This window comes from Nocardioides sp. (assembly GCF_036267815.1).
GTDB lineage: Bacteria > Actinomycetota > Actinomycetes > Propionibacteriales > Nocardioidaceae > Nocardioides.
Map to the genome: position 1 here is coordinate 112,156 of NZ_DATAVI010000063.1, position 55,949 is coordinate 168,104.

Here is a 55,949-nt window from a genome sequence, read left to right on the forward strand (position 1 = left end):
GAGGAAGCCTGCCCGCCGAGCTGCCTCGGGCCGCTCGAGAAGGGGATGCTCGGTGAAGAGGATCGAGCAGTTGGCGACGAACGAGCTGGTGCGGAAGGAGTCCGCGGCCATCGTCCACCCCTGTCTCCGGCGTCGACTGGCGACGCCAGTCGGGAACCTACCATGTAAACTTGTCATACACTTCAGAGAGACGTGCGAATCTGTCCCGGCAAGCTCGACGTCGACGCGAGCGCCGCCGGCTCAGGCCTCGAGGTAGGCCACGAGCTGGTCGCGAGCGCGCACCAGGTGGTCGTCCATGAGGTCGGCGGCCTTGCGGGACGAGCCGCTGGTCACAGCGTCGAGGATCCCCGCGTGCTCCGCGGCAATGACCTCGGGATCGAGCAGGTGATGGACCTGCACCTGAGCCATGCACAGGTGGGCCTCACCGATCACCGACTCGTGGAGACGGGTGGCCCGGGGGCTCCCGAGCGCCGCGACCAGGGCTCGGTGGAACCGGATGTCGGCCTCGACGATCTCGGCCACGTCGGAGGCAAGGCGCAGCTCGTCGACGGCGCGCAACGCACCCGGGACCTCGATCCTGCCCTGGGCGAGCGCGGTCACGATGCCGCGCTCGACCAGGCCCCGGTTGAAGTAGAGGTCGCGCACGTCGTCGGCGTCCAGGACAGGAACGCGAGCGGCGCGGTTGAGGCTGCGCCGCATGATCCCGGCATGAACGAGCTGCTCCAACGCCGCCTTCGCGGTGGGCCGGGCGATGCCGTACTTGTCGGCGACCGCCTGCTCGGTGAGCTGGGAGCCGGCCGGGATCTCGCCCCGCAGGATCGCCTCTTGCAGCGCATCTCGCAGTGAGTCCACCAGCGACTGCGCCTTGAGTGCGACAGCCACACGATCACCTCTTCCTCACACCGGAACCCAGGGCCAGCCAGGCCGTCGCCACACATGTCGACATGTCACGGTCGCTTACGCATACGTGGCGCGTCAGTCTGGCAGACACCTGGCTCTGGTGGCTCCCGACGCCCTGTCAGGCACCAGCGCCACCTTTCGCTATTCTTGTATACTGCATAAACATGCGTACAATCTCAACCGTCAGCCCATCCACCGGCGCGCCGCTCGAGAGCTACCCAGTCACCGATGAGGGCGACATCGACGCGCTGCTCGACGACGCGGTGCGCGCGCAGGCGGCCTGGCGCCGTACCCCCCTCAAGGACCGGCTGGCCATCGTCGGCGAGGTGGCGCGGCTGCTCGACACACGTCGCGACCAGCTCGCGGCCCTGGCGGTGGCGGAGATGGGCAAGCCGCTGGACCAGGCGCGCGAGGAGGTCCAGAAGTGCGCAACTGTGTGTGCGCACGTCGTGGAGCACGCCGAGCAGGCACTGGCCGACGAGTCGGTGACCACGCCGACGCGCCAGGGAACGGTCGTCTACGAACCCCTCGGCGTGGCTCTGGCGGTCATGCCGTGGAACTACCCGTTCTGGCAGGTCGTTCGCTTCGGGATCCCGGCCCTGGCCGCCGGCAACGCGATCGTGCTCAAGCATGCCCCCAACGTCACAGGTGCGGCGCTGGCGCTGGTCCGGCTCTTCTCGGACGCGGGCTTCCCACCGGGCCTGTTCACCGTGCTGGTGGTCGACCCCCGAGAGACCTCCGAGATCGTCACCGGACTGATCGGAGACCCGCGAATCGCGGCAGTGACCTTCACCGGTAGCAACGCCACCGGCGCGCGGATCGCCAAGACGGCCGGGGCGGCCTTGAAGAAGTCGGTGCTGGAGCTGGGCGGTTCCGACCCCTTCGTCGTCCTCGACGACGCCGAGCTCGACTCTGTGGTCCCGACGGCCGTCTCCGCCCGGATGGCCAACACCGGACAGAGCTGCCTGGCCGCCAAGCGGTTCATCGTCGACGAGCGCCTCGCCGAGGAGTTCTGTGAGCGCTACGTCGCGGAGATGGACCTCTGGAAGCTCGCGGACCCGGCGCTCGAGGGCACCCGGCTCGGACCGCTCGCGCGCCCCGACCTCGCCGACACCATCAGGAGCCAGGTCGAGCGGTCGGCGGCCCAGGGCGGCCGGGTTCGACGCAGTCGCCAGCCGTCGCCGACGGGACCGGCGTGGTGCGTGCCGGCCGTCGTCTTGGACGCCACGCCGGGGATGGCGGTGATGGCTGAGGAGACGTTCGGGCCGGTCGCCGCCGTCGCGACGTTCCGCAAGGAGGCCGACGCGGTGATGCTGGCGAACGCCACGGTGTACGGGCTGGGGGCGAGCGTGTGGTCGAGCGACCCGAACCGCGCCCTCGAGCTCGGCTCGCAGATCGTCAGCGGCAGCCTCTTCGTCAACGCCGTGGTGGCCTCGGACGCCTACCTGCCGCTGGGCGGGGTCAAGGACAGCGGCTACGGCCGCGAGCTGGGCGTAGCGGGTCTGCGCGAGATGGTCAACGTACGGTCGGTGGTCGTTCAGGCCCCGTAGCCCTCGAGACCTCCGTGGCCGAGGCGCACGGTCAGCTCGTCCAGGTCGTTGGCGATCTCGGCTCCGACTCCCGCGAGCAGCTCGGCGGCCCGCGCCATACTCTGCTCGAGGTCGGGCTCGCGGTCCAGCAGCGAGAACCATCGGCTGAAGCCGGCTGACCGCAGCTGCTGCGGCTCCAGGAGGATCTCCCCCGCGACCACCACCGTCGCCGTGCCCGAGCCGGTGGCCCGCCGAGCCACCTCGACGGGGGCCTTGCCCGCCAGGCTCTGCACGTCGAGGCGCCCCTCGCCGGTGACCACGAGGTCGGCGTGTCTGGCGGCCTCGTCGAACTGGACGAGATCCAACACCGCCGTGGCGCCCGAACTCTGGCGGGCATGCAGCACCGAGAGCGCGGCGAAGCCGACTCCCCCCGCGGCTCCGGCCCCCGCCGCGTGCCGCAGATCCGGCCCCCCGTCGGTCCCCACCACATCGGCAAAGCGCTCCAGGGCTCGGTCCAGGAGGCTCACATCGTCCTCCGCGGCACCCTTCTGTGGCCCGAACACGGCGGCCGAGCCGCGGACGCCTAGCAGAGGGTTGGTGACGTCGCTGGCAAGGATGAAGGTGATCCCGGCGACCCGGCGACGAAGTTCGGAGAAGTCCGCGCGAGCCACCTCGAGCAGGTCTCCACCTCCGCCCCCGAGCGGGACATCTCCCGCGTCGGTGAGCCGTGCGCCCATGGCGATCAACATGCCGGTGCCGCCGTCGGTCGTGGCGCTGCCCCCGAGCCCGAGCACGACCGTGGAGGCTCCGCCGTCGATCGCGTGCCCGATCAGCTCGCCGAAGCCGTAGGTGGAAGCGCTCAGCGGCGCCCGCTCGTCCGCGGCAAGGAGGTTTAGTCCGGACGACTGGGCGAGCTCGACGATGGCCGTCGTGCCGCGGACGGCGTACCTGGCCCGCACTCCCAGGCCGGTCGGGCCACGCACCTCGCGGGCCACCACGTCGTACCCGCACGAGGCAGCCGCATCGACGGTGCCCTCGCCCCCGTCGGCGATCGGCAAGGTGACCACCTCGACCTCTCGCGCCCCCGACTCGAGGCCGCGGGCCAGAGCGTGCGCCGCCTCTGGTGCGCTGAGGGATCCTCGGAACTTGTCCGGTGCCACCACGATCCGCGGCCGGTGCCGGCCCCGCAACTGCTCCGACCGGCCCATCTGCGTCATCGACACCGACTCGGTCGAGTCCCGGCAACCCGTCGCTGCCGTGTGCCAGGCCGGCTAACTACCATCACTTGGATCTCCATTCTCAGGCCGAAGCGTTCCGAGTGGGCGAGGGCGGAGACGGGATCGGTCCCCCACCGGGTGACTGTGCTGCGTTCGCGCGTAGTACCTCGCCTACGACGACGGCTCGACCGACCTCACCGCGAGGCCTCAGGCGCCAGGGCTCTGGTCGAGCGGAGGTCGCGGGCCATCCGCAGCGCCTGCACCCGAAGCCGCTGGCGCCGGCCGCGCTCGTCGGGGGACCAGCTGTGGAAGCCGGCGCCGCCGGACTCGGGGAAGGCGTCGACCAGCCCGGGCTCACATCCGAGCAGCGGAAACAGCTCGGCGGCGATCTGCCCGAAGACCGCTGGGCCGCCCAGGTCCACCGTGCCCAGCGGACCGACCGCCAGCCATCTCGGAGCCAAGCCCTCGCTGACGGCCGCGTCGATCGTGTCCACGTCGCACACCCCCTCCTCGAGCAGGTGCAGGCACTCGCGCAGGAGGGCGAACTGGAGACGGTTCCAGACGTAGCCCGCAACGGGCTTGTGCAGGACGAGCGGGAGTCGGCCAAGCCCTCTGGTCACCTCGCAGAGCGAGTCCAGCTCGGCTGGCTCGGTATGACGGCAACCCACGACCTCGATCACCCACGTCTCGGTCGGAGGGTTCAGGAAGTGCATGCCTGCGAACCGCTGGGGTCGAGACAGCACCTCGCTCAGCGCGTCGAGGTCGAGACTGGAGGTATTGGTGACCAGCAGGCCACCCGAGTTGACCGCGTCGACCGCGGCCAGTACCTCGCGCTTCTCGGCCAGGGTCTCCCGCACGGACTCGACCACCAGGTCGGCGTCCGCGACGAACCGCGATTCCAGCTCGACGGCCTCGAACGACCCCGCGCCGGCGTCGTCCAGGGTGCGCAGACTGTCCTGTGCCCTCGTCAGCGACGTGCCCACGATTCCCACGCGGGCACCACTGTGAGCGAACAGCGTGGCGATCCCTCGCCCCATCAGACCCGGCCCGATCACCGCGACCCTCAGTGCCGGCACAACCCCCCCATGGGGGTCGTGCCGACGCCGAGGCGACCGGGCTCACGTCCAGACATCACTACTGCGGCCACCGCTGGGTCATCTGGTCGATGAAGGGCTGCGGGTTCGCGTAGAAGTCCTTGAACACGCTGACCGGGGCGATCCCGTACTGCGCGGGCACGAGCTTGGACAACGACATGCTGCTCTTCACCGAGCTCAGGGCCGGCGACCGTCCGGTGGCCGCGTACACGGCCTGACCCTGCTTCGACATCATCCAGTCGAGGAACAGGCGCCCCATGTCCACGTGCGGGGCACGCGCGTCCAACCAGGCGAACTGGGCGAATGGCACGGCGTCCTTGTAGAGGGCGTAGGCCATCGGCGTACCCGACTTCTGGTTCAGCACGTCACTGGGCGTGTCCACGGCGATGGCCGCGTTGCCCTGCAGTGCCGCCTGGTAGGCCGACGTGGCGTCCGCTGAGATCAGGACGTCGTTGGCCTTGAGGCCGTCGAGCCACTTCTCCCACTTAGTCATGCCCCACGCCTGCTCCGGTGCGACCAGGAGATGGGCCGCCAACGCGACGTTCTGCGGACTGTCGAAGGTGATCATGCCCTTGTACTTCGGGTCCGCGAGGTCGTAGAGCGTCTTGGGCATCTGGCTCGCGGAGATCTTGTTCGTGTTGTAGTCGAGGACGATCGGCGAGACATAGACCGGGTGCGCGTAGTGCGACGAGTCCTGGAAGGACGCCGTCATCGTGAAGTCGCTGGGCACCGTCGTCTGCTGGACGATCTTGTTGTCGAGCAGCGACTTGCGCAGCGACTGTGGCAGCAGGAAGACGTCCGCGGTCGGAGCGCCGGTCTTGGCCTCGGTCTCGAGCCGGCTCAGGTTGTCACCGGGAGAACCGTTGACGACCTTGACCTGGGCCCAGGGGTAGGCCTTCTGGAAGCCCTTGACCAACGGGTCGGACAGGTCGGATCCGAGGCCGTAGAAGACCAGCGTCTTCTCGGCCTTCGCGCGGCTGACGACCTGCGCCCACGAGGCGTTGGCGGCGGAGAGGGACGTGGGCATCATCGGCGGTGCCGCGCCACCGGCCGAGGGGCTGGAGCCGTTGCTCGAGCCGCAGGCGCTGAGTACTGCGATCGCGCCCACCGCGACGAACGCCACGCTGAGACGACCCAGACGCCGGGTCCGGCGTCGGTCCCTGGAGATCGGATGATTCATGGCCATGCGGTGCTACCTTCCGTGGGCGACGAACAGGAATTGGAGTACGACCCAGTTGGGTTCACGACGGGAGTCCTGGGCCAGCTCCCTAGATCTCAGGTTCCGCACCACCCTTGCCCTTCTCCACGAGAACGAGGTCCTCGCGCGGCAGCACGACCTGGACGGCGTCGCCGGGCGCGAACCTCTCGTCCTGGTCTGCCTGCACCCGGCACATCAGGTGTCCGAAGTCGTGGCCCTCCACGTCGACGTCGTAGTGCGACCCGTAGTAGACGACCCCGGTGACGGCGGCCGACACGGTGTTGGCCTGGGCGGACGGCCCGGCCTTCTGCACGCGGATGCGGTCGGGCCGGATGGCCAAAGCCATGCTCCCGCCGCGGTGGGCGGCACTCCGGGTGCTCTCCCGCAGCTGGCTCACGAGCAGCTTGGACTCACCGACGGTGACGGCGAAGCCGTCACCGTCGGGAGCGATCACGGTGGCCGGCAGTGCGACGGCGCCGGCGACGAACTGGGCGGAGAACTCCGTGGCCGGCAGTTCGTAGATGTCCTGCGGTCGTCCAAACTCGACGACGAGGCCGTCGCTCATCACGATCAGGTAGTCCGACAGCGAGAGCGCCTCGAGCCGATCGTGGGTCACGTACACAGCGGTTGACCCCGACACCCGCTGAAGTCGTCGCAGCTCGACCCCCATCTCTCCTCGCAGGGCCGCGTCGAGGTTGCTCAGGGGCTCGTCGAGCAGCAGGACATCCGGATCCTGGACCAACGCCCGCCCCAAAGACACACGTTGCTGCTGACCACCGCTCAGCTCGTTCGGGTACCGCTCGGCCAGGGCGTCGAGCCGCACCATGGCGAGCACCTCGCGGACCCTGCGGTCGCGCTCCTCTCGGGTCACCTTCCGTTGCTGAAGCGGATACATCAGATGCCGGTACACGTCCATGTGCGGCCACAGTCCGTAGGACTGGTGCACGAAGCCAATTCGTCGCTTGTGTGGCGGGACGAAGGTGCGAGACGTCGATGAGCTCATGACCTTCCCCGCGATCCGGATCTCGCCGCTGTCGGGTCTCTCCAGGCCCGCCAGCATCCGAAGGGTCGTCGTCTTGCCGCAGCCACTCGGTCCTAGAAGGCTCAGGAACGAGCCCTCGGGGATCGCGAAGCTGACTCCGCCGACAGCCACCTGGCTGGAGTACTTCTTGGTCAGGCCGGTCGCCTCGACAGCCGGCGTGCCGATGTCGGGCTGACCCGACGGCGAGACAGCGCTCTCGACAGCTTCGACACGCGACATCTGAGGGTCCCTCACTTCATCTCCGTGACTGCATCGACCTGAGGCCGGATCCCGGCTGCTGCCACCGAGATGCTCTGTACGGCGCTTCGCGTGCGATGACGACGCCAGCCCGTCAGCCCTCGCTCGACCCCAGCGATGACGCCGGCCATCAACCCTGCGGCCAGGATCGGGAAGACGAACATCGCGATGTTGAGAGCCCCCACCAGTCCCGGCTGCCCGGTCTCCCAGTAGTCCAACGCGGTCGAGGCGACCATGGGGGCGTTCGCGGCAGTCAGCAGAGCGATGCCGGCGAGCTCTCGGAAGCTGAGCACGAAGACGATCAGGATCGCGGAGTAGACGGCCTGCCGGATCAGCGGGATCGTGACGGTGAGCATCCCCCGCCACGGACCCGCCCCGCACATGGCGGCGGCCTCGCGCAGCTCACGGGGTATCTGGATGATGCTGCCCGAGATCGTGCGGACCGCGAACGGGATGAACAAGATCACCTCGACCGCGATGACGGGCGTCAAGGTGCTGTACGTCGAGCGAAGTCCAGGAATGATCAGGACGGTGATGAGCAGCGCCACGCTCATCACCACCGGCGGCACCGCGACGGGCGACGTGGCGATCACCTCCAGCGTGCGGCGTCCGAAGATGGTGGTGTTGAACGCCACCAGGCAGATGAACAGCGAGACGACGACAGTCAGGACCGTGACGATGACGTCGACCTTGATGGTGTTGGTGAACGACTCGACGAGCAGGTTCTGCTTGGCCATGTCGCGGTAGTTGCCCAGGGTCCAGTAGCGGTACGGGAAGCCCTGGGTCGTGGTGAAGAACTTCTGGAAGGACACCAGGACGCTCTGGATCAGGAGCTGCGCGACCGCGACCAGGACATAGGCGACGGGCACCAGCATCACGAGGTACTTCCAGCGGCCCAGGTCGATCCGCTGGTTGCCTCCCCGCGCCGAGACGGTCTGGAACCGGTTCTCACGCCGGGTGGCCATGACGTACCACAGCAGGAGCAGACCGTTCAGGACCAGATAGACGTCCGCCTGCGCCGCCGCGAGATTGAAGTTTGGCTCACCCGAGGAGAGCGACTCATAGATCCGGGAGGTGAACGTGTTGACGTTCTTGGGCGCGCCCATGACGAAGGGGATCTCGAAGGATCCTGCGATCACGAGGCCCACCAGCGCCAGCGACGAGAGCAGCGCCGGACGGAGGAGTGGCAGCTGGATCCGCAGGAGGGTCTTCGGGATCGAGGCACCCGACATGTACGACGCCTCCGGCAGCGACGTGTTGATCGAGCGCATCGCCGCGGACAGGATCAGGTAAGGCAGCGGCACCATGTTCAACCCGACCGCGACGATCATCCCGCGCAGCCCGAAGATGTCCGTGAACGTGTGCTGGGTATGGAAGGCGTCCTGGAGCAGGACGTTGACATAGCCCGCGCGACCGCCGTATAGCTGAACCCACGCGGTCACCAGCAACAGCGGCGGGAACAGCAGCGGCGCCAGCGGCAGCACGCGCAGCACTCTCGCGAACGGGATGTTGGTCAGCGTGGTGATCCACGCCAACATGGCCGCGATCGCCACCGCCATCACGGTGCCCGCGACGGTGTAGATCAGGGTGGTGCGCAACAGACTCGCGAACTGGTCTGCATGCACCATGGCGCTGAGGTACTTGGTGCCGTAGTTCCCGACGATCCCGTAGGTCGGGTTCGACACGCTCGCCAGGACCACCACGACGACGGGGATCACGATGCCGGCGGCGATCACCAGACAGACCGCGCCCCCGACAAGCCAGGCAAGAGCGCGCGTGAGACGCGACAGACCGAGCCGGCGTCCAGGCACGGGGGCCGGGGCGTGAGCTGGTGGGCTCGGAGCCTGCGCCAAGGTCATGCCTTCCCACCCTCTCTCCGGTGGACCGATCCGGGCCGCCTGCATGGCTCGCGGGCCCGACCCTGGGCGCCGCGTACCCGCGTCTCGATGCAGGGGCCCGGGGCGGCCGAGGTCTCTTTGGCCGGCCATGAACTCGACCACACGATTTAAGCATGCGGCGCGACGTGGTGTCAATCACACACACGGTGCATACTTGTTTAGCAACTTTGCCTTCGCATCGTCCGCCTGACGACTGGACTCAGCGCCTCAGCGGCACTCGAAGGCGGTCGGTGAAGGCACCACTGCTCCAAATCAACCGGTGTACATTTGGCCGTACTTTTGACACGATCCGCCGATGGAGGGTCACCCCATGACAGGACCTGGCGACTGGCGGGCCGACGGAAGTCGCCCGCTCGCGGCCCCGGACGCCTGCCCATGACGCACGGCCCTGGACTCTCCCTGCTCGGCGACGTGCGCGTCGCCGACTTCTCCCACGCGCTGTCGGGTCCGTACTGCACGCTGCTCCTGGCGGATCTCGGCGCCGACGTGGTCAAGATCGAGCCGCCGAGCGGCGACCAGTCCCGCGGCTGGGGACCCCCGTTCGTCGGTCCGGACTCCCTCTACTTCGCCTCGGTGAACAGGAGCAAGCGCAGCGTCGTCCTGGACCTGAAGACCGAGGCTGGCCGCGCTCAGGCGCTGGAGATCGTCTCGCGGTCGGACGTCATGCTCGAGAACTGGGCGCCGGGCACCGCCGAGCGTCTGGGCCTGGGTGCCGACGAGGTCCGCGCACGCAACCCGGGGCTCGTCTACTGCTCCATCAGCGGGTTCGGCAAGGACGCCGACGCCGGCATGGGGTACGACCAAGTCGTTCAGGGCACCAGCGGCGTGATGTCGCTGACCGGCGCCGAGGGCCACCCGACCAAGGTCGGGATCCCGGTCGCCGACCTGTCCTCCGGCATGTTCGCGGCACTGGCGGTCCTGGGCGCGCTCCTGGAGGTCCGCCGGACCGGAACAGGTCGCACGATCGACGTGTCGATGCACGACAGCATGGTCGCGCTGCTCACCTACCAGGCGGCCATCGCACTGAACACGGGGGAGGCGCCACGCGCCTCGGGCAACGGCCACCCGTCGATCACACCGTACGGCGTGTACGAGACGGCCGACGGTCGCTTCAACCTGTGCGTGGGGACCGACGCACAGTTCCGTCGGCTCTGCCACGCCCTGCTCGGGTCGGAGGTGGCGCAGGACCCGCGGTTCGCCACCAACGCCACCAGGTGCGCCCACCGCGACGCGCTGGAAGGTCTCATCGACCAGACCGTCGGCGTGCTGACGACGGCCGCCGTGCTCGACCTGCTGGCCGAGGCCCGGGTGCCGGCCGGACCGGTCCGCCCGCTCCACCAGACACTGGCCGACCCGCTGCTGCGCCGGCGCGACATGGTGTTGGGCTACCGGGACGAGGCCTCGACAGAGGCCCTGGTGATCAACTCCCCGTGGAAGTTCGACGGCCGCGCTCCGACGCTGCGCCGTCCCCCTCCCCGGCTCGGCGCCGACACCCGGGCCGTGCTCGATGTCTAGCGCGGGACGTGGAGGAGTGCCGATGGATGCCGCCGCGGTGGCCAGGGAGCTCGCTGACGAGCTGGCCCGCGCGAAGGTCGACCGCATCTTCGGGATGCCCGGCGGCGGGGCCAATCTCGAGGTGGTCAAGGCAGCGCGGGACGTGGGCATCGACTTCGTCCTCGCGCACTCCGAGACCGCCGCCACCCTGATGGCCGCGGCGTTCGCCGACCTCCGCGGCACGCCCGGTGTCGCTCTGGTGACCCGTGGGCCCGGGGTCGCCAGCGCCCTGAACGGCGTCGCGAACGCGTTTCTGGACCGGCAGCCCGTGCTGCTGGTGGCCGATGCGGTGCTCGAGGCGGACCGCGGACGGATCGCCCACCAGCTCCTCGACCAGCGGCGCCTCCTGGAGCCGATCACGGTCGCCCGCGGTGTCCTCGGCGGAACCTGGGCCGGTCTGACGGTTCGGGCGGCGGTCGTCGCCGCCACCGCCGAAGCGGGCGGGCCCGTGTACCTGGAGTTCGACCCCACTGCCGAGTCCCGGTTCGAGTCCGACGCGGACGAGCCCGAGGGGCCTCCGCCCGAGGCCGATGTCGCGAAGTTCGTCGAGCTGGTAGCGGGAGCCCGGCGGGCGGTGGTCGTCCTCGGCGCAGAGGCCCGCCGACACGCAGACGCGATGCGCTCGATGCTGCGCAACGTCGACGTTCCCGCGCTGATGACCTACCGCGCCAAGGGCGTGCTCCCGGACTCCTGGCCCAACGCCGCCGGCCTGATGACCGGCGGGGTCTCCGAACGCGACCTCCTCGCTGCCGCGGACCTGATCGTCCTCGCCGGAGTGGACTCCACCGAACTGATCCCGGGCAGCTGGCCCTTCGACGCGCCCGTCGTCAGATGGGCCGCCGTGCCCGAGCCCGCGGCGTACTACCGCTGCGACGTCGACGTGCGCCTGCCGCTCAACCAGCTCGCCAGTCGCTGCGTCCTCACCGCGACCGGCGGCGACTGGGTCGCGGAGGCCGGTCGCAGGTACGCCGAGCGCGAGGACGAGCTGCTGGCCGGACGGGCAGTGCCCGAGGCCGGTGCCGTCCTGCCGCAGGATGTGGTGCGACGAGCCCGCGCACTCGCCCCCGCGCGAGCCATCGCGACCGTGGACGCCGGGGCTCACATGCTCGTCGCGATGCCACTGTGGAAGACCGAGAGCGAGGACGAGGTCCTGATCTCCAGCGGGCTGGCGACCATGGGGTACGCATTGCCGGCCGCCGTGGGAGCCGCACTGGCGCTTCCGGGTCGCCGAATCCTCACCTTCGTGGGCGACGGTGGGATCGGGATGGGCCTCGGCGACCTGGAGACCGTCGCCCGGCTGCGGGCACCGATCACCGTCGTCGTCTTCGACGACGCCCAGCTGAGTCTGATCCGGGTCAAGGTCTCCCCCGGAGTCGCCGGAGTCGAGGACGTGCTCGGCTTCGCCGGCACGGACTTCGCCGCCATCGCGCGAGCCTTCGACATCCCGGCCGAGACGCTGTGGACCATCGAGTCGCTCGATCGGGAGCTGGCGGCGTCGTTCGAACGCTCGGGGCCCACGCTGCTCGACGTTCGCGTCGACCCCTCGGCGTACCCCGAGGTGATGGCGACGCTGCGCGGGCCTCGTGCCCCGTCGGACTTCGTCGCCCGCTCCCTGCTGCGCTGAGGTCACCAGGTCCCGTGGTGCTCCGGCACCCTCCTGATCAGCGGAAGGATGAGCACCAGGACGACCGCGAAGGCCGCGAAGATGTAGGCCTGTGCGAGTCCCGGGTCGGAGCTTCGCGCGAGGATCGTCGTCGCGACCGAGACGGCCAAGATGGCACCGGCCTGACGGAAGGTCGCCCGGAGGGCCGAGATGGCCGCGGCGTGCTGAGGGGCCAGCTGGAGCGACGCGTTCTGGGCGGCCGGGTTGGCCACGCCCATGCCCAGTCCCGTCACACCGGCGGCCAGGCTCAGCCAGGCGTATGGGGAGAGCCCGTGCGGAGCCAATGCCATCGCGAAGAGGCCGCCAGCCGTCAGGAGGAAGCCGATCAGCATCGGCAGGCGATAGCCGGTCCGGCGTAGGGCGAAGGTCGACACGGCACTGACCGAGACCATGCCGATGCCGCGGGCGCTCAGCAGGGTTCCGGAGTCCAGGGCACTCATCCCGTAGCGCTGGGTCGCGTAGAGAGGTACCAGCGCGCTGAACCCCAGAGCGCAGGCACCGAAGAGGAAGTTGATCGTGTTCATCAGCCCGAACCCGTCGCCGTAGAGCAGCTGGGCCGGGATGAACGACGTGGGCGAGTGCAGCGAGTGGCGGACGAACGCCCACAGGCCCACCACCGCCGCCGCCTCCGGGAGCAGGAACTGCACGCTGATGATCGCGATCCCGCCGCTGCCGAGCAGGGCGAGGCCGAGCATGGCGCCCAGCAGCCCGGTGGCCAGGAAGGCCATCCCCTTCAGGTCACGGGGGAACGCCTGCTCCGAGTCGTGCTCGTGTGCCGGGATGAACCGGCGGCCGAGCACGAGCAGCACCGCTCCGATCGGGACGTTGATGAGGAAGATGCCACGCCAGGACCAGTACTCGACGAAGACGCCGCCGAGGGTCGGGCCGAGCAGGGCGCCGATCGGGATGATGCTGGTGAACATGCCCACGGCACGGTCGCGTGAGCTGCCGAAGTGGTCGACGACGAGTCCGGTGGCCGACGGCATGAACGCCGCACCACCCACGGCCTGGATCGCACGCAGCGCGATCAGGACGTAGATGTCTCCTGCGAGCCCGCAGCACAGCGACGCCACCGTGAACAGCCCGACCGAGGACAAGAAGATCGTCCGGCGCCCGAAGCGGTCACTCATCCCGCCGGCCAGGGGCAGGATCAGCACCCGCCCCAGCGAGTAGACCGTGATCGTCCATCCGGTCCAGGTCAGGGACGCGTGCAGCGAGTGGTGGATGTCGGGGAGCGCTGTCGCCACGATCGTCTGGTCGATCGAGCTCATCAGGAGAGCGAGGGAGACCACGAAGAAGATGACCCGGGGGCGCACGGGACGGGGCTCGACATGTCCCGGGCCGCTCCACCGGCCCGTCTGGGCTGCAAGTCGGCTCGGACTCGACGCAGCCCCTGATGGCGCCTCACTGGTCATGGGGACATAATAGTTTGCTTGACGATAGGCAACTAGTAGCGAACGCGTGTCATGCTTCGTCGCATGGACGCCGAGTCAGTGAGCCGGCTGCGCCGGGCCGTGGTCAAGCTCTCCCGCGCGCTGAACTCCCCCGCGACCGCCGCCGGCCTCACCCCCACCCAGGCCTCCACGCTCGGCCTGCTCGCCAACCGCGGTCCCATGAGCCTGGCCGCGCTGAACGACCTGGAGCATCTGAACCCGTCGATGCTCTCGCGCGTGGTCACCAAGCTGGACTCCGCGGGGCTGATCGAGCGTCATCCCGACCCGGCCGACCTTCGGGCGGTGCTGGTGGAGGCAACGCCTCGCGGGGAGACGGTGAGCCAGACGATCCGCAGCCAACGGACCGCGGACGTGCTCAGCCGGCTGCCTGCCCTCGACGCCGCCCAGGTGCGCGCGATCACCGAGGCGCTGCCCGCCCTCGAGGCCCTTGCCGTGGCGCTCGAAGGCGCCGGGAACGGGGGCTGAGAGTCCTTTGTCACACTGTCGCGCTCGGTCGATTATCCGAGGCTCGCCGATGACTACCTCGAGCCGTCCCGCCGTCATTGTCCAGAGAATGGCAGAATAGACATGGGGTCCGCCCGTACAACCCACATGGAATACGGGTCACCGCCGCGTTCGGGCAGGCCCGGAGATGACGCTGGAATTCGTATTGCAAGCAGGTCCGGCCGCACGGTCTACACTGCGGCCACCATGGGTCACGAGCGTGAGGGGACGACATGACCGGTCACCGTGAGCCGCATCTTCGCTCGGTCGCCTCGGGGCCGGGGTCGGTGGTCGCCTACGAGCAGCTCGCTGCCGACCTGCGCGAGGCCATCACGTCGGGTCGGTACGCGACCGAGGAGCGGCTTCCTACCGAAGCCGAGCTCGTGGCCACCTCGGGGTTCAGCCGGCAGACGGTTCGCCGGGCCTTCCAGGAGCTCAGCAACGAGGGGATGATCTACCGGGTGCGTGGAAGGGGCACGTTCGTCCTTCCTCATGACGCACGGTACCTGCGGTCGTTCGGCAACATCCCCGATCTGATGTCCCTGGCCGTGGACACCGAGCTGCGGGTGATCGAGCCCCTGCATGTGCGCGCCGACGTCTCGTTGACCAGCCTGCTCGGAGCGGGCGCCGAGTCTGTGATGTCGATGGCGTTCACTCGGATGCACCGAGGCGTCCCGTTCTGCTTCACCAGGGTCTGCCTCCCTCTCGACGTCGGTGCGCGGATCAAGGACCAGCCCGAGATCCTGAGGCTGACCGAGCCAGGGGCGGTCTCACGCACGACGATCATCGCGCTGGTCGAGGCAGCCAGCGACGACTCGATCGACAGTGCCCAGCAGACTGCGACCGCCTGTGCCGCCGATGACGACGTCGCTCGCCATCTGCAGTGTGAGATCGGCATCCCGACTCTGCGCATCGACCGGCGATACCTGGGCATCAGCGGCCGCACCCTCGAGTACGCCATCAACTTCTTCCACCCCGACCGATACGAGTATCGGCTGCAACTCCGCGGAAAGCGCAATTGAGAATTGCGTGGGTCACGCACTCTCAAATGGCGGTCGTCACCTAGTCACCCGGCATGGCCCCAGCTAGACTCGGGGCAGAGATCCAAGGAGTGTCTCTGCGCACTCGGATAACGAGGTGCCATGACGATAGAGCTCGACGCTGCGGACAAAGTCAGGATCACCCGCGTCGAATGTCGTGCCGTGCACGCCGGGCTACGCAACTGGGTCTTCGTCAAGGTGCTCACCAACGAGGACGGCCTGTTCGGCTGGGGTGAGGCGACGCTCAACTGGAAGACGAGATCGGTGATGGCCGCGGTCGACGATCTCGCGCCCCTGCTGATCGGCCGGGACCCGCGCGATATCCAACAGGCGGTCCAGACGATGACCAGGCACAGCTACTACCGGATGGGCATCATCGGCACGACCGCCGTCAGCGGGATCGAGCACGCACTGTGGGACATCTTCGGCAAGTCCCTGGGCGTACCCGTCTGGCGTCTGCTGGGCGGCGCCGTGCGCAGCTGCGTCCGTGTATATGCGCACCTCGGGCTCGGCGACATGGGCTCGGTCTACGACTCCTACGATCCCGTTCGGGTCGCCGACCTGGCGTCGGCCGTCGTGGCCCAGGGCTACGACGCGCTCAAGGTCGTGCTGGTGCCCTTCAGCGGCTACGTCACACGGGCCGCCCAGCGAAGGCTTCTCGACTCCTTGATGAGCGCGGTTCGCGGCGCCGTCGGGGCGGACGTCGACATCATGGTGGACTTCCACGGGAGACCGGAGTCGGTGTCGGCGGCAATGGACTACATCCGCGTGGTCGCGCCCTTCGACGTCCTCTTCTGCGAGGAGCCGGTGCAGCCAGGAGACGCCGTCGCCCTGGCCGCCATCGCGCAGCAGGCTCCGTGCGCGATCGCCGCCGGTGAGCGCCTGATCGGTCTCGGCGAGTTCCTGCCCGTGCTCCAGGCTCGAGCTGTCCACATCGCCCAGCCCGACCTCAACCACACCGGCGGCCTCCTGGAAGGCAAGCGGATCGCCGCCGCCGCCGAGGCGCACATGGTCGGTGTCGCGCCGCACAACCCGAACGGCCCGATCGCGTCCGCCGCCGCCCTGCACTTCGCGGTGAGCACACCCAACTTCGTGATCCAGGAGGAGATGAGCGGTGCCGTTCCGTGGTACGACGACGTGGTCAGTGGTCCGACCGTCCGCAAGGGCAGCTCGTGGGACGTGCCAACGACACCAGGACTCGGGATCGAGGTCGACGAGAAGGAGGTCGCCCGACATCCCTACGAGGCGGAGACCATGCACCAGACGGGTGCGGTTCTCGACGACGGGACCATTGCCCACTGGTGACCAGAGCCGCTCTCCGGTGCTGCCGTGAAGATCGTCCTGATGGGAGAGTCGGCCGAGCATCGAGAGGACCTCGAGGGCTCCTTGCGCGGCGACCACTCGGTCGTCGCGGTCCCCTCGGCTGCGTCCTCCGACGCGGGTTTCGACACGATGCTCCTCGATGCCGACGTCGTCATCTCACGTCGCCTCATCCGTCCGGTGGGCAGCGTCGCCCCGGCCTGGGGCCTGCTACAGGTCCCAGGGGCTGGCGTGGACGAGATCGACATGTCCGCTCTGGCCCCCGAGACCACCGTGTGCAACGTCTACGAGCACGAGATCCCGATCGCGGAGTTCGTCATGTGCGCGATCTTGGAGTGGGAGATCGGGTTCCATGAGCTGCGCACGTCCTTCGACCCGAGTGCGTGGTCCGGGACCTATCGAGCACGGGCCCCCCATGGGGAGGTGCACGGACGACGCCTGGGCGTCGTCGGCTACGGACGGGTCGGTCGAGCCGTCGCCACCCGCGCTCTCGCGTTCGGGATGGACGTCGTCGCCGTGTCCCGATGTGTGGCGAGCGACGATCGGGTCAAGGTGCTCCCGCAGCAGAGCCTTCCCGAGCTGCTGAGGTCGTCGGACTATGTCGTGATCGCCTGTCCCCTCACCGACGAGACGCGCGGGCTGGTCGACGCCGTCGCTCTCGGACAGATGAGGCGATCGGCGGTGCTGGTCAACGTGGCACGAGGCCCCGTCGTCGACGAGAGGGCGCTCTACCTGGCCCTCCAGCGCGAGTCGATCGCCGGGGCGGTGCTGGACGTCTGGTACGACTACCCAGTCGCGGGACACGAGACCGTCGAGCCGAGCCGCTATCCGATCGCGGACCTGCCGAATGCCTGGTGCACCCCTCACTCCTCGGCCTGGACACGCGCCTTGTCCGCACGCCGGTACACCGCCATCGCCGACAACGTCGAGCGGCTCGCAGCCGGTCAGCAGCTCGCGAATGTGGTCCGCCCGGGAGTCCGGCCCGAACCGGCCCGATGACCTGACCCCGGCTACCCGTCAGGTCCTGCTCGTCGTCTCCGTGGTCCGGAGTGAGACGAGCTTGCGCAGCCGGGGCATCGATGGCTCCGGTGTCTGCGGGAAGAGCATGGGCCAGGCCGCACTCGAGACCTCGCCCACGAAGAGGCTGCCTGCGGAGTCCTTGGCGATCGCGTGCGGCGAGAGGAACTGGTCCGGCCCGATGCCGGCAGCTGGATCTCCCTGGACCCGGCCCAGCACACGGCCCGACATGTCGGTGACCGTGATCCGCGGACCGAGGTTCGGCGTCCCCCGGTTGTGGGCGTAGTAGGGCCCGATCTCGCCGACGTACACGTGCCCGGCCGCGTCGTCGACGAACAAGGCGCTGGGCCGGTGGAACCCCTGCCAGATATCGACCACGTCGCCGTCGTGGCTGAAGACCTGGATCCGGTGGTTCTCGCGGTCGGCGACGTAGACGTAGCCGGTCGCGTCGCACCCGATGTTGTGCGGAACGTTGAACTCACCCGGACCAGCTCCGGGCCCTCCCCAAGACCTGACCAGCTTCCCGGTCGGCGAGTACTGGTGCACGCGGGCGTTGCCGTAGCCGTCCGAGACGTAGAGCGAGCCATCCGGTCCGAGTGCCACGTCGGTGCACCGACAGAACGGCTTGCCGCTCATGAACTCGCTGTGACGACCCGGCTTGCCCAGCTGAAGACGTACCTCTCCCGACGGCTCCAGCCAGCGCACCGTGTGGTCGATGTCGTCGGTGCACAGCAGCGAGTCGTCGGGAGCCACCTGGATCGCGTGGGGATGGCGAAACAGGTCCTCACGCAAGGATTCCTGGAACTCCCCCGACGCGTCGAACACCACCAACGGATGCTCGCCGCGGTTGAAGGCGTAGACCCGGCCGCGGCTGTCGACGGCGACCCCCGCGACGTCTCCGAGGGTCCATCCGTCCGGCAGCGTGCCCCAGCTCAGGTCCGGGGAGTAGCGGAAGTCACCCTCACCGACCACCACCGTTGCTGCCGGATCCCGGGCCTGCTTGCTCTGCGTCACGTGACGGCTACTCGTCCTCGAGCTGGACGTACTTCTGGCTCCAGTTCTTGAAGAACTCGATCTGGCTCACCGACTCAGGTGCGTGTCGCACCAGCGAGAGCGGACCCATCCGGTCGTCGAGGTCGGCGGGGTCCCCGCCCTCGGCCATGTAGGCCAGGCAGTCGTCCATGTTCTTGATCGCCATGCGGTACAGGGGGAAGTCCGAGACATAGCGGACCTTGACGTTGTTGGCGCGCATGAACTCCGCGTCGGTCTGGACGTCCCACGGCAGTCCCAGCGCGAACAGCGGCAGGTCGGTGACGGCATGGATAGCCTGGAGGTCGTCCCTTCCGTCTCGGGGCGCGCCCAGGCCGGGGAGCATGATCGCGTCGACCCCTGCCTCGGCGTAGGCGACGATCCGGGCGAGCGCCTCGTCGCGGTCGGGATAGGTCCGCAGGACCAGTCTGGCCACGATCAGGGTCGAGTCGTCGCGACGAGCATCGACCGCTGCTTGCAGCTTCCCGACGAACTCCTTCTGGCTGATGACCAGGCCATGCCGATCCTCGACCTCGCCGTAAAACCTCGGGACGAGGTTGTCCTCCAGCTCGATCGCGGCCACGCCCACCTGCTCGAGCTCGCGAACGGTCCGGTAGACACTGACCGCGCTGGGGCCACCGTCGTCGGCGTCGACCATCAGGCAGATGTCCGCGACACGCAGGATCCGCCGGCTGATGTCCACCAGATCGCTCATGTACGCCAGGGGCAGGTCGTCGGGCTGCGCCAGCTCGGCGCCTTTCCAAACCGTGCCGGACAGCTTGGCAACCTCGAAGCCCCGACGCGCCGACAGGTGGGTCGAGAGGGGGTCGAACACAGGCGCGGCGATCACCGCGTCGGGCCGGGAGATGATGTCCTTCAGTCGTGCACCGGCTGCTGTCAACGTGGGCTCCTTCGGGTTAGCGGGCGCAGGCGGCGACGACGACCTCGAGAGGTCGTGTCGGCGATCGCCCTGGACGGTGGTTCAAAACACGGCCAGCGGGTTTACCGGTGATCCCGTGCCACCCACGATCTTCAGGGGGGCCACGACGGTCATGAAGTCTCGGCGCTGGCCCGACCGGCACTTCTCGGCAAGCGGTGAGAGGTGGGCGTTGTCGAGGAGAAGGACCCCCTGCGACGGGATGATCGCGTGGACGCTGTGCTTGACCCCGAACTCGTTCGGACGAGCGTCCATCATGTCCCACACGATCATGGCGCAGTCGACCTCGTGGAAGTAGTCCAGGCACGAAGGCGCGAGACCCGGCCGAGGCATCGCACCGGTCGAGTCGGGAGTGCTCCACGGCGTACCCATGTGCTGCTCCCACGCCTCGCGTCCGCTATGGACGACGAGGATGTCTCCCGGTTCAGGCTGAAGGTCGTCCGCGGCGGCCAGGTCGCGCAGCTCATCGCCGGTGACCGGCTCGTCCTGCGTGACGAAGCCTTCGGCACGTCCGGCCGCAACGTCGAAGAGGACGCCCCGCGAGATGAGGCCCCCGGCGAACTGCTCGACCCCGCCCCAGGTGACGCCGTCGTAGGTGACGAACGAGCCCGGGTCTCGTCCGTTCCAGGCGCCGTCCTTGTCCCAGACGTGCGACAGAGCATCCAGGTGGGTACACGTGCGACCGTGGAAGCTGACACCGATGAAGTCGGTGGCGCTCCCCTGGCCGTCCGGTTCGGTCGCGGCGTTCATGAAGTGCTGAGCCGGCTTGGGGTTGTTCGACGCCGGCTGCGTCGGAAAGTCGCGCGACATGGACACGATCTCGCCGGTGCGAACCAATCCGGACGCTCGCAGCACCTTCTGCTGGTCGATCAGGTTCGCGGCTCCGCGCTGGTCGTCCTCACCCCAGCGGCCCCACCGGCGGTGTGGACGGATGCGCTCCCGGAACGCGGTGGCTCCCGCGTGGTCGGCCGGCTCGGTCATGGCTGCTGATCCCTCGCTCACGTCAGCACGGGGCGCGCCCCGCGGGCACGCGCGCTCGGCGGCGTCTGATCGCCATGCCATCGGCAGGTCCGAGGCGCTTGTATATCAAGCACACTAGTAAGGCACATATCAGGTGTCAATGGATTCGCCTGTGTCACTTTGGCCGGCCCTTTGTGAGCGAAGCTCAGACAGGCAGCGTGGATCTTGGGGTCAATAGGCCGTACCAAGTCGGTCACGTCAATGCCGGCAGCTGGTCCAGCTCTTCATCGGTGAGGTCGAGCCGGCTGGCCGCCGCGCAGTCCGCGGCCCGGGCACCACTCGTGATCCCGGGTATCGGGATGAACCCCGGCGAGAGACGGAGCTCCCAGGCCAGGCACACCTGATGGGGGCCGACGCCGTGCGCCAGCCCGACCGCGAGGAACGCGGGGGCGCTCGTGATCTCGCCACTCCCCTTGCCGCCCAGCGGGCTCCAGGCAAGGAACGCGAGCCCCCGCCTGGCGCACAGCTCAAGGACGTCGTGGGACTCGCGGTGACCGGGCGAGTAGCGGTTCTGCACCGACACCAGCCTCGGCCCGAGGACGCTGGCGGCGACCTCGACCTCGTCGGTGCCGACGTTCGAGATCCCCACCGCGCGAACCAGACCCCGGTCGACCAGCCGGCCGAGCTCGCCGACGGACTCCGCGTAGGGAACCTGGGGATCGGGCCGATGCAGCTGGAGGAGGTCGATGGAGTCCACACCGAGGCGGCCCGCTGACTCCTGGGCACTGCGCCGGATGTGGTCCGGGCTGCCGTCCACGGCGATCGTGCCACCGGCCTGACGGATGTGCCCGACCTTGGTCGCCACCATGACCTCGTTGCCCGACGTGGGGCGCTCGCGCAGGGCCCTGGCCACCAGGAGCTCGCTGTGACCACGCTCCTCGGGTGTGTCGTGGTACGACGGCGAGGTGTCGATCAGCGTCACCCCGGCGTCCAGAGCAGCATGGACGGCTCGGACCGCCTCCTGCGTCGAGGGCCGGCCCGGGCGCGAGAGCGCCATCGCGCCCACGGCGATCTCACCGACCCGGACGTCGCCGACCGGGCGCTTCCTCATCCGCGGCCTCGCTTCCGGCTCATCCCCGACTCACGTCTCGACCGTGGTCCAGGTGGTGACCGAGCGCTCCTCGAGACGCTCGAGCACGAACCCGAAGACATGCTGCTGGAAGTGCGGGGTCTGCTTGTGGGCCTCGTACGCCCGTTCGTCGTCGTACTGCTCGTAGAGCAGGAAGCGACCGGAGTCCTCGGTCGAGACCTGGGCCTGGTAGTAGTGACAGCCGGGCTCGGCGCGCGACAGCGGCGTCATCGTGCGAATCGTGTCGGCGACCACAGCCTCCTCGCCAGCCTTGGCTATCCAGGTCGCGGCAACCACGAACGTCATGGGTCTGCTCCTTCAATGATGGTCAGGCGAGATCGAGCGAGACCTCGCCCACCCCGCTGAACGTGCCGACGTACCGCCCGGGGGTCAGGTCTCCGATCCGGGTGAACGCCCCGGTGATCACCACGTCGCCGGGCTCCAGAGCCCGGTCGAACGCCGCGAGCTCACGTGCCAGGGCCGCCAAGGACTCGAAGTGGTCGTCGATGTGACCCTCGGCTGCCCGGCTCTGAATCTCCTGCCCGTCCCGGCTGATGGTGGAGACGAGTCCGTCGAGCACATCCTGGCCCGGCACCGGACCGAACTCGCCGACCACGATCGCCCATTGGCGCAGGTTGTCGGCGACCTTCACCCCAGCGACAGCGGACGCGTCGAGCCGCTCCTCGTTCACCTCGAAGGCCGGCGCCACGCCGTCGACCGCCGCACGTGCCTCACTCGCCGTGACGAGTGGCCCTCGGAGGGTCGTGCCGATCCGGAAGCAGAGCTCGGTCTCCAGACCCACGGACCGGATCTGTGAGGCGTCGAGTCGGTCGCCCGACGGCAGCACGCGTCCGCCGAGCAGGTACCCGAAGGGCCGCACGCCGGCACCGAGGCTGTCGCGCCCCGCACCGGAGGTCATCCCGACCTTCCAGCCGGCCCGGCTGGCGCCTTGCCCCACCAGCCTTTGCAGCACTGCCAGCTGCACCGCCTCGCCCGCCGCCACCGAGAGGTCGGGGGTCATCTGGGCGACATCGACCGCGTGTGTCGAGACCCCCTCCCAGATCGCCTGGACGTCGTCGTCGGACGGATCGGTGCCACCTTGCTGCGCGTGTGTCACGTGGGCTCCTCGAGGTCGGGGTCGCTGGTGGGTCAGGACGCGTCGCGGAACGGGAACAGCGGGAGTCCCACGGTCGGCCAGCCGTGGACGACCAGGATCGCGCCGCCCTCGGAGTCGGTCACGAACAGGCGACGCTGGTCGTCGAGAGCGACGTTGGTGTACTTCTGGTGGGACCCCGGGAACAGCTGCTCGACCAGCGCACCCGACCGGTCGTGCACCGCGACGCTGCCTCGGTCTCCCTCATCGGTGCCGACGACACCCACGATGAGGTTGCCCTCACTGTCGAAGCAGAAGCCGTCGGGGCGACCGTCGCGCATCTCCGCGAAGGTCTCCGGCTCGCCGAGCCGGCCGCCGTCCGCGAACGGGAGCCGCACGATCCGGGCGCCGTTCGAGTCGGCGACGTAGATCGCGTCGCGCTCGGGCCCGAACCCGATCCCGTTGGGATACCAGTCCACCGACGTGATCAGGTACGCCGCCCCGGTCACCGGGTCGACGCGCCAGAGCCGGCCGTCACGCCGCGAGCGCGGACGGGTCGGGTCGGTGACGTACAGCTGGCCGTCGGGTCCCATGCACAGGTCGTTGGGAGAGATCAGGTCGCTGGTCAGCGTGTCGACCCGGCCATCGGGGCGCAGCACCTGGACGCCGCCGCTGACTCCCGGCGTTCGTTTGGACCGGTCGCTGCCGCCGCCGTCCTGGGCGATGTAGACCGAGCCGTCCAGGCCTTCGGTCGCCCCGTTGGGGCCGCCACCCGTCACGGCGAGGAAGCGCGAGGTCGCGCCGTCCGACTGGTACAGGTGCCCGCGGTCGATGGAGACCACCAGCACCTCACCGGTGTCGTGGCGGACGACGGGTCCCTCGGTCCAGCCGAGGTCGTCGGCGAACAGCTCGAAGTCGGACGTCGCACTCATGAGAGCTCGTCGATCACCGACCGGAGCATGGACACTCCGGAGCGCATGCCGCGGTTCAGCATCGAGCGGTCGCTGGAGAACGACAACGAGCGGATGCCGCGCCCGATCATGTCGCGGGCGTCCTCCTCGTCGAAGACCACCGTGCCGGGATGGCAGCCGTGCCGCTGGGCTGCCTCGATGACGGTGTCGATCGCCTTCAGCACCGTGGGGTGTCGGGTCTGGTGCGGCACGCCGTACGCCGAGGAGAGATCGTTGCGCCCGACCTCGACGATGTCGACACCCCCGCCCTGGAGGAGCGCGTCGATGTCCTCCACGGCCTCCCTGCTCTCGATCTGGATCACCAGCGCGGTGTTCTGGTTGATGTGCTCGCGCATCGAGTCGGGGTCGGCGGTCTCGTAGTCGGTCGGAGCCCCGTGGGTCGTCGTACCCCGGATCCCTGCGGGTGGGTACTGAAGGTAGCTGCGGATGTCGTCGACCAGCTCGCGGGAGCGCACGTCGAAGATCATCAGACCCATCGCGCCCAGGTCGAGGATGCGGTCGGCCGTGAGCCCGTTGTAGTTGTAGGGGCGCACGATCGGGGTGATCCCCGTGGCGCGAGCAAGCTCGACCATGTCGTGGATGGTCTCCCACGACAAGCTGGAGTGCTCCATGTCGATGTTGACGAAGTCGAAGCCGGCGCGGGCCACCATCCGCACGATCGCGGGTGTGCGCACGAAGGACACCATCATGCCGAGGGCGGGCCGACCCTCGTTCAAGGTGTCGAGGAGACGGTTGCGGGTGAGCGCTGGCATCACTGCTTCGCCTGCCCCTCGGCCTCTGCTGCCGCGGCGACCGCCAGCCGGAACGCCTCGACGCCGGCCGGGATGCCGGCGTAGATGGCGACGTGCATGAGGCACTCGCGGATCTCGTCGTCGGTGCAGCCGTTGCGACGGGCTCCGCGCAGGTGGCCCGAGAGCTCCTGGGAGCGCCCGAGAGCTCCGAGAATCGCCATCGTCACCAGGCTTCTGGTGCGTGGGTCGAGGCCGTCGGAGGCCCACTGGCCCCAGCAGTACTCGCTGAGGAACTCCTGGAACGGCGCGTTCAGGCTCGTCGCCGAGGACAGTGCCCGATCGACATGCTCGTCGCCCATAACCCGGCGGCGCATCGCCAGCCCTCGCTCGCGTCGGCTCTCTGACATCGTGATCCCCTCTCGTCGTACGCGACTGTATACGATTGCATTCTGTTGTCGACACGTCGTCTCGCTGGACGGCCGGCGAGGCCGGACCGGCCCTATGCTGGGTCACCGCGAGTACGCGAGCTCGGCCTCGACGGGGCGACGGCGACGGGTGATGAGGAGGAGCGATGACGGGAAGGCAGGGTCTTGCCGGCCTGCGTCCGGTCAGCGCGACGCGGCTCGCCGGGGTCAGCACGGCGGACGCCGTTCACTCCGCCCTCCAGGACGCCGTGATGTCGGGCCGCCTGGCACCCGCGACCCGGCTGACCGAGGAGGAGCTGGCGCGCGTGTTCGACGTGAGCCGGACACCGGTCCGCGAGGCGCTCTCGCTGCTGGAGGCGCAGCAGGTGGTCCGGAGAGACGACCGCGGAAGGCTCGTCGTGGCCGAGGTGACGGCCGACGACATCGTCGAGACCGACGCCGTCCGTCAGGCCATCGACGGCCTGGCGGCGCGGCTCGCCTCCGAGGTGGCGCGGGCCCGAGACGTCGACCATCTGCGCTGGCTCAACGCCGAGCTGGCCCGGGTCTCCGGCGAAGGAATGGCGCCGCTCGCGGTGTCAGCCGCCAACCTGCGCTTTCACGAGGCCGTGTGCACGGTCGGCGGGAACCGGCTGCTGCTGACGATGATGCAGGCCCTGCACGGACGCGTCAGCCGCTTCCACGGCACCACCTTCACGGTGCCGGGCCGGTCCGCGGAGGCCGTCGCTGAGCACGAGGCCATCATCGACGCCATCGAGGCCCACGATGCCGACGCCGCCGAGGCCGCCGCTCGCGCCCACATCGCATCGTCGATGCGGGTGCGCACGCAGCTGCTCCGCGAGCGTCGGAGCAAGCCCTGATCCTCGATGGACCCCATGGACCCATGGACCCCGATGACCCCGCTGGAGAGGAACCTATGAGCAGCTCCCCCGACGACCCGGCCTTCGGGCTGGTCCTGCGCCCCTCCGCGATCACTGCCTTCTCACGGGGCTCGGGCGTATCGACGGTGCCGTTCGTCGGCCACTGGAACAGCGAGCTCAGCACGATCACGACGGGCATGACCGTGTTCCCACCCGGGACCGCGATCCCGCTGCACACCCACAACGTCGAGGAGACCGTTCTCGTGCTGCGCGGCGAGGCCACCGCGGTGCTGGGCGACCAGAGCGTCGACCTGACCGCCGGCGAGGCCACCTGGGTCGCGGCCGGCGTACCCCACCGCTTCGTCAACCGCGGCGCGGGCGAGCTCGCGATCTACTGGACCTACGCGGGCCGGTTCGTGACCAGGACGACAGTGTCGACCGGCCGCACCGTCGTGCACCTGTCTGAGGAGGACCGCGGCGCCTCGGGCTCCTGAGGCCGGCTCACCGCAGCCTGAACGCCGGGCTGGTCCCGAAGCGCTCGTGCATGAGCGTCTTGACCCCGCGCGGGAAGTCTCCCTTGGCGCGCAGATGACCCTCGACCAGGGCACGTTGGGCATCGGCGTCACCCGCGAATGCCTGAAGACACTGCTCGGGAGCGGCGTTCGCGAGTTGGAGGATCGCACCGGCGCAGCCCACGGCGCCGGCCATCAGGAGCAGCGTCGACGCGCCGACATAGATGTCGCCTCCGACGCCGAGAGCAGCCAGAAGCCGCTCGGGATCGCCGGAGGAGTCCTTGTGTCCGACGACCGGCAGGCCGGCGAGGACGTTCAGCGGGATCCCTGGCGGAGCGACCGCCGGGAAGTGGTAGGCCAGCAACGGGACCGGCCCGATCGCCGCGTGGATGCGCGAGTAGAAGTCCGTCGGGTCCGGCACGCCGCGCGGTGAGCGGGCCAGGACGCCGGCCATTTCGCCGCCGACCAGGCCGACGGCCGACGCCGCCGACTCGGCGGCCTGCCGCCCGGACGGCTCGGTGACTCCCATCACCACCGGGACGTCGCCGGCCACGGCATCGAGCACGGCCTCCAGCACCTGGAGCTTCTCCGAGGGGCTGAGGGTCTCGGGCTCACCCGTCGTGCCACACACCACGATGGCGCGCATGCCCGCGTCGACGAGCCGGCGCGCATGGGCTCCGGTCGCCTGGGCGTCAACCTCGAGCGAGTCGTCGAACAGCGTCGTCAGCGCCACCGCGACACCGGAGAAGATCCGGGGATGTGGCATCTCCCGCTCCCATCTGTGGACTCTATCGACGATCCGGCCGCGCCCGCGCTGCCAGCGCCGGGACTCAGCAGCTCGGGACCATCCGCCAGGCAGCATAGGGGTCACGTCGGCTCGAGCCGCACCATCGCGACGACTGGTGCCTGTCGGAGCAGGGGTCACCCGGGCTAGGTTCCGCGCCGGGCGACGCGTCTCCTCCGCCCTCGGGGCGGCCGCGGTGTCTCTCACGCTGGTCACGATCGGCCTGGCGACGACGGTAGCTGACGCGCAGGCCCGGATCCCGCAGAAGCCGCCCGCGGAGCAGTCCCGCTGCGCGTCCGTTCACGTCAAGCCGGCGGTCCTCAAGCCCGGCGGCCACGTCAAGGTGACCACGAGTCCGGCGACCAGCGAGTGCGGCGGAGCGCCATCCACGGTGACCTGGGGCTACCCGACGAACCTGGAGAGCCAGGACTTCGCCCAGGTCAAGCACTGCGCCGTCCGGGCGACGTCGTGCCGGTAGGAGGTGTTCCTCACCGGCAAGACGTGGGCGGACCGGTGGTTCCAGGCCGGGGTCACCGGCAGCTCCCCCGACGGCGGATGGGGGTCGAGCGCGCCGTACTACCTCAAGAGCAAGGGCTTCTTCGCGATCACCGGGCGGGTCTTCGACAAGCTGCGCAACGGGCTCGCCCACGTCAAGGTGAAGCTGTCCGGACGCGGTGTCCACAAGACGTTCCGCTCGCTGCGCAGCGACGCGGTGCCGGGCTACTACAGCTTCGCGGTGAAGAAGAAGGGCACCTACACCCTGACGGTGAAGCGCCACGGCAAGACCGCGAGGACGAAGGTGCACCTCCGTCACAAGTGGAACGTCACGGAGGTGGCGTTCTAGAAGACCGTCGAGGACCACGCCTCGGCGGCGATGCTGCGGGCGCGCTCCGGACGGCTAGCCTCACACTCGTGACGGAGTACCAGGTGACCTCCTGGCGCGACCTGCCCTCGCTGGTGGTCGCGCGAGAGGGCGACACCGTGACCAAGGGACCGCTCGCGTCGAGGTTCCAGGAGGCCATCGACGAGGCGGCGATGCGCCTGGGCGCGACCGACAGCGACGCCTACCTCGAGGGCTGGGTCCGTGGCGACTGGACGCCCGGCGACGGCAGCCCGCACGAGGTCTGCGACCGCGTCGTGGCCGACCTGGAGTCGCAGTGGCCGGCGGATCGGGTCGCCGAGTACCTCGACGACCTGGGCCCCTCCGCAGCCGACGGCGGTACGCCGTGAACCACCTGCGCGACCTCCTCGGCGACCAGGGCCCGGTGCTCCTCGACGGCGGCATGGGCACCCTGCTCCAGGACCACGGCCTGGACGACGGCGGCTCGGGAGAGCTGTGGAACGTCGAGCGCCCCGAGGTTGTCGAGGAGATCCACGAGGCCTACGCCGGGGCGGGCGCGCGCGTCCTGACCACCAACACCTTCGGCGGCACCCGACCACGCCTGGCGATGCACGGGCTCGCGGACCGCGTGCACGAGCTCAACGAGGCGGGCGCCGTGATCGCGAGCCGGGTGGCCCGCCGGCACGGCGTCCTGGTGGCCGGCGACCTCGGTCCGACCGGCGAGCTGCTCGCGCCACTGGGCGGACTCGAGCACGACGACGCCCGCGCCCTGTTCGAGGAGCAGCTGCGTGGTCTGCGAGAGGGCGGGATCGACGTCGTCATCGTGGAGACCATGAGCGACCTCGCCGAGGTCCGCGCCGCCGTCGAGGCGGCCCAGCGGGTCGTTCCCGGCGTCCCCGTGATCGCGACGCTCAGCTTCGACACCAACCTGCGCACGATGATGGGCGTCCGGCCCGGCGACGCCGTCACGGCGCTCGCCGAGGCCGGTGTCGACGCCGTCGGCGCCAACTGCGGTCGCGGCACGGGCGAGATGGAGCAGATCGCGGAGTCCCTGGTCCAGGCTCGCGCCGACGGGCTCCTGCTCGTCGCCCAGTCCAACGCCGGGCTGCCCCACCTCGTCGGCGACCGGTTCGTCTACGACGCGTCGCCGGCGGTCCTGGCCGACCACGCCCGGGCGCTGGCCGACCTGGGGGTCGACCTGGTCGGGGCCTGCTGCGGCTCGACACCGGCCCACATCGCGGCCATGAGCCAGGCGCTGAGCGCCTGACCCGTCGGCTCCGACAGCGCCGACCGACCGGGCACACTCGACCCATGCCTTCGCCGCCGGTCCGACGCCACGTCGCGTCGACCGTCGCCGTCTGTGCCGTCGGGGTGGCGGGCTCCGCCCTCGTCGCCCGGGCGTCCTACGTCGTCGGCGCGCTGCCGCGCCACCACCTCGACCGCACCGTCGCGACCGGTCCGTACCGCTGGGTGTACCTGCTCGGCGTGGCCCTGATGGTCCTGTCCTGGCTCGCGCTCGGCAGGCTCGTGCTCGACCCGTCCGGCGAGGGCGGGACCCGCCGGCTGTGCTGGGTCTCGGCGGCGACGGGCCTGCCCCTGCTGGTTGCCGCACCCGTCACCAGCCAGGACGTCTGGACCTACCTCGGCCAGGCGAACGTCGCCGCACACGGCCTGGACCCCTACACCCAGGGCCCGGCCGCGGTGCCCGGGCCCTACCCGCACGCGGTGGCGCACGAGTGGCTCGCCACCGGCTCGCCGTACGGGCCGCTCTGGCTGTGGCTCTGCCGTGTGGTCGTCCGGGCCACGGCGCCACACCCCTGGGCCGGCATGTTCGTCCTGCGGGGCATCACGGTGGTCGGGATGGTCGCGCTCGGCCTGGCTCTGGTCAGGCTCGCCAGGCGCACCGGCGCACGTCCGGAGCCCGCGCTGTGGCTGGCCGTGGCCGGGCCGTTCCCGATGATCATGCTGCTCGGCGGCCTCCACAACGACGCGGTGATGCTCGCGCTGCTGGTCGGCGGTGTCGCGGTGACCGCCGGCACCGACGACCTGCGGCGGGCGCTGCTGATCGGTGCGACGCTCGTGGCCGCCGCCGCCGCCATCAAGGTGATCGCCCTGGTCGCGCTGCCGTTCCTGCCACTGGTCTGGTGGCGCTACGCCGGTCCGCGCCGCCCCGCCTACCCCCCGCTACGCCGCCTGGTCGGGGTGGGTGTGGCCACCTGCGTCGGAGGCGTCGCCGTCCTGGCCGCGGTCGGTCTGGTGACCGGGTTCGGCTTCGGCTGGGCGTCCCACGTCGGCGACGGGACCATCGGCGTGCGCTGGCTCTCGGTCTCCCAGCAGATCGGCAACGTCGCGCACCTGGTCGCCCCGGGCCGGGTGGCGGACCTTCCGAAGGATCGCTACCCGTTGGTCCATCCGGTGGGCCTGGTCTTCCTGGCTCTCGCCCTGGTGGCGCTGACGCTGACCGCTCGGCGGCGCCCGCCTGTGCGGACCCTGGCCCTGGCCATGCTGGTGATCGTGCTCAGCAGCCCCGCGCCGCGGCTGTGGTACCTGCTGTGGCCGCTGACGTTCCTGGTCGTGGACGCCCTGACGCCGCTGGTCGTCGTCGTCACGGCTGCGGCGTCGGCCACGCTGGTCCTGTGGTTCCCGGCCTCGGTGAGACCTCAGCCACCGGAGTGGCTCCTGCTCGTCCTGGTCGTCGCACTCGCCGGACTGGTCGCCGCGATCAGCCGGCCGGGCCCGTCGGGTGACCGGCTCAGGAGGCTTCCGCGACGGCCTGGGCGAACCGCCGTCCCGCCTCGCTGACGTCCTCGGCCGTGGTCTCCCAGCTGGTCACCAGCCGGATGCGCGTGGCGCCCATCCGGTAGAAGACGACCTCCCCGACGCGCTCGAGCGCGTCGATCGCCGCCGCGGGCAGGTCCACCCAGGCCATGTTCACGTCGACGCGTTCGACCAGCTCGATGCCGTCGACGGCCTCGAGCGCGGCGACCAGCTCGGCCATCCTCCGGTTGGAGCTCTGTGCCATCCGCAGCCAGAGGCCGTCGGTGAGGTACGCCGTGAGCTGGGCGGACTGGAAGCGCATCTTGCTGGTCACATGACCGGATCGCTTCGTGCGGTAGACGAGCTGGTCGGCGATCTCCTCGTCGAAGACCACGATCGCCTCGGCGCTCAGCGCGCCGTTCTTGGTGGCCCCCAGCGAGAGCACGTCGACCCCCGCCCGCCACGTCATGTCGGCGGGTGCGCACCCGTGGGCGGCGACGGCGTTGGCGAGACGGGCACCGTCGACGTGCACGCGGAGCCCGCGCTCGCGGGCGATGCCGGCGAGCTCGGCGACCTGCTCGGGCCGGTACGCCGTCCCCAGATCGCTGGGCAGCGTCAACGACAGGACGCTGGGCTGGCTCTCGTGCGGATCTCCCCACCGCACCGCCCCGAGCGTCGCCCGGAGCGCATCCGGGTCGACCAGGGCGTCCTCCCCCGCGACTCCCTGCATCACCGCTCCCCCGCCGAACAGCGACGTTGCGCCACCCTCGGAGGTCATGATGTGGGCCGTCGGATGGCAGAGAACGGCACCCCAGGGCGGCGTCAGGGCGGAGAGCCCCAGCGAGTTCGCGGCGGTGCCGCTGGTGACCGGGAACGCCCGGGCGGTCGGGTGGTCGAACACCGACCGGACGACGTCGTGCAGCTGGGCGGTCAGGTCGTCGCCGCCGTAGGCCAGGGCCGATCCGGTGTTGGCGGCTTGCACGGCAGCGAGGATCTCGGGGGCGACCCCGGCGGCGTTGTCGCTACGAAGCTCGATCACGGACACAGCCTGCCCGGTCGCCCGGGCGCGGCGCGAGGCGGGTCACTTCGGGTCGGCGCCCAACCCCGGGCGGCTCGACCGCCGTTGGCCTCAACCGCAGTGGGACAGGGTCGCGTCGTGACGGATCTGGTTGCCCATGTCGCGGGCCTGCGAGACGTAGGGAAGGACGATGCTGGCGCCGCCGGACGACGTCCCGATCCCGCCCTGGACCACGCACGACCGCACCTTGCTCGGGTCGACCTGCGCCATCACCTGGGCCAGCCGGAAGAGCTGCGACGGCGACAGGTTGGTGTCCATGTGGCTCATGGCGTCGAGCACGCCGTGCTCGACGAACCCGGGCTTGTCGGCGTTGGCCCGGACCTTGGCCTGGATGGCCTTGAGGACGATCTCCTGGTGCGCGGAGCGCTCGAAGTCGCCGGTCGGCAGGCTGTGCCGGATCCTCGAGTAGGCCAGGGCGTCGTAGCCGTCGAGGTGGATCCGGCCGGCCCTGAAGCCCTTGGGCTTGAGGTACTCGTCGCTGAAGGCGAACGGGTTGCGGATGTCGATGCCGCCGAGCCAGTTCACCATCTGGGTCAGCCACTGGAAGCGGGTGACGAAGACATAGTCGGGGTGGACGCCGATCAGGTTCCCCACGGTGTCCCCCATCAGCTGGGGGCCGCCGTAGTAGAGCGAGGCGTTGATCTTGTCGATCCCGTGCCCCGGGATGTCGACCCACGAGTCGCGGGGCACGCCGATGATGCTGGCGGCGTGGGTCCTGGTGTTGATGGTGACCAGCTGGAGGGCGTCACCACGGGTGCGGGTGAAGTCCTCGCCGGGCCGGGCATCGGAGCCGACGGCCAGGATCGAGATCACGTCGGGGCCCAGGGCCGCGGCGCTGCCCTGGTCCACCTTGACCAGCGCGAACTCCGTCGTCTTCGGCGAGGCGTCAGGCAGCACCAGCGTCACCACCGCGAGCACGACGCCGAGCGACGCCAGCTTGGCCACCCGCAGCACCCGGCGCCTCATCACTGGCCGCCCTTCGCCACGTCGTACCCGAAGATCTGCCAGGTCCCCAAGTCGTCGGGGCTGAGGAACAGCCGGCCGTGGACCATGACCCGCTTCGTCGCGTCTCCGGTCGTGGTGAACACCAGTGACACCCGGGCCGTGGCACCCGCGGGGCGACCGTGCGGAGCCAGCACGTCGACGGTGACCTTGCGCTTGACGACGTGGACGCCGTCGATCTGCTTGCGGAGGTCCCAGTTGGTCATCAGGCGCCGCTGGTGCTCGGCGTCCTTGCGGGCCGGAGCGGTGAAGGCCGCGAAGGCCGACCCGAAGCTGCTGCGGGGGTAGCTGACTGCGACGAAGCCGCCGTCGACCCAGCTGTCGACCGCCTTGCCCACGTCGTCGAGCACCTGCTTGCGGTGGCGGGCGAAGACCCGCTTGTTGGGCTGGTGCAGGTCGCCGGCGACACGCCCCAGGACGAGGGTCGACCCGGCCGGGGCCGCCGCGTCGGGCCCGGTGCTGCCGGACGGGCTCGAGCTCGGCGACGACGAACCGCCACCGCAGCCTGCGAGCGTCAGCGACAGGGCCGTCGACAACGCGACGGCGCTCACGCTCACGAGGATCCGAGAAGGCGGCCGGGCGGGGGTCGGGGAGAGGGCGGAGGAAGGCACTCCCCCACCTTGCACCACCCCGGGACCGTACTTCGGTATTTGTGTGCGTGGGGGACTAGCCTGGAGGCAGATCCAGTCCACCCATGCGCCCGTCCCGGAAGAGGCGAAGCAGACCCGTGTCGCAGCAGCAGACCACCCCCTCCGACACCCCCTCCCACACCCCGGCCGACAGCCCGGCCGTACCAGCTCCCTCCTCGGACTTCGGAGCCAACGAGTGGCTCGTGGAGGAGATGTACGAGCAGTTCCAGCGCGACCCGGCCAGCGTCGACCCGACCTGGGCGGCGTACTTCGAGGCGAAGGACGGCCGTCACGGCGTCGGCAACGGGTCGAGCAACGGCACCGGCTCGACCACCCCGACCACGCCGAGCAGGGCCAGTACGCCGAGCAAGGCCAGTACGGCGAGCACCGGCAGCGCGGGCGGCACGACCAGCAAGGCTGCGAGCGCACCCCCGCCCGCGGCCCCGGAGCCGGCCGCGCCCACGCAGTCACGCCCCCGGCCGGACACGGCGGCCGAGACGGCCAACGGCGCCGGCCGGCCGGTGCCGAAGGAGACCAAGGCCCCCGAGCCGGCGCAGGCCGGAGACCAGCCGACGTACACCGTGCTGCGCGGCGCGCCGGCGCGCACGGTGGCCAACATGGACGCCTCCCTGTCGGTGCCGACCGCGACCTCGGTCCGCTCGGTGCCCGTCAAGCTGCTGTGGGACAACCGGATCGTCATCAACAACCACCTCTCCCGGGCACGCGGCGGCAAGGTCTCCTTCACCCACCTGATCGGCTACGCCCTGGTCAAGGCCCTCAAGGCGATGCCGGAGATGAACGTCGGGTTCGACGAGGTCGACGGCAAGCCGACCCAGATCACCCCGGCCCACATCAACCTCGGCCTGGCGATCGACATGCAGAAGAAGGACGGGACGCGCCAGCTGCTCGTGCCCAACATCAAGGGCGCCGAGACGATGGACTTCGCGGGATTCTGGACGGCGTACGAGGACGTCGTGCGCAAGGCCCGAGACGGCAAGCTGACCGTCGACGACTTCGCGGGGACCACGATCTCGCTGACCAACCCCGGCACCATCGGGACCAACCACTCCGTGCCCCGGCTGATGCGGGGGCAGGGCGCCATCATCGGCGTCGGCGCGATGGAGTACCCGCCGGAGTGGCAGGGCGCCTCCGAGGACGCCATCGCGCGCAACGCCATCAGCAAGGTGATGACGCTGACCTCGACCTACGACCACCGGGTCATCCAGGGCGCGCAGTCCGGCGAGTTCCTGCGGCAGCTCCACCAGCTCCTGCTCGGTGACGGCGCCTTCTTCGACGAGATCTTCCGGGCGCTGCGGATCCCCTACGAGCCGATCCGCTGGAGCCACGACATCGCGACGTCCCACGACGACGAGATCTCCAAGCAGGCCCGCATCCTGGAGCTGATCCACGCCTACCGCGTGCGCGGTCACCTGATGGCCGACACCGACCCGCTGGAGTACCGCCAGCGCAGCCATCCCGACCTGGAGGTCGAGTCGCACGGCCTGACCCTGTGGGACCTCGACCGCGAGTTCGCGACCGGCTCCTTCGGCGGCGAGGGCCGGCGGTTCATGAAGCTGCGCCACATCCTGGGGATCCTGCGCGACTCCTACTGCCGTACGACCGGCATCGAGTACATGCACATCATGGATCCCGAGCAGCGCAAGTGGCTCCAGGAGCGCGTGGAGCGGCCGCACACCAAGTCGCCGCGCGAGGAGCAGCTGCGGATCCTGCTCAAGCTCAACCAGGCCGAGGCGTTCGAGACCTTCCTCCAGACCAAGTTCGTCGGTCAGAAGCGCTTCAGCCTCGAGGGCGCCGAGACGACGGTCCCGGTGATCGACGAGATCTGCGAGGCCGCCGCCGAGATCGGGCTGGACGAGGTCACGATCGGGATGGCCCACCGCGGCCGGCTCAACGTGCTGGCCAACATCGTCGGCAAGAGCTACTCCCAGATCTTCCGGGAGTTCGAGGGCAACATCGACCCGCGCACCGTGCAGGGCTCCGGCGACGTGAAGTACCACCTCGGCGCCGAGGGCGAGTTCCTCTCCGGGCAGGGCGACCGGATCAAGGTGTCGGTCGCGGCCAACCCGTCGCACCTCGAGGCCGTCGACCCCGTGCTCGAGGGGATCACCCGGGCCAAGCAGGACGTGCTCGATCGGGGCGCGGACTACCCCGTGCTCCCCCTGCTGATCCACGGTGACGCGGCCTTCGCCGGCCAGGGCGTCGTCGCGGAGACCCTCAACCTCTCCCAGCTGCGCGGCTATCGCACCGGCGGCACCATCCACCTGGTCGTCAACAACCAGGTCGGCTTCACCACCTCGCCCGGCTCCTCGCGCTCGTCGCTCTACTGCACCGACGTCGCCCGGATGGTCCAGGCGCCGATCTTCCACGTGAACGGCGACGACCCCGAGGCGTGCATCCGAGTCGCCCGCCTGGCCTTCGAGTACCGCCAGGCGTTCAACAAGGACGTCGTGATCGACCTGGTCTGCTACCGCCGGCGCGGTCACAACGAGGGCGACGACCCGTCGTACACCCAGCCGCTCATGTACGACCTGATCGAGCAGAAGCGCTCGGTCCGCAAGCTCTACACCGAGTCCCTGATCGGCCGAGGCGACATCACGATCGAGGAGGCCGAGCAGGTCCTCAAGGACTACCAGCTGCAGCTCGAGCGGGTGTTCACCGAGGTGCGCGAGGCCGACTCCCACCCGACCGAGTGGACGACGGTGCCGGACTACCCCGAGAAGCCGTTCGGGACGGCGCAGACCGCGATCCCCGTGGAGGCGATGAAGCGGATCGCGGACGCCTACGTGACGCCACCGCAGGGGTTCACGGTCCACCCGAAGGTGATGCCGCAGCTCCAGCGCCGTGCCACCGCGATCGCCGACGGCCCGATCGACTGGGGCACCGGCGAGATCCTTGCCTTCGGCTCGCTGCTCATGGAGGGGCGTCCCGTGCGGTTGGCCGGGCAGGACTCACGGCGCGGCACGTTCGTGCAGCGCTTCGCCACGATCATCGACCGCACCAACGCCAACGAGTGGACGCCGCTGACCGCCCTCACCGAGGACCAGGCGAAGTTCCACATCTACGACTCCCTGCTCTCGGAGTACGCCGCGCTCGGGTTCGAGTACGGCTACTCCGTGGCACGCCCCGACGCGCTGGTGCTCTGGGAGGCGCAGTTCGGCGACTTCGTCACCGGCGCCCAGACGGTCATCGACGAGTTCATCACCTCCGGTGAGAACAAGTGGCGCCAACAGTCGGGCGTCATCCTGCTGCTCCCGCACGGCTACGAGGGCCAGGGACCCGACCACTCCTCGGCGCGCATCGAGCGCTGGATGGCCATGGCCGCCGACGACGCCTTCGTCATCGCGCAGCCCTCGACCCCGGCGTCGTACTTCCATCTGCTGCGGCAGCACTCGCTCGGCGAGGAGCACCGGCCGATGGTGGTGTTCACGCCCAAGTCCATGCTGAAGCGCAAGGAGGCGGCCTCCCAGCCGCGCGACTTCACGACCGGCACGTTCCGGCCGTTCATCCCCGACGACGACGCCGACCCGGCAGAGGTCGACACCCTGCTGATCTGCTCCGGCCGGATCACCTGGGACCTGATGGTCGAGCGGGCCAAGCGGGAGGACGCCGAGCGGTTCGCCATCGCTCGCGTCGAGCAGCTCTATCCCGAGCCGACCGAGGAGATCAAGGCGCAGCTCGCGGCCCTGCCCGGCCTGAAGGCCGTCCGCTGGGTGCAGGACGAGCCGGGCAACATGGGCCCCGCGTCGTGGTACACCCTCAACGTGTGGCCCGAGCTGGAGCACCCGGTCGAGGTGATCACGCGGCCGCGGTCGTCCTCGCCGTCGGTCGGGACGGCCAAGCGCCACACCGAGGAGCAGAAGGCGCTGATCGCGGCGGCGTTCGCGCGTGAGGGCGACCGCACGGTCGCGAGCTACTGACCGGGGCGCAGCGTTGTACTTCACCGACCGCGGCATCGAGGAGCTGCAACGGCGCCGTGGCGACGAGGAGGTCACGCTGGACTGGCTCGGCGACCGGCTCCAGGAGTTCACCGACACCCACCCGGAGTTCGAGACCGCCGTCGAGCGCCTCGCGACCTGGCTGGCCCGCCTCGATGACCCCGAGGACTGACCGGCGTCGCAACGGGTCAGCGGGGGGTCCAGGGCACGAGCGGGCGCACGGTGACCTCGGGGATCGTGGCGTCGCGCGGCAGATCCAGCACGTGCAGGATCGTCGCCGCGACGGTCTCGGGGCTGATCCAGAGCGCCGAGTCGTAGGTGCCGCCCTCCTGCTGGTGCACCTTCTCCTGCATCGGCGTCGCCGTGCGCGACGGGAACACCGTGGTGACGCGCACGCCGTTGCCCATCTCCTCGGCTCGGAGCGCGTCGGCGAGGGCGCGCAGGCCGAACTTCGACGCGGCGTACGCCGACCACGAGGCGCCGGCCGCGAGACCGGCGGCGGAGTTCACGAACACGGCGGTGCCGCCGGCCGCCCTCAGGGCCGGCAGGCAGGCGCGGGTCACCAGCGCGGGCGCCACGAGGTTGACCTCGAGCTGCTCGCGGAGCTGGTGGGCATCGAGCTCCGCGACCGGGGCGAGCTCGACCACGCCGGCGATGTGGAGCATCGAGTCGAGACGTCGCGGAACGGCGTCGAAGCCGTCGACGGCATCGGGCTCGGCCAGGTCGAGGACGCGCACGTCGGCACCCGGGAAGACGGTCTCGAGCTCGTCTGCGCGGGCGCGGGTACGGGCGAGCAGAACCAGGTCGTCGCCCCGCGCGTGCAGTGCCCGCGCCACCGCGCGGCCGATGCCCGACCCCGCACCCGTGACCAGGTGGGTGGCCATCAGCGCGTGAAGACGATCTTGCCGAACACGTCGCCGTCGTTCATCGCGGCGAACCCGTCGCGCGCCGCGCTCATCGGCAGCGTGCGGTCGATCAGGGGCCGGGCGCCGGTCGCGTCGAGGAAGGACACGAGCTGGCCGAGCTCGGCGCGCGTGCCCATCGTCGAGCCGATCACCCGCAGCTGAAGGAAGAAGATCCGGTTCAGCTCGGTGGTGTCGGGGTTGGCGCCGCTCGTCGCGCCGCTGATCACCAGGGTGCCGCCCGGGCGCAGCGACCGCAGCGAGTGGGTCCAGGTGGCCGCACCCACCGTCTCCATCACGGCGTCGACCCGGTCGGGCAGGCGTGCGCCCGTCTCGTACGTCGCGTGGGCGCCGATCTCGAGCGCCCGGGCGCGCTTGGCCTCGTCGCGACTCGTGGCGAAGACCTGGAGGCCTCCGGCGCGCGCCAGGGTGATCAGCGCCGTCGCCACGCCTCCCCCGGCGCCCTGCACCAGGACCGACTGGCCCGGCCGCAGGGCCCCTTGCACGAAGAGCATCCGGTACGCCGTGAGCCAGGCGGTGGGCAGGCATGCGGCCTCGGCGAACGACAGCGACGCCGGCTTGGGCACGAGGTTCGCCTTCGGTACCGCGACCCGGTCGGCGAAGGTCCCCTGGTAGCGCTCGGAGAGCAACGACCGACGCGGGTCCTCGGTCTCGTCGCCCCGCCAGCCCGGGTCGCTGACGACCGCGTGGACCAGCACCTCGTTGCCGTCCTCGTCCAGCCCGGCCGCGTCACAGCCGAGGATCATCGGCAGCTGCTCCTCGCGCAGCCCGACCCCCCGCAGCGACCACAGGTCGTGGTGGTTGAGGCAGGCGGACTCGACCGTCACCGTCGTCCAGCCCTCGGGGACCTCCGGCTCGGGTCGCTCCCCCAGCACCAGCCCGCTGAGCGGGTCGTCGCTGCTGAACCTCTCGGCGTAGACCGCGAACATGTGCCGACCCTAGCCGGGCCCGGCGACGCCGTCCGCGCGGGCCGCAGCGGCAACGGCAGCGGCGACGCTGGGACCCACGCGGGGGTCGAACGGCGACGGGACGATGTGGTCGTCGGCGAGGTCGTCGCCGACCAGCCCGGCCAGCGCGTGGGCGGCTGCGAGCTTCATCCCCTCGGTGATCGCCGTGGCATGGACGTCGAACGCCCCGCGGAAGATCCCCGGGAACGCCAAGACGTTGTTGATCTGGTTGGGGTAGTCCGACCGTCCGGTCGCGACGATGCGCGCATGACGATGAGCGATGTCGACGGGGACCTCGGGGGTCGGGTTGGCCAGGCCGAAGATGATCGCGTCGTCGGCCATGCTCGCCACCACCTCCTCGGGCACGGTCCCGCCGGAGACACCGAGGTAGACGTCGGCTCCGACCATCACGTCGGCGAGCGAGCCGTGCCGGTCGTGTCGGTCGGCGGTGTCGGTGGCGAGCGCGCGCTTGACCGGCGTGAGGTCGGTGCGACGGGAGTTCAGCACGCCTTGCCGGTCGACGACCGCGATGTCGTCCACGCCCGCGCCACGCAGGATCCTGGCCACGGCCACTCCGGCCGCGCCGGCCCCGGAGACCACCACCCGCGTGTCCTCCGGCCGACGGCCGGTCAGGTGCAAGGCGTTGGTCAGGGCCGCGAGCGCGACGACGGCCGTCCCGTGCTGGTCGTCGTGGAAGACGGGGATGTCGAGCAGTCCCTTGAGCCGCTCCTCGATCTCGAAGCAGCGCGGTGCTGAGATGTCCTCGAGGTTGATCCCACCGAAGCTCGGCGCGAGCCGGACGACGGTCTCGATGATCTCCTCCACGTCGGTGCTCGCCAGGCAGATCGGCACGGCGTCGACCCCGCCGAACTGCTTGAACAGCACTGCCTTGCCCTCCATCACCGGCATCGCCGCCGCCGGGCCGATGTCGCCCAGCCCCAGGACGGCGGTGCCGTCGGTGACGACGGCGACGGTGTGCGGCACCCAGGTGTAGTGGCGGGTCAGCGAGGGGTCGGCGGCGATCGCCTCGCAGACCCGCGCCACGCCGGGGGTGTAGGCCAAGGAGAGGTCGTCGCGGCTCGTCAGGGCGACCCGCGAGCGCACCTCCAGCTTGCCGCCCACATGGAGGTCGAAGACCGGGTCACCGGCAAACGGATGGTCGCCGGGCGCGTCGACGATGGCAGCCATCCGGCCACTGTGGCACAGGGCGTACGACGTGCCGCACCGGTCGTGCGTTCGTGGACACCGCACGCCCGGGCGGCCCCACTCGGTCACCAGCGCCGGGCGAGTCCGGGGCGCGGCCAGAGGCGCGCCACGACGACGGCGATCACGTCGCCGGCCGGGATCACGCCCCGGTGGCGGGAGTCGACGCCCGCGTCGGGGTTGTCGCTGAGCAGCCACCACCCCGCCTGACCGCTGCGGGTGACGCGCGCCTCGGCCGCCCTCTTGACCGCCAGCGTGCCGTCGGGGAAGCGGGCGAGCACCAGCCGGCCGGCCGTCACCGGCGCGCCGTACCTGACCAGGAGGCGGTGGCCCGGCTCGAGGGTGGGTCGCATCGACTCGTGGTGGACGCGAGCCATCCCCACGGTCCTGAAGGCGCCGAGAACCCGGCCGATTGCGGGTCGTCGGATCGGGTACGAACCCGGTCCTGGGCGCCTCACCACGCGGAGTAGTGTCCCAGGTGAGTCATCACCACCATCTCGCTGGCGCCTTCGCCAGCCCCGAACCACGAGAGAGGTCCACGATGTTCGCGAAGCTGTTCGCCCCCACCGTCGACGTGTCGGCTCACTGCGACCTGCCGTGCGGTGTCTACGACCCGGCCCAGGCGCGCATCGAGGCTGAGTCCGTCAAGGCGATCATCGCCAAGGTCGCCGACAACGACGACCCGGACTTCCGCACCCGCGCGATCCTCATCAAGGAGCAGCGCTCGGAGCTGGTCAAGCACCACCTCTGGGTGCTCTGGACCGACTACTTCAAGCCGCCGCACTTCGAGAAGTACCCGCAGCTGCACACGTTGGTCAACGAGGCCACCAAGCTCGCCGGCGCCACCGGCACCAAGGGCGAGCTGGACGCCGGCAAGGCCGACGAGCTGCTGGCGAAGATCGACGAGATCGCGGAGATCTTCTGGGAGACCAAGAAGGCCTGAGGGCCCACAGCGCATGGACAGCCCGCACCTCGGCAGGGCCGAGGTGTCCCTGCGCGTCCCGGCCGACGGCGCCTACGTCTCGGTCCTGCGGACCATGACGGCCGGACTCGCCGCTCGCCTGGACTTCACTGTCGACGACATCGAGGACCTCCGGATCGCGGTGGGCGAGGCCTGCGCGCTCGTGCTGCCGCAGGCGCGGCCGGGCGGCGACCTCGCGGCGGAGTTCCGGCAGACTCCGAGCACCTTGGAGGTCTCGGTGCGGGTGGAGACCGAGGGCCGGGCCGAGCTCGACTACGAGAGCTTCGCCTGGCAGGTCCTCACCACGCTCGCCGACGAGGCGACGGCGGACGCCGGCGAGCGTCACCTCGAGGTGCGCTTCTCGAGCGACTCCAGCCTCGCCCTGCCCGAGACGAGCCGGTAGCGGCCGATGACCTCGGACGGGGGCACCGAACCCCCGGGCATCGAACGCAGCGCCCTGCTCTTCGACGTGCTCCGCGACCCGACCGCGCCCGAGCCCGAGCGGATGACGGCCAGGGACGAGCTGGTCGCCTGGCACCTTCCGCTCGTGGAGCACTGCGCTCGCCGCTTCCGCAACCGCGGCGAACCCCACGAGGATCTCGTCCAGGTCGGCACCATCGGGCTGATCAAGGCGATCGACCGCTTCGACCTCGAGCGCGGCGTGGAGTTCTCGACGTACGCGACTCCGACGATCATCGGCGAGATCAAGCGCCACTTCCGCGACAAGGGCTGGGCGATCCGAGTGCCCCGGCGCCTCCAGGAGCTGCGGATGCAGATCACCAGCACGACCGCGGACATGACCCAGCTCCTCGGCCGCTCACCGACGCCGCGCGAGCTGGCCGAGTCGATCGGGTGCTCGCTGGAGGAGGTCGTGGAGGGCATCGAGTCGAGCAACGCCTACTCGACGCTGAGCCTGGACGCCGCCGACGACGGTGCCGAGGAGGGCGGGGCCACGATCTTGGAGATGATCGGCCTGGACGACGCAGGCCTCGAGCACATCGAGATCCGCGAGTCGATCAAGCCGCTGCTGGAGGCCTTGCCGAGCCGGGAGAAGCAGATCCTGCTGCTGCGCTTCTTCAGGAACCGGACCCAGTCTCAGATCGCCACCGAGATCGGCGTCAGCCAGATGCACGTCTCCCGCCTGCTCAGCCGCACCCTGGAGCAGCTCCGGACGTCGTACCAGGATCGAGGCTGACCCCAGCACGTCGGTGACACCGGGCCCCATGAGGAGCCCGAGGCGGGCGCAGTCACAGCAGCCCCACGCACCCCACCTACCAGGGGCTGTTGGCACTTCTTGGGGGTTGCAGCGGCCAGGAAGTGCCAAATCCCCCGCTTCAGCGGGGGATTTGGCAGAGCATGTGGCAGAGCACGAAACAGGGCTGGGGGCAGGGGGCAGGCGGTCAGCGGTCGGCGGGGCGGTCGCCGAGGGCGGCCATGCTGGCCGGGTGGAGGATGCCGGCGAGCACCACCAGCCCCACGACGCCCAGGAGCACCGAGACCCAGGTCGTCGAGCCTCCGGCGAAGCTCCAGGCCAGGCCCAGGGCCATGATCTGCGCCACTACGACCGGGCTGCGGGCCCAGGTGCGCCCCTGGGCGAGGTACCACGCGCCGGCGACCAGCCCGGCTCCGAGCGCGGCGAAGAAGACCGCCGTCGTGACCCCCATCGTGAGCCGGTCGGAGTGCACGCTGGCGGCCTCCAGGACGGCGTAGACCAGCACCAGGACCCCTTCCACGGCGGTCAGGCCGGCGGCCACCACCAGGGGTGGGGGCACGCGATGGCCGTGGGCGTCCTGCACGGTCGTCAGAGTACGACGCGACCAGGTGGGTACCGAGGGGCGGACGTGGGCTCGACCGATGTCCGGGCCTGTGACAAAACTGACCGGCCGAAAGGGTTGTCTCCCGATGCAATTCTTGTCAGTGTGGTGGAGCGCTCGTGAATGCATTCACATCCGAGCGTCCGTGACCACCCCCCGATGATGCACCCCGTGTGAAAGTGAGTTCTGCGACAGCCATGGATTGGCGCGACCGCTCTGCCTGCCTCGACGAGGACCCGGAGCTGTTCTTCCCCATCGGCAACACCGGACCGGCCATCCTCCAGATCGAGGAGGCCAAACAGGTGTGCCGACGATGTGAGGTGCGCGAGCAGTGCCTCCAATGGGCGCTCGAGGCCGGTCAGGACCACGGTGTGTGGGGTGGCCTCAGCGAGGACGAGCGCCGCGCGCTCAAGCGTCGCAGCTCGCGGGCCCGGGTCCGCACCGCCTGACCGAGGTCCGGCGCGGGCTCCTCAGCCCCCGTCCAGCGGTACGTCGACCACGGCCCGCGCGCCGTGGTCCGGCCCGGCCCGGAGCTCGAGCAGCCCTCCCAGCTCGGACTCCACCAGCGTCCGCACGATCGTCAACCCCAAGTTGACGGAGGTGTCGAGGTCGAAGTCGGCGGGCAGACCGGCGCCGTCGTCGTCGACGGTGACCCGGAGCCGCCCCGCGAGGCGCTCGGTCTCGATGGTGATCGTGCCCGGGCTGGCGTCGGGATAGCCGTGCTCGACGGCGTTCTGGAGCAGCTCGGTGAGCACCATCGCCAGCGCGGTCGCCGTCTCGTTGGCCACCAGCCCGAACGACCCGAGCCGGCGTACGACGGGCCGGTCGCCGTCCCCCTCGGGCGCGGCACCGACCTCGGTGACCATCGACCCCAACCGGTCGGCGATCTCGTCGAAGGCGACCTCGTCGAGGACCTCCTGGCTGAGCGTCTCGTGCACGATCGCGATCGACCCGACGCGCCGGACCGCCTCCTCCAGGGCCGCGCGGGCCTCCGCCGACCCGATCCGGCGCGCCTGGAGACGCAGCAGCGCCGCCACGGTCTGGAGGTTGTTCTTCACCCGGTGGTGGATCTCGCGGATGGTGGCGTCCTTGGTGACCAGCTCCCGGTCGCGACGACGCAGGTCGGTCACGTCGCGCAGGAGCACGAGCGCCCCCAGGTGCTGCCCGCGCGAGCGCAGCGGGATCGCCCTCACGATCAAGGCGACCTGGGCGTCGCCGACCTCGGTGTCCAGATGCGCACGCCCCCCGAGTACCGCGCTCAGGGTCTCCTCGTCGGGACGCCGCCGCGGGGGCACCAGCTCGCGGGTGACCTCCGCCAGCCCGTGTCCCTCCAGGTCACCGGACCAGCCGAGCCGGCGGTAGACCGAGACCGCGTTCGGGCTCGCGTAGGTCACGCGGCCGCGCTCGTCGACCCGCACGAACCCGTCGCCGACCCGGGGGGAGTCGGCGTGGTCGCTGCGCTGGCCCTCCGCCGGGAAGTCACCGGCGGCGATCATCGAGGTCAGGTCCGCGGCACTCTGGAGGTAGGACAGCTCCAGCCGGCTCGGAGTGCGCACCCCGAGCAGGTTGGTGTTGCGCGCGACCACCGCGACCACCCGCCCAGCCCGCGGCACCGGGATGGTCTCCACCCGCACCGGGACGTCGTCGCGCCACTCGGGGTCGCCCTCGCGCACCAGCCGACCGTCGGCGTAGGCACGGTCGAGGAGGGAACGCCGGCCGACCGGGACGAAGCTGCCGACGATGTCGTCGACGTATGCCGTGGGGCCGGTCGTCGGACGCATCTGAGCGGCCGCCCAGAAGCCCTCGCCGCCCCGGTCGGGCAGCCAGAGCACCAGGTCGGCGAAGGAGAGGTCGGCGATGATCTGCCAGTCGGCCATCAGCCGCTGGAGGAGGTCGACGTCCTCCTCGCCGAGGTCGGTGTGGCTGTGGACCAGCTCCAGCAGGGACGGCACCGACCCAGCGTAGGACGCCCGGGACGTCGGGCGGTGCCGTGCCCGGGGCCGTGCTCGGGGCCAGGGCTGGAGGGACGTGCGCGGTGGGCCACCGTAGCGACGACTGGCAGGATGGGCGCATGTCATCGGGGTACTGGCACGACGTCGCCTCCACCGCGATGGAGGTTCCCCGCGACCGTCCACTGGTCGACCTGACCGCCGAGCTGACCACCATGCTCGGCTCGACCGACCCGGTGGAGCGCGACGAGACCGCCTACCCGATCCTCGCCACCTGGATCGCCGCGGGGGTCTACGACGACCTGCTCCCCGGGCTCGGAGACGGCATGGCGGCCGGTCTGACCCAGGGGCTGGGCGAGTCGGGGACCGACTCGGTCTTCCGCCGCAGCTTCTCGGTCCTGGTGCTCGCCGAGTGCATCCGTCGCGACAACGCCGAGTCCCTCCTGCCGACGGGCAAGGTCTTGGAGTGGGGTGACCGTGTCGCGGGCTGGCTGGTCCGCGAGCGCGACGTGCGCGGCTTCGTCCCGGGCCGCGGCTGGGCGCACGCCGTGGCGCACGGCGCCGACGCCGTCGGCACGCTGGCCGGCTCGTCCCACTTCGGCCTCACCGAGCTGACGGTGCTCCTCGACGTCGTCGCCGACCGCGTGCTCGCGCCCAGCCCGCCGTTGACCAGCGGAGAGCCCGACCGGCTGGCCGCGGCCACCATGGCTGTCCTCCGCCGGCGGCTGGTGCCGCTGCGCATCCTGGAGCCCTGGGTCGCGCGGGTCTCGGCCGGGGCCACCGCGGTCGGTCCGCCGGACACCGATCCCTACCTCGTCACCGGCAACCCCGAGGCGTTCCTGCGCGCGCTGCACCTCCAGGTGGCGCTGGCTCCGGAGCCGATCGACGTCCGCGCCGACCTCCTGCTGGAGCTCGTGGGTGCCCTGCGCGTGACCAATGCCGCCTACCTCGGGGCCCGCTGACCCGGCGGCGACGGCTCTGACCAGGCCCTGGTGACCCGCCGGTAACCTGCGGTCATGAGCGCATCCGACTCCCCCACCGACTCCCCCACCGAGTCACCCGCCGGGTCGCCCGCCTCCGTGCCACCTGGCACGGTCCGCGGACATGCCGGCGAGGTCGCCGTCGCGGTGGCGCGGGCCCACGGGGTCCAGACGCTGTTCACGCTCTCGGGAGCCCACGTCTTCCCGATGTACGACGGAGCGGTCAGGGCGAAGCCGCCCCTGCGGATCCTCGACGTCCGGCACGAGCAGACCGCAGCCTTCGCGGCCGAGGCGACCGGCAAGCTGACCCGCGTGCCTGGCCTGGCGGTGCTGACCGCCGGACCCGGTGTCACCAACGGCGTGAGCGCCGTCGCCCAGGCGCAGTTCGCCGGGTCGCCGATGGTGGTCGTCGGAGGTCGCGCGCCCCAGAGCCGCTGGGGCAGCGGCAGCCTGCAAGAGCTCGACCAGCCACCCATCCTGGCCTCGATCACCAAGAGCGCGCGCACGATCCCGACGGCCGCCGAGGTGGCCGGTGGCTTCGACGAGGCGTTCCGTCTCGCCGGCGCACCCCATCGCGGCCCGGTCTTCGTCGACGTGCCGATGGACCAGCTCTTCGACCAGGCCGAGGCGGTGGTGCCGGACGGCAGCCGCGACCGAGGTCAGCGACCGGACCCCGAGGAGGTCGACCGCATCGCACGGCTGCTCGCGGGTGCGCAGCGTCCGGTGCTCGTGCTCGGCACCGATGTGTGGGCCGACGGCGCCGAGCACGCGGCACTCGAGCTCGTCGAGGCGGCCGGCCTGCCCGCGATCACCAACGGCATGGGGCGCGGGGTCGTCCCCGGCGGTCACCCGCTGCTGGTCACCAAGGCGCGGAGCCGCGCGCTGGGCGGCGCCGACCTGGTCGTCGTGGTCGGCACCCCCCTCGACTTCCGACTCGGGTACGGCGTCTTCGGCGGCAAGGAGGAGGGCAGCCGGCCTGCGCAGGTGGTCCACGTCGCCGACTCGCCGGGCCAGCTCGCGCAGCACGCCGAGCTCGCGGGCTCCGTCTCGGGCGACCTCACCGCAGTCCTGCGCGGGTTGCTCTCCGGTCTCGACGGAGCCGACCTCTCGGTATGGAGCGGCTGGGTGGCCGACCTCCGGGCGGCGGTCCGCGAGGCCACCGCTCGAGACGCCGAGCTGCTCGGCGCCGAGGCCGACCCGATCCACCCCGCCCGGATCTACGGAGAGCTCGTCGGCCGCCTGGCCGACGACGCGGTGGTCATCGGCGACGGCGGCGACTTCGTCAGCTTCGCCGGCAAGTACGTCGAGCCGAAGCGGCCCGGCGGGTGGCTGGACCCCGGGCCCTACGGGTGCCTCGGCGCGGGCCTGGGCGCGGCGATCGCCGCGCGCCTGGCCCGGCCGTCGGCGCAGGTCGTCCTGCTGCTGGGGGACGGCGCCGCGGGCTTCTCCCTGATGGACGTCGACACCCTGGTCCGCCATCGGCTCCCGGTGGTGATGGTGATGGGCAACAACTCGGCCTGGGGCCTGGAGAAGGGCCCGATGCAGTTGATCTACGGCTACGACGTCGCGGCCGACCTCGGCGAGCAGACGAGGTACGACGAGGTGGTCAGGGCCCTGGGCGGCGCCGGGGAGACGGTCACGGACCCGCGCGGGATCGGGCCTGCCCTCGACCGCGCCCTCGCCGCCGACGCGCCGTACCTCGTCAACGTGATCACCGACGTCGCCGCGGCGTACCCGCGGAGCACCTACGGCGTGTGAGGAGGACGGCGGTGCGCACCAGAAGGGCCCGGCCCGGCGACCTCGAGAGCGTCGGCGAGGTCACCGTCGCCGCGTACGCCGAGTTCGCCGGGGGCAACACCGCGGGATACGTCCGCCACCTGCGCGACGCCGCCACCCGCGACCGCGAGGCGGAGCTGTGGGTCGCGACGCCCGACGACACCGAGGAGATCCTCGGCACCGTGACGATCACGCCGCCCGGCTCCCCGTGGCGGGAGGTCTCGCGCGACGGCGAGGGCGAGTTCCGGATGCTGGCGGTGTCCCCGCAGGCGCGGGGCACCGGCGTGGGAGCCACCCTGGTGGACCTCGTCGTCGAGCGCTTCCGCACCGACGGCGCCACCGCGGTCGTGATGTCGACCCTCGCCGCGATGCAGTCCGCCCAGCGGATCTACCGCCGGGCCGGGTTCGTCCGCGACCCGGACCGAGACTGGTCGCCGGCGCCGGGGATCGACCTGGTCACCTACCGGCTCGACCTGGGAGCGACACCGTGAGCGAGGCGACCCTGCGGTTCACCGTCACCGAGGCCGACACCGCCGAGGCGCTGGGCTCCGGCACCCTGCCGGTGCTGGCCACCCCGCGCCTGCTCGCGTGGTGCGAGGCGACGACGTGCGCGGCCATCGAGCCCGGGCTCGGGGCCGGCGAGACCTCGGTCGGCACCCGGGTGAGCCTCGAGCACACCCGCGGCAGCCGGGTCGGCGCGGGGCTCGAGCTGGCGGCCACGGAGGTCTTCACCGACGGCCGGCTCCACCGCTTCGCCGTCGTGGCTCGAGAGGCGGACGCGGGCCCGGTCGTGGCGACGGGAGAGGTGACGCGGGTCGTCGTGGACGCCGAGCGCTTCCTGGGCCGACTCTGACGCCGGACGGGTCGCGCGCCCGCGACCGCGCCGCACCGCGCCACCCCGCGGTCGCAGGCACACGACCCGTCGATTTCCCGCACGCGGAGGACTCCTGGGAGGATGGGGGCCTCAGGACCAGGAGGACACCATGGGCAAGACCGGACGCAAGCGTCGCGGCCGCAAGAAGAAGGCCGCCAACCACGGCAAGCGCCCCAACGCGTAGGCGCTGCCAGACAGCCGGCCACACCTGGCCGAGCAGACAGCACCGAGCCCTCGACCATGGCGGTCGAGGGCTCTGCTGTCTCAGACGCTCTGCTGTCTCCAGGGCTGTGCTGTCAGCCTTCGGTGTAGGTCACCCGGATCTGCTGGATCTGCACCCGGACCCGCTGCCGCAGGCTGTCGGGCGCGTGCTCCATGCACGAGCGCGCGACGAGCGCCTTCACCGTCCGCTGGAGGTCGTAGCTCTGGAGGCACGGCGCGCACTCGTCGAGGTGCGCCTTGACCTCGGCGACGTCCACCGCATCGAGCTCGTTGTCGAGCAGGCACACGATGCGCTCGAGGAAGTTGGCACAGGTCTCGTCGTCGGTCTTCCCGCTCATCACTGCGAATCCCCCTCGGCACTGTCGGGCCCGACCGGCAGGAGGTCATGGGCACGGACGTAGTCCGAGAGCATGTCGCGCAGCTGACGTCGTCCGCGGTGCAGCCGAGACATCACGGTGCCGATCGGCGTCCCCATGATCTCAGCGATCTCCTTGTAGGCGAACCCCTCGACGTCGGCGAGGTAGACCGCCAGCCGGAACTCCTCGGGGAGGCGCTGGAGGGCCTCCTTCACCTCGGAGTCGGGGAGGTGCTCGAGCGCCTCGTTCTCCGCGGACTTCAGCCCCGAGGACGTGTGCGACTCGGCCCGCGCGAGCTGCCAGTCCTCGACGTCCTCCGACATCGACTGCTGCGGCTGGCGCTGCTTCTTGCGGTAGTTGTTGATGAAGGTGTTGGTCAGGATCCGGTACAGCCACGCCTTGAGGTTGGTGCCCGGCCGGAACTGGTGGAACGACGCGTAGGCCTTCGCGAAGGTCTCCTGCACCAGGTCCTCGGCGTCGGACGGGTTGCGCGTCATCCGCATCGCGGCGCCGTAGAGCTGGTCGAGGAACGGCAGGGCGTCGCGCTCGAAGCGGGCGACGCGGTCGGCCTCGCTCTCGGTCGTCACGTCGACCTCGGGGGCCTCCGGCGCCTGGTCGGCGCCGACGTCAGAGATGTCGGGGTGGTCAGTCATCGACTCCCACGATACCGGTGGGGTGGCACGATCCATCACAGCGAGCACACCCCCTGCAACAGCGGGCTCGGGTCACCGATTCCCGGTCACCTCGCGCACGAGCCATTCCAGCGTGACCTCCACGACCAGGTCGAGTGCCTCCTGCTGGGTCAGCGGGCCGCGCGCGGGCACCTTCAGACCGTGGTCGCCGGCGGGGACGACGGCCAGGTCGACGTCCTCGGGAAACTCCTCCGGCCGCCCCATCGGGTCACGCTCGCCCTGCACGACCAGCGTCGGCACCCCGGCGCCGGTGAGCTCGGCGACCCGCGACCTCTCCGGCCGACCCGGCGGGTGCAGCGGGAACGCCAGGGCGAGGCACCCCACGGCTCCCAGTGCGGTGGCGCTCCGGGCGGCGGACCTCGCCCCGGCCGACCGGCCCCCCACCACCAGGGGGGTGCGCGGACGCAGCGCGCGGACCGCCGCCCCGAGGCCGACGTCGAGCGTGGCCGGTGGCGACGCGATCGCCTTCCCGGCCACCCGCCACGGCTGCTCGAAGAGCGCCACCGAGACGCCGTGGCTCGGAAGGGCGGCCGCCAGCGCCGTGAGGTCGCGCGCCTCGACGCCGTTGCCCGCACCGTGGCTGAGCACCAGGGTCGCGGTCGCCTCACGCGCGGTGTGGAGGTCGAGCCGCCCGGCGCCGTACGGCGTGGGCACCGCGCGCGACCTCACGCGAGCGCGTCCTCGGCGGGCAGCGGCACGACCAGCTCCGGCCCGTTGTTGCGCACGTTGTTGACGTCGGTCGAGACCGGGAACGCCTCCAGCCGACCCGGCGCGGCCGGCACCAGCAGCGACAGCAGGTCGTCGCGCCGGGCGACGGTGGGATCCAGCCACTCCCCCCAGCGCTCGTGCTCGACCATCAGCGGCATCCGGTCGTGGATGTGGCCGACGGCGTCCTCGGCCTGGGTGGTCAGCACGGTGCAGGTCCAGCGGAAGCGGCCGGGGTCGTCCTCGGCGCGGTAGGGGTCGCGCCAGATCTCGTACAGCCCCGCCATCGCGAGCACCCCGCCGTCCTGCGGATGGATGTAGAACGGCTGCTTGAGCGGCCGGCCGCCCTTGCCCAGCACCTGGGTGGGGTACCACTCGAAGTAGCCGTCGGCGGGCAGGAGGCAGCGCCGCGCCGCGAAGGCGCGCTTGTAGGCCGGCTTCTCTGCGACGGTCTCCATCCGGGCGTTGATCATCCGGCTGCCGATCGCCGGGTCCTTCGCCCACGACGGGACGAGCCCCCAGGTGAGCACCCGCAGCTGACGCTGCGGCGGCTCGGGCCCCGGGGCCTCACGCGGCGACGGCGAGCGCTCCAGGACGGCGTACACCTGCTTGGTGGGGGCGACGTTGTAGTCAGCAGCCAGGGCCTCCTCGACCCGGTTGCCGCCGCCGACCGAGATCTCGAACTCCTCGACGAGGTCCTCCGGCTTCCGGCTCGACGCATAGCGACCGCACACGCGCCAACACTAGGACGCTTCACCGACGACGACGCCACCGCCGCCAGCCGAGCAGCTCGCCCGGCGGGGCCCCGCTGGCTCCTGGGGTCTAGCCGCTCGCCTGGTCGCGGGAGAGCTCGTCGAGCAGGCTCGAGGCCTGGTCGGCCACGAGCGGGAGGCTCTCGCCCCAGATGCGGACCCCGCCGTGGGCGCGCTCGCCCACCTCGAGCAGGCTCCGCAGCACCGCCATCCGGCGCGGCAGGTCCTCCCCGCGAGCCGCAAGCACCACGATGCGTCGCGGACCGATCCGGCAGAGCGTCTCGTCACCGGAGAAGACCGAGCGTGCGGACTCCCCGATCCGAGACATCCGCAGGTCCAGGCCGAAGACCTCGTCGGCGATCCCGGACAGCCGCGGCGAGGCGGCCTCCACGACGACGAGCGCATGGCGCTCGCGCAGCGGCACGCGGCCACGCGCGTCGCCGCGGTAGAGCTCGGTGAGCCGGCCGCGGAGGTGGGCCATGCTCGCCAGCCCGGTCAGCGGGTCGGCACACGAGAGCTGGTGCAGGTAGGCCAGCGTCGCCTCGCTCCAGCCCAGCGCCACCGCGCAGGCGTCGGTGAACGCCGGCTCGGTGCCGAGCACGAGGTCGTAGGTGGTGCGCAGGTCGGCGAGGGTCTCCTCCAAGGAGACGCCCTGGCTGCCCTGGAGCCGCCCGACGACCTCACAGGCGTCGGTGGCGGTGTGGCCGGCGATCAGAGCCTCGCCCACGGCCTCGAAACGATGGGGCAGGTCACCGTGGACCTGCTCGAGGAGCGCATCGACGGATGATGCGGAGGAAGGCTCGGGCACCATCTTGTCCCGAAACGCCCAAAACCCCATGACGCCTCCCTCCGCATCTTCGTCCAGCGCTCTCCGCCTATGAGACGGGGACCCGGACCAAGGATGATGCCGAAATTGGGGATAAATCCGGCCGACCCGCTCATACTTCTGTCCTAACCCCCGTTTTTACCCGTTGGAGTTCGTGTGAGCGTCTCGCTGCCGGTCGACGGACCCGGCGACGCCGAGCTCATCTCCGCGGTGCGCGGCGGCGACGTCGACGCCTACGGCGAGCTGTTCGCCCGGCACGTCGACTCCGCCCGTCGCCTGGCCCGCCAGCTCGCCGGGCACGCCGACGCCGACGACCTCGTCTCCGACGCGTTCACCAAGGTGCTCACGGTCCTCCAGCGCGGTGGCGGCCCCGATCTGGCCTTCCGCGCCTACCTGCTGACCGCGGTCCGCCGTCTCCACGTCGACAAGATCCGCTCCGGCAGCCGTCTTCGTCCCGTCGACGACCTCACGCCGTTCGATCCCGGCCTGCCCTTCCAGGACACCGCCGTGGAGGGCTTCGAGAACGCGGCCGCGGCGAAGGCGTTCGCCTCCCTGCCGGAGCGCTGGCAGATGGTGCTGTGGCACACCGAGGTCGAGCAGCAGAAGCCGGCCGACATCGCGCCGCTGCTCGGGATGAGCGCCAACTCGGTCTCGGCCCTGGCCTACCGTGCCCGAGAGGGCCTGCGGCAGGCGTTCTTGAGCCAGCACGCGACCGATCCCGACGACGTGGACTGCGCGTGGACGCGCGACCACCTCGGCGCCTACATCCGCTCCGGCCTCTCGCGCCGTGACGCGGCGCGGGTCGACGACCACCTCGCCTCGTGCCGGGCCTGCGCGGCGGTCTACCTCGAGCTCACCGAGGTCAACTCCGGACTCGCGGGAATCCTCGCGCCCCTGCTCCTGGGCAGCGCCGGAACCGCCTACGTCTCCTCGGGCAGCGGTGGGTCGGGCCTGCTGTCGACGAGCTTCAGCGCCGCCAAGACCTGGGCGGCCGCCCACGCCTCCCTCACCGCGATCGGCGGGATGCTGGTCACCGCGACCGCGGTCGCCTCGATCTACGGCGCCGCTCACCTGCACACCCGCGACGCGGCCGACCTCGGGTCGCCGCCGGCGCCGCACCACGGCACGGCGGCCACGGGCGGGCCGGGCCAGGGTGGTCACCACCAGGGCAACCGGGGCCCGGGCGGCAGCTCGAAGGGACCCGGGTCGGGCGACAGCTCGGCACCCACCGGTGGGCCGACCAGCGGCGTTCCGGGCTCGACGGACTCCTCCAGCGCGCCCGACGAGGCCACGAGCGCTCCGACCGAGCCCGGGGGCACCAGTGACGGGCCCAGCGACGGGGGCACCGACTCGACCGGGCCCTCCGGTGGCACCAGCGGCGGGCCGACGGACCCGACCAGCGGCCCGACCGACCCGACGAGCGGTCCGACCGGCCCGAGCGGAGGCGGATCGGTGGCCTTCACCTCGACGCCGCCGGCCAACCCGAAGTTCGGCGACACCTACCGCCCGCGTGCCTCCGGCGGCTCCGGCAACCAGATCGTGTTCTCGGTCGACCAGGCGACCACCAACAACGCCTGCTCGATCAACGGCGCCGGCACGACGGTCACCTTCGACCACGCCGGCAAGTGCGTGCTCCAGGCGCACGAGGACTCCCGGCAGCGGTCCGGCAACGGCGCGACGCGCGGCTCGCACGACGCCGTGCAGAAGATCCACGTCGCCAAGGAAGACCAGCGGATCACGCTGTCCTCCGCTCCCGACGACGCTGCGGTGAGCGGGCCGTCGTACCACGTGACGGCCGAGGGCGGCGGCTCCGGCAACGACGTCGTCATCTCGACCGGCACCTCCGGGGTCTGCACGGTCTCCGGGGCGAGGGTGTCGTTCGACCACGTCGGTGACTGCACGGTCACCGCGGACCAGGCCGGCAACAACGACTACCACCCCGCCTCGACCCGGGCCCAGACCTTCACGGTCCACCAGGGCACGCCGACCGTGTCGTTCGGTCAGGCGCCGACGGCGCCGGCGTTCGGCGACACCTACTCGCTGGAGGTCAGCAGCGACTCCGGCGGCACCGTCGCGGTGTCGGTCTCCTCGCAGACCACCGACAGCGCGTGCAGCCTGAACGACGTCACCTCGGTGGTCACCTTCCACCACGCCGGCGCCTGCGTCATCGAGGCGCACGTCGCCGAGACAGCGGACTTCACCGCGGACACCGTCACTCAGACGGTGAGCGTCCCGCAGGCCGCGCAGCAGGTCACGTTCACCTCGAAGGCGCCCACGAACCCCGCCTTCGGCGACAGCTACACCGTGACCGCGACCAGTGACTCGGGCGGACCGATCGACTTCTTCGTCGACTCCACCATCACCAGCGACGCCTGCACGGTGAGCGACGGCGACCCCACCGACACCAGCGCGACCGTGACCTTCCGCCACGCCGGCCCCTGTGCCATCGACGCGACCCAGGCCGGCACCTCCGACTACACCTCGGCCACGACGGCCCAGCCCCAGGAGACCAAGGTCCCCAAGGCGGAGCAGGCGGTCGACTTCACCGTGAGCCAGGGCGACCGGGTCGTCGACGGCACCGCCACGCTGACCGCGACCTCCACCGGCGACTCCGGCAACCAGGTGACCTTCAAGACGTCGACCCCCGATGTCTGCACGGTCTCGGGCACCACGGTGAGCTTCCAGCACGCGACGTCGTGCAGCATCGAGGCCGACCAGGCCGGCAACGGCGACTACGACGCCGCCACCCCGGTCACCCATGCCGTCGATGTCGGCAGGGGCACTCCCGACATCACCTTCACCACGACGCCGCCGGCCGACCCGGTGGTCGGCACCACGCCGTACCCCGTCGCCGCCACCAGCAGCACCGGTGAGACCGTGACCTTCCGGGTCGACGGCGACGGCACCGCCTGCGCCCTGTCGGGCGACGACACCGTGGTCATCCACCACGTCGGCACCTGCGTCGTCACCGCGCACACCCACGGCGACGCCGACTACCTGCCGGCGACCAGCACCCAGCAGTTCACCGTCGGCCAGGGCACCGCGACCATCACCTTCACCACCCCGCCCGCCAACGCGGTGGTCGGTGGCACGCCGTACGCCCTGGTCGCGACCAGCGACTCCGGCGAGACCGTCTTCCTCAGCGCCGACGCCACCAAGACCACCAACAGCGCCTGCGAGATCACCCACCCCGACAACGGCGCCGCAACCGTGCTCTTCCACCACGCCGGCACGTGCGCGGTCACCGCGCACACGAACGGCGACGCCGACTACCTGCCGGCCACCAGCACCCAGCAGCTCGCCGTCGGCCAGGGCAGCCAGGCCATCACCTTCACCAGCACCCCGCCGGCGAGCCCGTCGTTCAAGGACACCTACGTCCTGTCCGCCACGGGCGGGAGGTCCGGCAACCCGGTCACCTTCACCTCCACCACCACCGGGGTGTGCGCCCTGAGCGGCTCGACCGTCACCTTCCTGCACGCCGGCTCCTGTGTCGTGAACGCCGACCAGAGCGGCAGCGACGACTACGTCGCGGCCCCGCAGGCGGCGCAGACGATCGCGGTCCCGAAGGCCGCCCAGCAGGTGAGCTTCACCTCGACCCCGCCGTCGCCGGCCCTGGTCGGCGGCAAGGGCTA

Annotated in this window: 58 protein-coding genes (2 of these 58 only partly in view); 26 read left to right on the forward strand and 32 right to left on the reverse strand. The window is 70.7% G+C overall.

The window, feature by feature from the left end:
- Positions 1-111, reverse strand: partial view of a hydroxypyruvate isomerase family protein gene (locus tag VHW64_RS13925; RefSeq protein WP_329651165.1) — the start only. Its footprint begins 726 nt before the window's first position; 111 of the gene's 837 nt are visible here — the first part of the coding sequence; the start codon lies at positions 109-111; its stop codon lies off the left edge, out of view.
- 129 nt (positions 112-240) lie between these two features.
- Positions 241-882 carry a GntR family transcriptional regulator gene (locus tag VHW64_RS13930; RefSeq protein ID WP_329651166.1) on the reverse strand — a complete coding sequence of 214 codons (642 nt, stop codon included), beginning with the start codon at positions 880-882 and terminating at the stop codon, positions 241-243.
- Between the two features lie 182 nt (positions 883-1,064).
- Here VHW64_RS13930 and VHW64_RS13935 point away from each other — a divergent pair, with 182 nt between their 5' ends.
- Positions 1,065-2,450: an aldehyde dehydrogenase family protein gene (locus tag VHW64_RS13935; protein ID WP_329651167.1), complete on the forward strand. Its 1,386-nt coding sequence runs from the start codon at positions 1,065-1,067 to the stop codon at positions 2,448-2,450.
- Here the strand turns inward: VHW64_RS13935 and VHW64_RS13940 are convergent.
- The 5 genes from VHW64_RS13940 to VHW64_RS13960 form a co-directional block, all read right to left on the reverse strand.
- Entirely contained in the window at positions 2,438-3,646 is a 1,209-nt protein-coding gene (locus VHW64_RS13940) for a glycerate kinase (RefSeq protein WP_329651168.1), read from the reverse strand. The genes VHW64_RS13935 and VHW64_RS13940 overlap by 13 nt on opposite strands.
- A gap of 194 nt (positions 3,647-3,840) precedes the next feature.
- Positions 3,841-4,722: a 3-hydroxyacyl-CoA dehydrogenase family protein gene (locus VHW64_RS13945; RefSeq protein ID WP_329651169.1), complete on the reverse strand. Its 882-nt coding sequence runs from the start codon at positions 4,720-4,722 to the stop codon at positions 3,841-3,843.
- A 58-nt stretch (positions 4,723-4,780) separates the two neighbouring features.
- Positions 4,781-5,926 carry an ABC transporter substrate-binding protein gene (locus VHW64_RS13950; RefSeq protein ID WP_329651170.1) on the reverse strand — a complete coding sequence of 382 codons (1,146 nt, stop codon included), beginning with the start codon at positions 5,924-5,926 and terminating at the stop codon, positions 4,781-4,783.
- 82 nt (positions 5,927-6,008) lie between these two features.
- Positions 6,009-7,199 carry an ABC transporter ATP-binding protein gene (locus VHW64_RS13955; RefSeq protein ID WP_329651171.1) on the reverse strand — a complete coding sequence of 397 codons (1,191 nt, stop codon included), beginning with the start codon at positions 7,197-7,199 and terminating at the stop codon, positions 6,009-6,011.
- An 11-nt stretch (positions 7,200-7,210) separates the two neighbouring features.
- A complete protein-coding gene (locus tag VHW64_RS13960) occupies positions 7,211-9,076 on the reverse strand; it encodes an ABC transporter permease (protein ID WP_329651172.1) in 1,866 nt (621 codons plus the stop codon).
- A gap of 414 nt (positions 9,077-9,490) precedes the next feature.
- On the opposite strand from VHW64_RS13960, the gene VHW64_RS13965 reads away from it, so the two are divergent.
- Positions 9,491-10,630, forward strand: a complete 1,140-nt coding sequence (locus VHW64_RS13965) for a CoA transferase (RefSeq protein WP_329651173.1) — start codon at positions 9,491-9,493, stop codon at positions 10,628-10,630.
- Positions 10,631-10,652: 22 nt separating this feature from the next.
- Entirely contained in the window at positions 10,653-12,293 is a 1,641-nt protein-coding gene (locus tag VHW64_RS13970) for a thiamine pyrophosphate-dependent enzyme (RefSeq protein WP_329651174.1), read from the forward strand.
- A 2-nt stretch (positions 12,294-12,295) separates the two neighbouring features.
- Here the strand turns inward: VHW64_RS13970 and VHW64_RS13975 are convergent, their stop codons facing one another.
- Positions 12,296-13,648, reverse strand: a complete 1,353-nt coding sequence (locus VHW64_RS13975) for an MFS transporter (RefSeq protein ID WP_329651175.1) — start codon at positions 13,646-13,648, stop codon at positions 12,296-12,298.
- A gap of 162 nt (positions 13,649-13,810) precedes the next feature.
- Here VHW64_RS13975 and VHW64_RS13980 point away from each other — a divergent pair, with 162 nt between their 5' ends.
- The 4 genes from VHW64_RS13980 to VHW64_RS13995 all read left to right on the forward strand — a co-directional run bounded on the left by VHW64_RS13980 (position 13,811) and on the right by VHW64_RS13995 (position 17,628).
- Positions 13,811-14,251, forward strand: coding sequence for a MarR family winged helix-turn-helix transcriptional regulator (locus tag VHW64_RS13980; protein ID WP_329651176.1), 441 nt, complete (start codon positions 13,811-13,813; stop codon positions 14,249-14,251).
- Positions 14,252-14,502: 251 nt separating this feature from the next.
- On the forward strand, positions 14,503-15,291 hold the full coding sequence (locus tag VHW64_RS13985; RefSeq protein ID WP_329651177.1) for a GntR family transcriptional regulator: 789 nt from the start codon (positions 14,503-14,505) through the stop codon (positions 15,289-15,291).
- 120 nt (positions 15,292-15,411) lie between these two features.
- Positions 15,412-16,614 (forward strand): enolase C-terminal domain-like protein, encoded by a 1,203-nt coding sequence (locus VHW64_RS13990; RefSeq protein WP_329651178.1) that lies wholly within the window; start codon positions 15,412-15,414, stop codon positions 16,612-16,614.
- A 24-nt stretch (positions 16,615-16,638) separates the two neighbouring features.
- Complete coding sequence (locus VHW64_RS13995) at positions 16,639-17,628, forward strand: 2-hydroxyacid dehydrogenase (RefSeq protein WP_329651179.1); 990 nt, start codon at positions 16,639-16,641, stop codon at positions 17,626-17,628.
- A gap of 18 nt (positions 17,629-17,646) precedes the next feature.
- On the opposite strand, the gene VHW64_RS14000 is transcribed toward VHW64_RS13995, so the two are convergent.
- The 9 genes from VHW64_RS14000 to VHW64_RS14040 all read right to left on the reverse strand — a co-directional run bounded on the left by VHW64_RS14000 (position 17,647) and on the right by VHW64_RS14040 (position 24,903).
- Positions 17,647-18,660, reverse strand: coding sequence for a peptidyl-alpha-hydroxyglycine alpha-amidating lyase family protein (locus VHW64_RS14000; RefSeq protein WP_329651180.1), 1,014 nt, complete (start codon positions 18,658-18,660; stop codon positions 17,647-17,649).
- 7 nt (positions 18,661-18,667) lie between these two features.
- The gene (locus VHW64_RS14005) at positions 18,668-19,576 is read right to left on the reverse strand and encodes an isocitrate lyase/PEP mutase family protein (RefSeq protein ID WP_329651181.1); all 909 of its coding nucleotides are present in this window, start codon (positions 19,574-19,576) and stop codon (positions 18,668-18,670) included.
- An 81-nt stretch (positions 19,577-19,657) separates the two neighbouring features.
- Complete coding sequence (locus VHW64_RS14010; protein ID WP_329651182.1) at positions 19,658-20,593, reverse strand: cyclase family protein; 936 nt, start codon at positions 20,591-20,593, stop codon at positions 19,658-19,660.
- 232 nt (positions 20,594-20,825) lie between these two features.
- Entirely contained in the window at positions 20,826-21,683 is an 858-nt protein-coding gene (locus VHW64_RS14015) for an aldo/keto reductase (protein WP_329651183.1), read from the reverse strand.
- Positions 21,684-21,713: 30 nt separating this feature from the next.
- The gene (locus tag VHW64_RS14020) at positions 21,714-22,007 is read right to left on the reverse strand and encodes a putative quinol monooxygenase (protein ID WP_329651184.1); all 294 of its coding nucleotides are present in this window, start codon (positions 22,005-22,007) and stop codon (positions 21,714-21,716) included.
- Positions 22,008-22,029: 22 nt separating this feature from the next.
- Positions 22,030-22,818 (reverse strand): 2-keto-4-pentenoate hydratase, encoded by a 789-nt coding sequence (locus VHW64_RS14025; RefSeq protein ID WP_329651185.1) that lies wholly within the window; start codon positions 22,816-22,818, stop codon positions 22,030-22,032.
- 32 nt (positions 22,819-22,850) lie between these two features.
- On the reverse strand, positions 22,851-23,726 hold the full coding sequence (locus tag VHW64_RS14030) for an SMP-30/gluconolactonase/LRE family protein (protein ID WP_329651186.1): 876 nt from the start codon (positions 23,724-23,726) through the stop codon (positions 22,851-22,853).
- Positions 23,723-24,517 (reverse strand): HpcH/HpaI aldolase family protein, encoded by a 795-nt coding sequence (locus tag VHW64_RS14035; protein WP_329651187.1) that lies wholly within the window; start codon positions 24,515-24,517, stop codon positions 23,723-23,725. The genes VHW64_RS14030 and VHW64_RS14035 overlap by 4 nt, the downstream gene beginning before the upstream one ends.
- Entirely contained in the window at positions 24,517-24,903 is a 387-nt protein-coding gene (locus VHW64_RS14040; protein WP_329651188.1) for a carboxymuconolactone decarboxylase family protein, read from the reverse strand. The genes VHW64_RS14035 and VHW64_RS14040 overlap by 1 nt, the downstream gene beginning before the upstream one ends.
- 164 nt (positions 24,904-25,067) lie before the next feature.
- Here VHW64_RS14040 and VHW64_RS14045 point away from each other — a divergent pair, with 164 nt between their 5' ends.
- Both VHW64_RS14045 and VHW64_RS14050 read left to right on the forward strand, forming a co-directional pair.
- Entirely contained in the window at positions 25,068-25,778 is a 711-nt protein-coding gene (locus VHW64_RS14045) for a GntR family transcriptional regulator (protein ID WP_329651189.1), read from the forward strand.
- A gap of 56 nt (positions 25,779-25,834) precedes the next feature.
- A complete protein-coding gene (locus VHW64_RS14050) occupies positions 25,835-26,272 on the forward strand; it encodes a cupin domain-containing protein (protein ID WP_329651190.1) in 438 nt (145 codons plus the stop codon).
- 7 nt (positions 26,273-26,279) lie between these two features.
- Here the strand turns inward: VHW64_RS14050 and VHW64_RS14055 are convergent, their stop codons facing one another.
- Positions 26,280-27,056: a dihydrodipicolinate synthase family protein gene (locus VHW64_RS14055; RefSeq protein ID WP_329651191.1), complete on the reverse strand. Its 777-nt coding sequence runs from the start codon at positions 27,054-27,056 to the stop codon at positions 26,280-26,282.
- A 214-nt stretch (positions 27,057-27,270) separates the two neighbouring features.
- Here VHW64_RS14055 and VHW64_RS14060 point away from each other — a divergent pair, with 214 nt between their 5' ends.
- From VHW64_RS14060 to mptB, 5 genes are all read left to right on the forward strand, one after another.
- Positions 27,271-27,552 carry a hypothetical protein gene (locus VHW64_RS14060; RefSeq protein ID WP_329651192.1) on the forward strand — a complete coding sequence of 94 codons (282 nt, stop codon included), beginning with the start codon at positions 27,271-27,273 and terminating at the stop codon, positions 27,550-27,552.
- Between the two features lie 3 nt (positions 27,553-27,555).
- On the forward strand, positions 27,556-27,918 hold the full coding sequence (locus VHW64_RS14065; protein WP_329651193.1) for a carboxypeptidase-like regulatory domain-containing protein: 363 nt from the start codon (positions 27,556-27,558) through the stop codon (positions 27,916-27,918).
- A 68-nt stretch (positions 27,919-27,986) separates the two neighbouring features.
- Positions 27,987-28,304 carry a virulence factor gene (locus VHW64_RS14070; protein ID WP_329651194.1) on the forward strand — a complete coding sequence of 106 codons (318 nt, stop codon included), beginning with the start codon at positions 27,987-27,989 and terminating at the stop codon, positions 28,302-28,304.
- Entirely contained in the window at positions 28,301-29,182 is an 882-nt protein-coding gene (locus VHW64_RS14075) for a homocysteine S-methyltransferase family protein (RefSeq protein ID WP_329651195.1), read from the forward strand. Before VHW64_RS14070 ends, VHW64_RS14075 begins: the two co-directional genes overlap by 4 nt.
- 44 nt (positions 29,183-29,226) lie before the next feature.
- Positions 29,227-30,717 (forward strand): polyprenol phosphomannose-dependent alpha 1,6 mannosyltransferase MptB, encoded by a 1,491-nt coding sequence (gene mptB / locus VHW64_RS14080; RefSeq protein WP_329651196.1) that lies wholly within the window; start codon positions 29,227-29,229, stop codon positions 30,715-30,717.
- On the opposite strand, the gene VHW64_RS14085 is transcribed toward mptB, so the two are convergent.
- From VHW64_RS14085 to VHW64_RS14095, 3 genes are all read right to left on the reverse strand, one after another.
- A complete protein-coding gene (locus tag VHW64_RS14085; RefSeq protein WP_329651197.1) occupies positions 30,668-31,711 on the reverse strand; it encodes a threonine aldolase family protein in 1,044 nt (347 codons plus the stop codon). The genes mptB and VHW64_RS14085 overlap by 50 nt on opposite strands.
- 90 nt (positions 31,712-31,801) lie before the next feature.
- A complete protein-coding gene (locus tag VHW64_RS14090; protein WP_329651198.1) occupies positions 31,802-32,716 on the reverse strand; it encodes an LCP family protein in 915 nt (304 codons plus the stop codon).
- Positions 32,716-33,303 carry a hypothetical protein gene (locus VHW64_RS14095; protein ID WP_329651199.1) on the reverse strand — a complete coding sequence of 196 codons (588 nt, stop codon included), beginning with the start codon at positions 33,301-33,303 and terminating at the stop codon, positions 32,716-32,718. Before VHW64_RS14095 ends, VHW64_RS14090 begins: the two co-directional genes overlap by 1 nt.
- Positions 33,304-33,593: 290 nt before the next feature.
- On the opposite strand from VHW64_RS14095, the gene VHW64_RS14100 reads away from it, so the two are divergent.
- Both VHW64_RS14100 and VHW64_RS14105 read left to right on the forward strand, forming a co-directional pair.
- A complete protein-coding gene (locus VHW64_RS14100) occupies positions 33,594-37,319 on the forward strand; it encodes a multifunctional oxoglutarate decarboxylase/oxoglutarate dehydrogenase thiamine pyrophosphate-binding subunit/dihydrolipoyllysine-residue succinyltransferase subunit (protein ID WP_414690501.1) in 3,726 nt (1,241 codons plus the stop codon).
- A 13-nt stretch (positions 37,320-37,332) separates the two neighbouring features.
- Complete coding sequence (locus VHW64_RS14105; protein ID WP_329651201.1) at positions 37,333-37,509, forward strand: DUF6104 family protein; 177 nt, start codon at positions 37,333-37,335, stop codon at positions 37,507-37,509.
- Positions 37,510-37,525: 16 nt separating this feature from the next.
- Here the strand turns inward: VHW64_RS14105 and VHW64_RS14110 are convergent, their stop codons facing one another.
- The 4 genes from VHW64_RS14110 to VHW64_RS14125 all read right to left on the reverse strand — a co-directional run bounded on the left by VHW64_RS14110 (position 37,526) and on the right by VHW64_RS14125 (position 40,787).
- The gene (locus VHW64_RS14110) at positions 37,526-38,221 is read right to left on the reverse strand and encodes an SDR family oxidoreductase (RefSeq protein WP_329651202.1); all 696 of its coding nucleotides are present in this window, start codon (positions 38,219-38,221) and stop codon (positions 37,526-37,528) included.
- Positions 38,221-39,189: a zinc-binding dehydrogenase gene (locus VHW64_RS14115; RefSeq protein WP_329651203.1), complete on the reverse strand. Its 969-nt coding sequence runs from the start codon at positions 39,187-39,189 to the stop codon at positions 38,221-38,223. The genes VHW64_RS14110 and VHW64_RS14115 overlap by 1 nt, the downstream gene beginning before the upstream one ends.
- A gap of 9 nt (positions 39,190-39,198) precedes the next feature.
- Positions 39,199-40,395, reverse strand: coding sequence for an NADP-dependent malic enzyme (locus VHW64_RS14120; protein WP_329651204.1), 1,197 nt, complete (start codon positions 40,393-40,395; stop codon positions 39,199-39,201).
- 83 nt (positions 40,396-40,478) lie between these two features.
- Complete coding sequence (locus VHW64_RS14125; RefSeq protein WP_329651205.1) at positions 40,479-40,787, reverse strand: S24 family peptidase; 309 nt, start codon at positions 40,785-40,787, stop codon at positions 40,479-40,481.
- A 164-nt stretch (positions 40,788-40,951) separates the two neighbouring features.
- Between VHW64_RS14125 and sodN the strand changes: the two genes are divergently transcribed.
- Genes sodN through VHW64_RS14140 form a run of 3 tightly spaced genes read left to right on the forward strand, consistent with a single transcriptional unit; the run spans position 40,952 to position 42,566 of the window.
- The gene (sodN, locus tag VHW64_RS14130) at positions 40,952-41,353 is read left to right on the forward strand and encodes a superoxide dismutase, Ni (protein ID WP_329651206.1); all 402 of its coding nucleotides are present in this window, start codon (positions 40,952-40,954) and stop codon (positions 41,351-41,353) included.
- 13 nt (positions 41,354-41,366) lie between these two features.
- Positions 41,367-41,774 (forward strand): ATP-binding protein, encoded by a 408-nt coding sequence (locus tag VHW64_RS14135; RefSeq protein WP_329651207.1) that lies wholly within the window; start codon positions 41,367-41,369, stop codon positions 41,772-41,774.
- A gap of 6 nt (positions 41,775-41,780) precedes the next feature.
- A complete protein-coding gene (locus tag VHW64_RS14140; protein WP_329651208.1) occupies positions 41,781-42,566 on the forward strand; it encodes an RNA polymerase sigma factor SigF in 786 nt (261 codons plus the stop codon).
- Between the two features lie 205 nt (positions 42,567-42,771).
- On the opposite strand, the gene VHW64_RS14145 is transcribed toward VHW64_RS14140, so the two are convergent.
- Positions 42,772-43,167, reverse strand: coding sequence for a hypothetical protein (locus VHW64_RS14145; RefSeq protein ID WP_329651209.1), 396 nt, complete (start codon positions 43,165-43,167; stop codon positions 42,772-42,774).
- Positions 43,168-43,382: 215 nt separating this feature from the next.
- Between VHW64_RS14145 and VHW64_RS14150 the strand changes: the two genes are divergently transcribed.
- On the forward strand, positions 43,383-43,634 hold the full coding sequence (locus VHW64_RS14150) for a WhiB family transcriptional regulator (RefSeq protein ID WP_329651210.1): 252 nt from the start codon (positions 43,383-43,385) through the stop codon (positions 43,632-43,634).
- Positions 43,635-43,655: 21 nt separating this feature from the next.
- Here VHW64_RS14150 and VHW64_RS14155 read toward each other — a convergent pair whose 3' ends face one another.
- Positions 43,656-45,137 carry a sensor histidine kinase gene (locus VHW64_RS14155; RefSeq protein WP_329651211.1) on the reverse strand — a complete coding sequence of 494 codons (1,482 nt, stop codon included), beginning with the start codon at positions 45,135-45,137 and terminating at the stop codon, positions 43,656-43,658.
- Between the two features lie 119 nt (positions 45,138-45,256).
- Here VHW64_RS14155 and VHW64_RS14160 point away from each other — a divergent pair, with 119 nt between their 5' ends.
- The 5 genes from VHW64_RS14160 (at position 45,257) to VHW64_RS20330 (ending at position 48,948) form a co-directional block, all read left to right on the forward strand.
- Positions 45,257-46,096 (forward strand): DUF2785 domain-containing protein, encoded by an 840-nt coding sequence (locus VHW64_RS14160; RefSeq protein WP_329651212.1) that lies wholly within the window; start codon positions 45,257-45,259, stop codon positions 46,094-46,096.
- 54 nt (positions 46,097-46,150) lie between these two features.
- On the forward strand, positions 46,151-47,872 hold the full coding sequence (locus VHW64_RS14165; RefSeq protein WP_329651213.1) for an acetolactate synthase: 1,722 nt from the start codon (positions 46,151-46,153) through the stop codon (positions 47,870-47,872).
- Positions 47,873-47,883: 11 nt separating this feature from the next.
- The gene (locus VHW64_RS14170; RefSeq protein WP_329651214.1) at positions 47,884-48,381 is read left to right on the forward strand and encodes a GNAT family N-acetyltransferase; all 498 of its coding nucleotides are present in this window, start codon (positions 47,884-47,886) and stop codon (positions 48,379-48,381) included.
- On the forward strand, positions 48,378-48,743 hold the full coding sequence (locus VHW64_RS14175; protein ID WP_329651215.1) for a thioesterase family protein: 366 nt from the start codon (positions 48,378-48,380) through the stop codon (positions 48,741-48,743). Before VHW64_RS14170 ends, VHW64_RS14175 begins: the two co-directional genes overlap by 4 nt.
- A gap of 130 nt (positions 48,744-48,873) precedes the next feature.
- Entirely contained in the window at positions 48,874-48,948 is a 75-nt protein-coding gene (locus VHW64_RS20330) for a 50S ribosomal protein bL37 (protein ID WP_396408713.1), read from the forward strand.
- Between the two features lie 112 nt (positions 48,949-49,060).
- Here VHW64_RS20330 and rsrA read toward each other — a convergent pair whose 3' ends face one another.
- From rsrA to VHW64_RS14200, 5 genes are all read right to left on the reverse strand, one after another.
- Positions 49,061-49,324, reverse strand: a complete 264-nt coding sequence (rsrA, locus tag VHW64_RS14180; RefSeq protein WP_329651216.1) for a mycothiol system anti-sigma-R factor — start codon at positions 49,322-49,324, stop codon at positions 49,061-49,063.
- Entirely contained in the window at positions 49,324-49,995 is a 672-nt protein-coding gene (locus VHW64_RS14185; RefSeq protein WP_329651217.1) for a sigma-70 family RNA polymerase sigma factor, read from the reverse strand. The genes rsrA and VHW64_RS14185 overlap by 1 nt, the downstream gene beginning before the upstream one ends.
- A 72-nt stretch (positions 49,996-50,067) precedes the next feature.
- Positions 50,068-50,703: an alpha/beta family hydrolase gene (locus VHW64_RS14190; protein WP_329651218.1), complete on the reverse strand. Its 636-nt coding sequence runs from the start codon at positions 50,701-50,703 to the stop codon at positions 50,068-50,070.
- On the reverse strand, positions 50,700-51,473 hold the full coding sequence (locus VHW64_RS14195) for an SOS response-associated peptidase (RefSeq protein WP_329651219.1): 774 nt from the start codon (positions 51,471-51,473) through the stop codon (positions 50,700-50,702). The genes VHW64_RS14190 and VHW64_RS14195 overlap by 4 nt, the downstream gene beginning before the upstream one ends.
- A gap of 88 nt (positions 51,474-51,561) precedes the next feature.
- Positions 51,562-52,218 (reverse strand): hypothetical protein, encoded by a 657-nt coding sequence (locus VHW64_RS14200; protein ID WP_329651220.1) that lies wholly within the window; start codon positions 52,216-52,218, stop codon positions 51,562-51,564.
- A 255-nt stretch (positions 52,219-52,473) separates the two neighbouring features.
- Between VHW64_RS14200 and VHW64_RS14205 the strand changes: the two genes are divergently transcribed.
- A protein-coding gene (locus VHW64_RS14205; protein ID WP_329651221.1) for a sigma-70 family RNA polymerase sigma factor crosses the window boundary here: on the forward strand, positions 52,474-55,949 show its 5' portion. Its footprint extends 532 nt past the window's final position; the window shows 3,476 of its 4,008 coding nt (coding positions 1-3,476); its start codon is at positions 52,474-52,476; the stop codon falls past the right edge of the window.

Excerpts from the sequence above, each read along its gene's own strand:
- VHW64_RS13935 (WP_329651167.1), top strand. The coding sequence starts at position 1,065 with ATGCGTACAATCTCAACCGTCAGCCCATCCACCGGCGCGCCGCTCGAG.
- VHW64_RS13940 (WP_329651168.1), bottom strand. The coding sequence starts at position 3,646 with ATGACGCAGATGGGCCGGTCGGAGCAGTTGCGGGGCCGGCACCGGCCG.
- VHW64_RS13950 (WP_329651170.1), bottom strand. The coding sequence starts at position 5,926 with ATGGCCATGAATCATCCGATCTCCAGGGACCGACGCCGGACCCGGCGT.
- VHW64_RS13955 (WP_329651171.1), bottom strand. The coding sequence starts at position 7,199 with ATGTCGCGTGTCGAAGCTGTCGAGAGCGCTGTCTCGCCGTCGGGTCAG.
- VHW64_RS13960 (WP_329651172.1), bottom strand. The coding sequence starts at position 9,076 with ATGACCTTGGCGCAGGCTCCGAGCCCACCAGCTCACGCCCCGGCCCCC.
- VHW64_RS13965 (WP_329651173.1), top strand. The coding sequence starts at position 9,491 with ATGACGCACGGCCCTGGACTCTCCCTGCTCGGCGACGTGCGCGTCGCC.
- VHW64_RS13970 (WP_329651174.1), top strand. The coding sequence starts at position 10,653 with ATGGATGCCGCCGCGGTGGCCAGGGAGCTCGCTGACGAGCTGGCCCGC.
- VHW64_RS13980 (WP_329651176.1), top strand. The coding sequence starts at position 13,811 with ATGGACGCCGAGTCAGTGAGCCGGCTGCGCCGGGCCGTGGTCAAGCTC.
- VHW64_RS13985 (WP_329651177.1), top strand. The coding sequence starts at position 14,503 with ATGACCGGTCACCGTGAGCCGCATCTTCGCTCGGTCGCCTCGGGGCCG.
- VHW64_RS13990 (WP_329651178.1), top strand. The coding sequence starts at position 15,412 with ATGACGATAGAGCTCGACGCTGCGGACAAAGTCAGGATCACCCGCGTC.
- VHW64_RS14010 (WP_329651182.1), bottom strand. The coding sequence starts at position 20,593 with ATGACCGAGCCGGCCGACCACGCGGGAGCCACCGCGTTCCGGGAGCGC.
- VHW64_RS14015 (WP_329651183.1), bottom strand. The coding sequence starts at position 21,683 with ATGAGGAAGCGCCCGGTCGGCGACGTCCGGGTCGGTGAGATCGCCGTG.
- VHW64_RS14020 (WP_329651184.1), bottom strand. The coding sequence starts at position 22,007 with ATGACGTTCGTGGTTGCCGCGACCTGGATAGCCAAGGCTGGCGAGGAG.
- VHW64_RS14030 (WP_329651186.1), bottom strand. The coding sequence starts at position 23,726 with ATGAGTGCGACGTCCGACTTCGAGCTGTTCGCCGACGACCTCGGCTGG.
- VHW64_RS14035 (WP_329651187.1), bottom strand. The coding sequence starts at position 24,517 with ATGCCAGCGCTCACCCGCAACCGTCTCCTCGACACCTTGAACGAGGGT.
- VHW64_RS14040 (WP_329651188.1), bottom strand. The coding sequence starts at position 24,903 with ATGTCAGAGAGCCGACGCGAGCGAGGGCTGGCGATGCGCCGCCGGGTT.
- VHW64_RS14045 (WP_329651189.1), top strand. The coding sequence starts at position 25,068 with ATGACGGGAAGGCAGGGTCTTGCCGGCCTGCGTCCGGTCAGCGCGACG.
- VHW64_RS14050 (WP_329651190.1), top strand. The coding sequence starts at position 25,835 with ATGAGCAGCTCCCCCGACGACCCGGCCTTCGGGCTGGTCCTGCGCCCC.
- VHW64_RS14055 (WP_329651191.1), bottom strand. The coding sequence starts at position 27,056 with ATGCCACATCCCCGGATCTTCTCCGGTGTCGCGGTGGCGCTGACGACG.
- mptB (WP_329651196.1), top strand. The coding sequence starts at position 29,227 with ATGCCTTCGCCGCCGGTCCGACGCCACGTCGCGTCGACCGTCGCCGTC.
- VHW64_RS14090 (WP_329651198.1), bottom strand. The coding sequence starts at position 32,716 with ATGAGGCGCCGGGTGCTGCGGGTGGCCAAGCTGGCGTCGCTCGGCGTC.
- VHW64_RS14100 (WP_414690501.1), top strand. The coding sequence starts at position 33,594 with ATGTACGAGCAGTTCCAGCGCGACCCGGCCAGCGTCGACCCGACCTGG.
- VHW64_RS14110 (WP_329651202.1), bottom strand. The coding sequence starts at position 38,221 with ATGGCCACCCACCTGGTCACGGGTGCGGGGTCGGGCATCGGCCGCGCG.
- VHW64_RS14115 (WP_329651203.1), bottom strand. The coding sequence starts at position 39,189 with ATGTTCGCGGTCTACGCCGAGAGGTTCAGCAGCGACGACCCGCTCAGC.
- VHW64_RS14120 (WP_329651204.1), bottom strand. The coding sequence starts at position 40,395 with ATGGCTGCCATCGTCGACGCGCCCGGCGACCATCCGTTTGCCGGTGAC.
- VHW64_RS14125 (WP_329651205.1), bottom strand. The coding sequence starts at position 40,787 with ATGGCTCGCGTCCACCACGAGTCGATGCGACCCACCCTCGAGCCGGGC.
- sodN (WP_329651206.1), top strand. The coding sequence starts at position 40,952 with ATGTTCGCGAAGCTGTTCGCCCCCACCGTCGACGTGTCGGCTCACTGC.
- VHW64_RS14135 (WP_329651207.1), top strand. The coding sequence starts at position 41,367 with ATGGACAGCCCGCACCTCGGCAGGGCCGAGGTGTCCCTGCGCGTCCCG.
- VHW64_RS14140 (WP_329651208.1), top strand. The coding sequence starts at position 41,781 with ATGACCTCGGACGGGGGCACCGAACCCCCGGGCATCGAACGCAGCGCC.
- VHW64_RS14150 (WP_329651210.1), top strand. The coding sequence starts at position 43,383 with ATGGATTGGCGCGACCGCTCTGCCTGCCTCGACGAGGACCCGGAGCTG.
- VHW64_RS14160 (WP_329651212.1), top strand. The coding sequence starts at position 45,257 with ATGTCATCGGGGTACTGGCACGACGTCGCCTCCACCGCGATGGAGGTT.
- VHW64_RS14165 (WP_329651213.1), top strand. The coding sequence starts at position 46,151 with ATGAGCGCATCCGACTCCCCCACCGACTCCCCCACCGAGTCACCCGCC.
- rsrA (WP_329651216.1), bottom strand. The coding sequence starts at position 49,324 with ATGAGCGGGAAGACCGACGACGAGACCTGTGCCAACTTCCTCGAGCGC.
- VHW64_RS14185 (WP_329651217.1), bottom strand. The coding sequence starts at position 49,995 with ATGACTGACCACCCCGACATCTCTGACGTCGGCGCCGACCAGGCGCCG.